The 55,527-nt window shown below is 66.8% G+C and carries 52 protein-coding genes (1 of these 52 only partly in view); 19 read left to right on the top strand and 33 right to left on the bottom strand.

The features are described from left to right. On the top strand, positions 1 to 1,313 hold the 3' portion of the coding sequence (gene ligD / locus AC3WMR_RS19615; protein WP_492264709.1) for a DNA ligase D. 1,243 nt of this gene lie to the left of the window's left edge; only the last 1,313 of its 2,556 coding nucleotides appear in the window; the start codon falls outside the window, past its left edge; its stop codon occupies positions 1,311 to 1,313. Between the two features lie 88 nt (positions 1,314 to 1,401). On the opposite strand, the gene mqo is transcribed toward ligD, so the two are convergent. Next, positions 1,402 to 3,123, bottom strand: a complete 1,722-nt coding sequence (gene mqo / locus AC3WMR_RS19610) for a malate dehydrogenase (quinone) (RefSeq protein WP_492264710.1) — start codon at positions 3,121 to 3,123, stop codon at positions 1,402 to 1,404. 421 nt (positions 3,124 to 3,544) lie between these two features. Between mqo and AC3WMR_RS19605 the strand changes: the two genes are divergently transcribed. The 3 genes from AC3WMR_RS19605 to AC3WMR_RS19595 are packed head-to-tail and all read left to right on the top strand — an operon-like array spanning position 3,545 to position 5,521. Then, positions 3,545 to 4,297 carry an SDR family NAD(P)-dependent oxidoreductase gene (locus tag AC3WMR_RS19605; protein ID WP_492264711.1) on the top strand — a complete coding sequence of 251 codons (753 nt, stop codon included), beginning with the start codon at positions 3,545 to 3,547 and terminating at the stop codon, positions 4,295 to 4,297. Next, positions 4,297 to 4,902, top strand: coding sequence for a glutathione S-transferase family protein (locus tag AC3WMR_RS19600; RefSeq protein ID WP_492264712.1), 606 nt, complete (start codon positions 4,297 to 4,299; stop codon positions 4,900 to 4,902). Before AC3WMR_RS19605 ends, AC3WMR_RS19600 begins: the two co-directional genes overlap by 1 nt. Before the next feature lie 58 nt (positions 4,903 to 4,960). Further along, positions 4,961 to 5,521, top strand: coding sequence for a TetR/AcrR family transcriptional regulator (locus AC3WMR_RS19595; RefSeq protein ID WP_492264713.1), 561 nt, complete (start codon positions 4,961 to 4,963; stop codon positions 5,519 to 5,521). 13 nt (positions 5,522 to 5,534) lie between these two features. Here AC3WMR_RS19595 and AC3WMR_RS19590 read toward each other — a convergent pair whose 3' ends face one another. From AC3WMR_RS19590 to AC3WMR_RS19570, 5 genes are read right to left on the bottom strand one after another with little or no spacing between them, the layout of a single operon-like run. Next, positions 5,535 to 6,572 carry a Bug family tripartite tricarboxylate transporter substrate binding protein gene (locus tag AC3WMR_RS19590; protein WP_492264714.1) on the bottom strand — a complete coding sequence of 346 codons (1,038 nt, stop codon included), beginning with the start codon at positions 6,570 to 6,572 and terminating at the stop codon, positions 5,535 to 5,537. 46 nt (positions 6,573 to 6,618) lie between these two features. After that, entirely contained in the window at positions 6,619 to 7,377 is a 759-nt protein-coding gene (locus tag AC3WMR_RS19585; RefSeq protein WP_492264715.1) for an SDR family NAD(P)-dependent oxidoreductase, read from the bottom strand. Continuing rightward, on the bottom strand, positions 7,374 to 8,081 hold the full coding sequence (locus AC3WMR_RS19580; RefSeq protein ID WP_492264716.1) for an SDR family NAD(P)-dependent oxidoreductase: 708 nt from the start codon (positions 8,079 to 8,081) through the stop codon (positions 7,374 to 7,376). Before AC3WMR_RS19580 ends, AC3WMR_RS19585 begins: the two co-directional genes overlap by 4 nt. 9 nt (positions 8,082 to 8,090) lie before the next feature. Next, positions 8,091 to 8,984 carry an isocitrate lyase/PEP mutase family protein gene (locus AC3WMR_RS19575; RefSeq protein WP_492264717.1) on the bottom strand — a complete coding sequence of 298 codons (894 nt, stop codon included), beginning with the start codon at positions 8,982 to 8,984 and terminating at the stop codon, positions 8,091 to 8,093. Positions 8,985 to 9,004: 20 nt separating this feature from the next. After that, positions 9,005 to 9,718 carry a GntR family transcriptional regulator gene (locus tag AC3WMR_RS19570; protein WP_175193153.1) on the bottom strand — a complete coding sequence of 238 codons (714 nt, stop codon included), beginning with the start codon at positions 9,716 to 9,718 and terminating at the stop codon, positions 9,005 to 9,007. 298 nt (positions 9,719 to 10,016) lie between these two features. Between AC3WMR_RS19570 and acnA the strand changes: the two genes are divergently transcribed. Genes acnA through AC3WMR_RS19550 form a run of 4 tightly spaced genes read left to right on the top strand, consistent with a single transcriptional unit; the run spans position 10,017 to position 15,818 of the window. Further along, positions 10,017 to 12,701, top strand: coding sequence for an aconitate hydratase AcnA (gene acnA, locus AC3WMR_RS19565; protein WP_492264718.1), 2,685 nt, complete (start codon positions 10,017 to 10,019; stop codon positions 12,699 to 12,701). A gap of 16 nt (positions 12,702 to 12,717) precedes the next feature. Beyond that, positions 12,718 to 14,079 carry a dihydroorotase gene (locus AC3WMR_RS19560; protein ID WP_492264719.1) on the top strand — a complete coding sequence of 454 codons (1,362 nt, stop codon included), beginning with the start codon at positions 12,718 to 12,720 and terminating at the stop codon, positions 14,077 to 14,079. A gap of 20 nt (positions 14,080 to 14,099) precedes the next feature. Then, entirely contained in the window at positions 14,100 to 14,822 is a 723-nt protein-coding gene (locus AC3WMR_RS19555) for an isochorismatase family protein (RefSeq protein ID WP_492264720.1), read from the top strand. 3 nt (positions 14,823 to 14,825) lie between these two features. After that, the gene (locus tag AC3WMR_RS19550; protein ID WP_492264721.1) at positions 14,826 to 15,818 is read left to right on the top strand and encodes a CobW family GTP-binding protein; all 993 of its coding nucleotides are present in this window, start codon (positions 14,826 to 14,828) and stop codon (positions 15,816 to 15,818) included. Between the two features lie 42 nt (positions 15,819 to 15,860). Here the strand turns inward: AC3WMR_RS19550 and AC3WMR_RS19545 are convergent, their stop codons facing one another. Further along, positions 15,861 to 17,231, bottom strand: coding sequence for an amino acid permease (locus tag AC3WMR_RS19545; RefSeq protein ID WP_492264762.1), 1,371 nt, complete (start codon positions 17,229 to 17,231; stop codon positions 15,861 to 15,863). Positions 17,232 to 17,535: 304 nt separating this feature from the next. Beyond that, positions 17,536 to 18,570 (bottom strand): DUF1254 domain-containing protein, encoded by a 1,035-nt coding sequence (locus AC3WMR_RS19540; RefSeq protein WP_492264722.1) that lies wholly within the window; start codon positions 18,568 to 18,570, stop codon positions 17,536 to 17,538. Between the two features lie 121 nt (positions 18,571 to 18,691). Here AC3WMR_RS19540 and AC3WMR_RS19535 point away from each other — a divergent pair, with 121 nt between their 5' ends. Beyond that, on the top strand, positions 18,692 to 19,171 hold the full coding sequence (locus AC3WMR_RS19535; protein ID WP_492264723.1) for a hypothetical protein: 480 nt from the start codon (positions 18,692 to 18,694) through the stop codon (positions 19,169 to 19,171). An 18-nt stretch (positions 19,172 to 19,189) separates the two neighbouring features. Here the strand turns inward: AC3WMR_RS19535 and AC3WMR_RS19530 are convergent, their stop codons facing one another. Continuing rightward, complete coding sequence (locus tag AC3WMR_RS19530) at positions 19,190 to 20,893, bottom strand: hypothetical protein (RefSeq protein ID WP_492264724.1); 1,704 nt, start codon at positions 20,891 to 20,893, stop codon at positions 19,190 to 19,192. A gap of 326 nt (positions 20,894 to 21,219) precedes the next feature. Here AC3WMR_RS19530 and hydA point away from each other — a divergent pair, with 326 nt between their 5' ends. Both hydA and AC3WMR_RS19520 read left to right on the top strand, forming a co-directional pair. After that, on the top strand, positions 21,220 to 22,686 hold the full coding sequence (gene hydA, locus AC3WMR_RS19525; RefSeq protein WP_492264725.1) for a dihydropyrimidinase: 1,467 nt from the start codon (positions 21,220 to 21,222) through the stop codon (positions 22,684 to 22,686). Positions 22,687 to 22,766: 80 nt separating this feature from the next. Next, positions 22,767 to 23,699: an N-carbamoyl-D-amino-acid hydrolase gene (locus AC3WMR_RS19520; RefSeq protein ID WP_492264763.1), complete on the top strand. Its 933-nt coding sequence runs from the start codon at positions 22,767 to 22,769 to the stop codon at positions 23,697 to 23,699. Positions 23,700 to 23,735: 36 nt separating this feature from the next. On the opposite strand, the gene AC3WMR_RS19515 is transcribed toward AC3WMR_RS19520, so the two are convergent. Beyond that, a complete protein-coding gene (locus tag AC3WMR_RS19515; RefSeq protein ID WP_025140613.1) occupies positions 23,736 to 24,692 on the bottom strand; it encodes a LysR family transcriptional regulator in 957 nt (318 codons plus the stop codon). Positions 24,693 to 24,768: 76 nt separating this feature from the next. Here AC3WMR_RS19515 and AC3WMR_RS19510 point away from each other — a divergent pair, with 76 nt between their 5' ends. Continuing rightward, positions 24,769 to 25,431: an aspartate/glutamate racemase family protein gene (locus AC3WMR_RS19510; protein ID WP_492264726.1), complete on the top strand. Its 663-nt coding sequence runs from the start codon at positions 24,769 to 24,771 to the stop codon at positions 25,429 to 25,431. Positions 25,432 to 25,505: 74 nt separating this feature from the next. Here AC3WMR_RS19510 and AC3WMR_RS19505 read toward each other — a convergent pair whose 3' ends face one another. The 5 genes from AC3WMR_RS19505 to AC3WMR_RS19485 all read right to left on the bottom strand — a co-directional run bounded on the left by AC3WMR_RS19505 (position 25,506) and on the right by AC3WMR_RS19485 (position 32,288). After that, complete coding sequence (locus AC3WMR_RS19505; protein ID WP_492264727.1) at positions 25,506 to 27,281, bottom strand: ABC transporter ATP-binding protein; 1,776 nt, start codon at positions 27,279 to 27,281, stop codon at positions 25,506 to 25,508. An 11-nt stretch (positions 27,282 to 27,292) separates the two neighbouring features. After that, positions 27,293 to 28,747 (bottom strand): amidohydrolase family protein, encoded by a 1,455-nt coding sequence (locus tag AC3WMR_RS19500; protein WP_492264728.1) that lies wholly within the window; start codon positions 28,745 to 28,747, stop codon positions 27,293 to 27,295. Between the two features lie 70 nt (positions 28,748 to 28,817). Beyond that, positions 28,818 to 30,395 (bottom strand): ABC transporter substrate-binding protein, encoded by a 1,578-nt coding sequence (locus tag AC3WMR_RS19495; RefSeq protein WP_492264729.1) that lies wholly within the window; start codon positions 30,393 to 30,395, stop codon positions 28,818 to 28,820. A 52-nt stretch (positions 30,396 to 30,447) separates the two neighbouring features. Beyond that, positions 30,448 to 31,353 carry an ABC transporter permease gene (locus tag AC3WMR_RS19490; protein ID WP_492264730.1) on the bottom strand — a complete coding sequence of 302 codons (906 nt, stop codon included), beginning with the start codon at positions 31,351 to 31,353 and terminating at the stop codon, positions 30,448 to 30,450. After that, complete coding sequence (locus AC3WMR_RS19485; RefSeq protein ID WP_492264731.1) at positions 31,350 to 32,288, bottom strand: ABC transporter permease; 939 nt, start codon at positions 32,286 to 32,288, stop codon at positions 31,350 to 31,352. The genes AC3WMR_RS19490 and AC3WMR_RS19485 overlap by 4 nt, the downstream gene beginning before the upstream one ends. A 512-nt stretch (positions 32,289 to 32,800) precedes the next feature. Between AC3WMR_RS19485 and AC3WMR_RS19480 the strand changes: the two genes are divergently transcribed. Beyond that, positions 32,801 to 33,775 carry a Bug family tripartite tricarboxylate transporter substrate binding protein gene (locus AC3WMR_RS19480; protein WP_492264732.1) on the top strand — a complete coding sequence of 325 codons (975 nt, stop codon included), beginning with the start codon at positions 32,801 to 32,803 and terminating at the stop codon, positions 33,773 to 33,775. 16 nt (positions 33,776 to 33,791) lie between these two features. Further along, a complete protein-coding gene (locus AC3WMR_RS19475; RefSeq protein WP_492264733.1) occupies positions 33,792 to 34,550 on the top strand; it encodes an alpha/beta fold hydrolase in 759 nt (252 codons plus the stop codon). Here the strand turns inward: AC3WMR_RS19475 and AC3WMR_RS19470 are convergent. Next, on the bottom strand, positions 34,513 to 35,898 hold the full coding sequence (locus AC3WMR_RS19470) for an MFS transporter (RefSeq protein ID WP_492264734.1): 1,386 nt from the start codon (positions 35,896 to 35,898) through the stop codon (positions 34,513 to 34,515). The two genes, AC3WMR_RS19475 and AC3WMR_RS19470, sit on opposite strands and share 38 nt — an antisense overlap. A gap of 227 nt (positions 35,899 to 36,125) precedes the next feature. Here AC3WMR_RS19470 and AC3WMR_RS19465 point away from each other — a divergent pair, with 227 nt between their 5' ends. Continuing rightward, the gene (locus AC3WMR_RS19465; RefSeq protein ID WP_492264735.1) at positions 36,126 to 37,031 is read left to right on the top strand and encodes a LysR family transcriptional regulator; all 906 of its coding nucleotides are present in this window, start codon (positions 36,126 to 36,128) and stop codon (positions 37,029 to 37,031) included. A gap of 124 nt (positions 37,032 to 37,155) precedes the next feature. Further along, on the top strand, positions 37,156 to 39,540 hold the full coding sequence (locus AC3WMR_RS19460; protein WP_492264736.1) for a catalase: 2,385 nt from the start codon (positions 37,156 to 37,158) through the stop codon (positions 39,538 to 39,540). Here the strand turns inward: AC3WMR_RS19460 and AC3WMR_RS19455 are convergent. Genes AC3WMR_RS19455 through AC3WMR_RS19445 form a run of 3 tightly spaced genes read right to left on the bottom strand, consistent with a single transcriptional unit; the run spans position 39,479 to position 41,854 of the window. Continuing rightward, a complete protein-coding gene (locus AC3WMR_RS19455) occupies positions 39,479 to 40,231 on the bottom strand; it encodes a glycosyltransferase family 2 protein (RefSeq protein ID WP_492264737.1) in 753 nt (250 codons plus the stop codon). The genes AC3WMR_RS19460 and AC3WMR_RS19455 overlap by 62 nt on opposite strands. 7 nt (positions 40,232 to 40,238) lie before the next feature. Next, on the bottom strand, positions 40,239 to 40,832 hold the full coding sequence (locus AC3WMR_RS19450) for a class I SAM-dependent methyltransferase (protein WP_492264738.1): 594 nt from the start codon (positions 40,830 to 40,832) through the stop codon (positions 40,239 to 40,241). Continuing rightward, the gene (locus AC3WMR_RS19445) at positions 40,820 to 41,854 is read right to left on the bottom strand and encodes an acyl-CoA dehydrogenase (protein ID WP_492264739.1); all 1,035 of its coding nucleotides are present in this window, start codon (positions 41,852 to 41,854) and stop codon (positions 40,820 to 40,822) included. The genes AC3WMR_RS19450 and AC3WMR_RS19445 overlap by 13 nt, the downstream gene beginning before the upstream one ends. Before the next feature lie 160 nt (positions 41,855 to 42,014). On the opposite strand from AC3WMR_RS19445, the gene AC3WMR_RS19440 reads away from it, so the two are divergent. Beyond that, complete coding sequence (locus tag AC3WMR_RS19440) at positions 42,015 to 42,224, top strand: hypothetical protein (protein WP_492264740.1); 210 nt, start codon at positions 42,015 to 42,017, stop codon at positions 42,222 to 42,224. A 76-nt stretch (positions 42,225 to 42,300) separates the two neighbouring features. On the opposite strand, the gene AC3WMR_RS19435 is transcribed toward AC3WMR_RS19440, so the two are convergent. From AC3WMR_RS19435 to AC3WMR_RS19415, 5 genes are all read right to left on the bottom strand, one after another. Beyond that, complete coding sequence (locus AC3WMR_RS19435; RefSeq protein WP_492264741.1) at positions 42,301 to 42,564, bottom strand: hypothetical protein; 264 nt, start codon at positions 42,562 to 42,564, stop codon at positions 42,301 to 42,303. Positions 42,565 to 42,750: 186 nt separating this feature from the next. Continuing rightward, positions 42,751 to 43,869, bottom strand: coding sequence for a cupin domain-containing protein (locus tag AC3WMR_RS19430; RefSeq protein WP_492264742.1), 1,119 nt, complete (start codon positions 43,867 to 43,869; stop codon positions 42,751 to 42,753). A gap of 108 nt (positions 43,870 to 43,977) precedes the next feature. Next, complete coding sequence (locus AC3WMR_RS19425; RefSeq protein WP_492281585.1) at positions 43,978 to 44,985, bottom strand: ornithine cyclodeaminase family protein; 1,008 nt, start codon at positions 44,983 to 44,985, stop codon at positions 43,978 to 43,980. After that, positions 44,985 to 45,602 carry a carboxymuconolactone decarboxylase family protein gene (locus AC3WMR_RS19420; protein ID WP_492264744.1) on the bottom strand — a complete coding sequence of 206 codons (618 nt, stop codon included), beginning with the start codon at positions 45,600 to 45,602 and terminating at the stop codon, positions 44,985 to 44,987. Before AC3WMR_RS19420 ends, AC3WMR_RS19425 begins: the two co-directional genes overlap by 1 nt. Positions 45,603 to 45,607: 5 nt before the next feature. Further along, positions 45,608 to 46,612: a Bug family tripartite tricarboxylate transporter substrate binding protein gene (locus AC3WMR_RS19415; RefSeq protein ID WP_492264745.1), complete on the bottom strand. Its 1,005-nt coding sequence runs from the start codon at positions 46,610 to 46,612 to the stop codon at positions 45,608 to 45,610. A 185-nt stretch (positions 46,613 to 46,797) separates the two neighbouring features. On the opposite strand from AC3WMR_RS19415, the gene AC3WMR_RS19410 reads away from it, so the two are divergent. Beyond that, a complete protein-coding gene (locus tag AC3WMR_RS19410; protein ID WP_492264746.1) occupies positions 46,798 to 48,099 on the top strand; it encodes a citrate/2-methylcitrate synthase in 1,302 nt (433 codons plus the stop codon). 56 nt (positions 48,100 to 48,155) lie between these two features. On the opposite strand, the gene AC3WMR_RS19405 is transcribed toward AC3WMR_RS19410, so the two are convergent. Together AC3WMR_RS19405 and AC3WMR_RS19400 are read right to left on the bottom strand one after the other, a co-directional pair. Further along, a complete protein-coding gene (locus AC3WMR_RS19405; RefSeq protein WP_492264747.1) occupies positions 48,156 to 49,943 on the bottom strand; it encodes a thiamine pyrophosphate-binding protein in 1,788 nt (595 codons plus the stop codon). A gap of 7 nt (positions 49,944 to 49,950) precedes the next feature. After that, positions 49,951 to 51,444 carry an aldehyde dehydrogenase family protein gene (locus AC3WMR_RS19400; RefSeq protein WP_492264748.1) on the bottom strand — a complete coding sequence of 498 codons (1,494 nt, stop codon included), beginning with the start codon at positions 51,442 to 51,444 and terminating at the stop codon, positions 49,951 to 49,953. 382 nt (positions 51,445 to 51,826) lie between these two features. Here AC3WMR_RS19400 and AC3WMR_RS19395 point away from each other — a divergent pair, with 382 nt between their 5' ends. Then, positions 51,827 to 52,348 (top strand): cupin domain-containing protein, encoded by a 522-nt coding sequence (locus AC3WMR_RS19395; protein ID WP_492264749.1) that lies wholly within the window; start codon positions 51,827 to 51,829, stop codon positions 52,346 to 52,348. Positions 52,349 to 52,641: 293 nt separating this feature from the next. Here AC3WMR_RS19395 and AC3WMR_RS19390 read toward each other — a convergent pair whose 3' ends face one another. From AC3WMR_RS19390 to AC3WMR_RS19360, 7 genes are all read right to left on the bottom strand, one after another. After that, a complete protein-coding gene (locus tag AC3WMR_RS19390; protein WP_492281586.1) occupies positions 52,642 to 52,713 on the bottom strand; it encodes a DUF1010 domain-containing protein in 72 nt (23 codons plus the stop codon). Positions 52,714 to 52,833: 120 nt separating this feature from the next. Continuing rightward, the gene (locus AC3WMR_RS19385) at positions 52,834 to 53,538 is read right to left on the bottom strand and encodes a cyclodeaminase/cyclohydrolase family protein (RefSeq protein WP_492264751.1); all 705 of its coding nucleotides are present in this window, start codon (positions 53,536 to 53,538) and stop codon (positions 52,834 to 52,836) included. A gap of 18 nt (positions 53,539 to 53,556) precedes the next feature. After that, entirely contained in the window at positions 53,557 to 53,619 is a 63-nt protein-coding gene (locus AC3WMR_RS19380; RefSeq protein WP_492264764.1) for a DUF1010 domain-containing protein, read from the bottom strand. Then, positions 53,620 to 54,012, bottom strand: coding sequence for a hypothetical protein (locus AC3WMR_RS19375; protein WP_492264752.1), 393 nt, complete (start codon positions 54,010 to 54,012; stop codon positions 53,620 to 53,622). It lies immediately after the preceding gene. A 511-nt stretch (positions 54,013 to 54,523) separates the two neighbouring features. Then, on the bottom strand, positions 54,524 to 54,913 hold the full coding sequence (locus AC3WMR_RS19370) for a hypothetical protein (protein ID WP_492264753.1): 390 nt from the start codon (positions 54,911 to 54,913) through the stop codon (positions 54,524 to 54,526). 2 nt (positions 54,914 to 54,915) lie between these two features. Further along, entirely contained in the window at positions 54,916 to 55,167 is a 252-nt protein-coding gene (locus AC3WMR_RS19365) for a DUF4760 domain-containing protein (protein WP_492264754.1), read from the bottom strand. Further along, positions 55,133 to 55,527, bottom strand: a 395-nt coding sequence (locus AC3WMR_RS19360) for an integrase core domain-containing protein (protein WP_492264755.1), incomplete at its 5' end; no start/stop codon positions are given. The genes AC3WMR_RS19365 and AC3WMR_RS19360, both read right to left, overlap by 35 nt.

The following is a 55,527-nucleotide window of genomic DNA, read 5'->3' as shown; positions in this document are numbered from 1 at the left end:
CGTATGTCTCGCGGCGCAGCGATAGCTGGATCAAACTGAAGTGCGCCCGCCGGCAGGAATTCATCGTCATCGGCTACACCGACCCCAAGGGGGCGCGCGTCGGACTGGGCGCCTTGTTGCTGGCCTATCACGGCGACGACGGGGCCTTGGTCTACGCCGGCAAGGTCGGCACGGGTTTCGACGACCCGGGCCTGGCCGCGCTGCAACCGCGCCTGGCCCGGCTGGAAACCGCCAGGCCCGCCGCCCACGTGCCGGGCAGCGGCCGCGATACGCATTGGGTCAAGCCCCAGCTCGTGGCCGAAGTGTCGTTCAGCGAATGGACCGGTGCGGGCCATGTGCGGCATCCGGTCTTTCAGGGCCTGCGCGAGGACAAACCGGCGCGCGCCATCACCAAGGAGACCCCCGTGAGCGCAACCGCTGTGAAAACCGATCGCACGGCCGGCAAGCTGACCCATCCCGAACGCGTCATCGACGCGTCCACCGGCCTGACCAAACTGGACCTGGCGCGCTACTACGCGCTGGTCGCGCCGCTGTTGCTGCGCCACCTGAAGGCGCGCCCGGTGTCTTTCCTGCGCGCCCCGGACGGCATCGAAGGCGAACGGTTCTTCCAGAAACACCTGGAAGCGCCGATGCCCGGCGTGCGTGCGCTGCCCCAATCGCTGGACCCCGGCCATGCGCCGCTGGTGGAAGTGCCCACCACGCAGGCGGTGCTGTCGGCCGTGCAGATGAACGTGGTCGAATTCCATACCTGGAACGCGGTCAAGACGGCCATCGACAAGCCGGACCGCATGCTGTTCGATCTGGACCCGGGCGAAGGCGTGTCCTGGAAATCGGTGCAGCGCGCCACCCACCTGCTGCACGTGATGCTGGATGAGATCGGCCTGCAAAGCTGGCTCAAGACCAGCGGCGGCAAGGGCCTGCACATCGTCGTGCCGCTGCGCCGACAGTACGACTGGGACACGGTCAAGGCGTTTTCGCAGGCCGTCGTGCAGCATCTGGCCAAGACGCTGCCCCAGCTGTTCGTGGCCAAGAGCGGTCCGAAGAATCGCGTCGGCAAGATCTTTGCCGACTACCTGCGCAATGGCTTCGGCGCGACCACGGTGGCGGCCTGGTCGGCCCGCGCGCGGCCGGGCATGGGCGTGTCCGTGCCGCTGGCCTGGGACGAGCTGGGCGATGTACCCGCCAGCGATAAATGGACGGTCGCCAACATCCACACCCGGCTGGACGTTGGCGATACGCCCTGGGACGACTACCGGCCACAGGCGCTGGGGGCGGCCATGAAGGCCATGGGGTTCAAGCCGGGCGCCACCTGACCGGCGCCGTCGCTGCAAAGAAATCGGGGGGAAGCCGGCGCATGCCGGCTTCCCCCCGAGGCTTTCCAGGGAAACAGTGCCTGTCGGCTTACAGGGCCTGCATCTCGGTGTTGGCGTTGCGGGCCGGCTGCGCGGCGGCCGGCGCGGCCGGCTTGGGCGCTTCGGGCGGGTTCACCGCCGGCGCGGCCGCATTGGCCGCGGCGCTGTCCGTCACTGGCACTTCCACGTACGGCAGGTGCAGCGTCTGGCTGGTCATGGCGCGAATCTGGTTGGTCAGCGCGGGGCTGTCATTCAGTTTCTGGCCATACGACGGGATGATCTCCTTCAGGCGCGTCTTCCAGCCGGCTTCCATCTGCTGCGGGAAGGCTTTGGCCAACAGGTTCAGCATGATGGGGGGCGAGGTCGATGCGCCGGGCGAAGCACCCAGCAGCGCGGCGATGGTGTTGTCCTTGTCGGTCACCACTTCGGTACCGAACTGCAGGATCGGACCCTTTTCCGGATCGCGCTTGATGACCTGCACGCGTTCGCCGGCCGTCACCAGGCGCCAGTCTTCACGCTTGGCCTGCGGGAAATACTTCAGCAACTGGGCGTGACGGTCTTCGTCGGTCAGGCGGGCCTGGTTGACCAGGTACTTCACCAGGTCCAGGTTTTCCAGCCCGACGTCGACCATGCTGGTGACGTTGTTGTGGTTCACCGACGAGAACAGGTCGAACGCCGAGCCTTCCTTCAGGAACTTGGTCGTGGCCAGCGCGAACGGGCCGAACAGCACCACCGGCTTGCCGTCGAGCTTGCGCGCGTCCAGGTGGGGCACCGACATCGGCGGGGAATCCGTGTCGGCCATGCCGTAGGCCTTGACGTCGTGGCGTCCGGCGATGGACGACGCGTCAAACGCCAGGAACTGGCCGCCCACCGGGAAGCCGGCGTAGTGCTTCGATTCGGGGATGCCCGACATCTGCAGCACCTTCAGCGATGCGCCGCCGGCGCCGATGAAGACAAAGCGCGCCTTGGTGGTGCGTTCCTGGTTGGTCTTCAGGTCCTTGACCGTGACGTTCCAGGTCTTGTCGTCGTTCTGGCGCAGGGCGGTGACTTCATGCTGCAGCTGCAGCTTGAAGTTGGGGTTGCGCTGCAGGCCCTGGGTGAGCTGGTTGGTGATGACGCCGAAGTTCACGTCGGTGCCCAGCGGCATGTAGGTGGCGGCAACCTTCTGATTGGGGTCGCGGCCCTCCATCAACAGCGGCGCCCATTGCTTGATCTGGGCGGCGTCGGTGGAATATTGCATGCCGTAGAACAGCGGGCTCTTGACCAGCGCGTCGCGGCGCTTGCGCAGGTATTCGATGCGGTCATCGCCCCACACGAAGCTCATGTGGCCCGTGGGATTGATGAAGTCCGAGGGCTGGCCCAGGCGGCCGGCCTTGACCTGATGCGCCCAGAACTGGCGCGAGATCTCGAACTGCTCGGCAATGTTGATGGCGCGCTTGATGTCGACCGAGCCATCGGGCATTTCGGGGGTGTAGTTCAGTTCGGCAAAGCCCGAGTGGCCGGTACCCGCATTGTTCCAGCCATTGGAGCTTTCCAGTGCCACGCCGTCCAGGCGTTCGAAGAGCTCGACGTGCCAGTCCGGCTGCAATTCCTGCAGATAGGTGGCCAGCGTCACGCTCATGATGCCGCCGCCGACGAGCACGGCGTCGACCGGCTTGTCGTTCTCGGCTGCCGGGACTGACCGCTGGTGCAGCGGCCAATAAAGAAACAGCGCCGCCGCAATGACCAGCAATGCAGCCAGGCTGCCCACGATTTTGAGGAACTTTCTCATGGGTTAGAGACCTTTTTGGTTCAAAGGATTATTTTTTTCTTATGGGGACTTACAGGTAGACAGGGGTGGGCACCTCCGTGGCGGTCAAGCACGCGAAAGGCCGCCCGGGCGTCTGGGAACATGCGCCGGGATCAGGCAATCGGGCAAAAGTGGATCAAACGCCGACCGGGCCGGCGTAGGGTGTCGCTGCAGCTTGGAATCAGGGCAGGCTGACCAGAGACTAGACGATTCTCGTTCCGTATAGGGGAATACCCCGATAAAGCGTGGTGGTTTCCCGGGGGCGCGATTGTATACAAGCTTGCGGTCGACCACGAACGGCGCTCAAACGCTTGACACTCTGTAGTACGATCGTACTATATTTAGAAGTACGATCGTACGGCAGATTGCCGTGCGACGAGTCGTCACTTCAGGAGTGCGGATGATGGAAAGTCAGACATTGCCGGGCAAGGCGATCGTGCTGGGTGTGGGGGCGGAACAGGGGCTGGGCGCGGCGCTGGCACGGCGCTTTGCGGCGGCGGGCCGGCATGTGCTGGTGGCCGGGCGCACCGCAGACAAGCTGGAACGAGTGGTGCAGTCGATTCGCGGCAGCGGCGGCAGCGCCCGGGCCGTCGTGATGGACGTGACGCGCGAAGACGATGTGCGCAGCGTGTTCGACCAGGCCATGGCCAACGACGCCGACGGCGGGCCAGCCGACCTGGTGGCTTACAACGCGGGCAACAACCAGCCGCTGGATCTGTTGACGATGGAGGCGGCCACGTTCGAGGCCTTCTGGCGCCTGAACTGCTTTGGCGGATTTCTGGTGGGGCGTGAGGCGGCGCGGCGCTTCGTGCCGCTGGGGCGCGGATCGATCCTGTTCAGCGGCGCGACGGGCGCGCTGCGCGGCATGCCGAAGTATGCGCACTTCGCGGCCAGCAAGGCGGGCCTGCGGATGCTGGCCCAGAGCATGGCGCGCGAATTCGGACCGCTGGGCGTGCACGTGGCGCACGTGGTGATCGACGGCGGCATCAATGGCGAACGCGTGAAGACGCGCTTTGCCGACATGGCCCGGGCGCGTGGCGAAGACGGGCTGCTCGATATCGCGGCCATTGCCGACGCCTTCTGGTATCTGCATCAGCAGGACCGGACGGCGTGGACGCACGAACTGGACCTGCGCCCCTACAAGGAGACCTTCTGATGATGAAGCTCGTTGGTCCCTGGTTCTCCGGCCCCACCCGCCGCGTGGGCATTACCCTGAAACTGCTGGGCATTCCATTCGAACACGTGCCCCTGCATGCGTACCTGCAGCGTGACGAGGTGCGTGCCTTCAGCCCGATGGGCAAGGTGCCCGCGCTGGTGCTGGACGACGGCCGTACCTTGTACGACAGTTCCAACATCATCGATTACCTGCACGAACGGGTTGGACCCGAGCGCGCCTTGCTGGCCCCGGCCGGCGCCCTGCGGCACGAAGCGTTGCACCATATCGGCATTGCCAACGCCATCTACGGCAAGCTGGGCAATCTGTACGACGAGTCGCTGCGTCCGCCGGCCGCGCAGCAAGATGACCTCAAGACGCTCTGGACCACGCAGGCCACCACCGGACTGGGCATGATCGAAGCGGCCGTGGGCAACGGTTGGCTGGTCGGCGGCGCGCTGTCTCAGGCCGATATCTTTGCTGTTATCGTCTACCAGACCGCGGCGCTGGCCGTATTGCCGGACGTCGTGAACGCCAGGGCGTACCCCGGGTTGGACGGTCTGGCGCAACGCGCCATGCGGCTGCCAGCTTTTGCCGAGACAGTGTAGGCAGGGCGGGCGCCGGCCGATGCCGCAGGCGGCCGGCGCCAATCACCTTTACGGATACATGGGACATTCACAAGCAGATAAAAAGGCCAGTCGGGACAGGATTCTCGAAGCCGCCTCGCGGCAGTTGTGCGAGCACGGGCTGGACAGCGTATCGGTGGGCGACGTCATGAAGGCCGCCGGCCTGACCAAGGGGGCGTTCTACGCGCACTTCGAGTCGCGCGACGCCTTGCTGGCCGAAGCCGCGACCCGTTCGATGCAGGCGGGGCAGTCCAAGCTGGACCGCCTGTTCGAGGGCGGGCGGGTGCCCTCGTTGCAAGTCCTGGTCGATGTGTGGCTGGACCTCGAGCATGTGCGCAACCCCAGCGCCGGCTGCGGCGTGTGTGCGCTGGCCGGCGAAGGGCGGCACGCGGGGGCGCCCGTGCAGGCGGTGATTGCGCGGCAGTTCGAGCAGAATGTGGCGCAATTTGCCGCCGCGCTGGGCGGCGAGGCGCAGGCAACCGACCGCGCCACCGCCATTTTCACGGCCATCGTGGGCGCGGTCAGCCTGGCCCGGGCGGTGGGCGACGAGGCCATCGCGGTTCGCATACTGGCCGACGTCCGCGCGCTGGTGCTGCGCTGACGCCGGGCCGGATTCAGTCGATGCGCGCGCCCGAGATCTTCACGGCCTGCGCCCACTTGGTGACTTCGTGGTCGACGAAGGCGCGGAATTGCTCGGGCGTGGACGGCGTGAACTCGCTGCCGGCGGCGTTCATTTTTTCCTTGGCCGTCGGGTCTGCCATCACCGCGCGCATGTCGGCCGAGATCTTGTCGATCAGGGGCTTGGGCGTGCCCTTGGGCGCAAAGAAGCCCGACCAGGGCGGCGCGTCATAGCCAGGAAATCCCTGCTCGGCCACCGTGGGGTAGTCGGGTGCGATCGGGAAGCGCTGCGCGGTGGTGACGGCAATCACCTTGAGCTTGCCGCTCTTGGCATACGGCTGCACGGCGGGCAGGCCCGTGATGCCGACCTGGATCTGGCCGCCCAGCAGGTCGGTGATCATCGGCGCACTGCCGCGGTAGGGCACGTGGGCCAGCGTGAAGCCGCCCTGGTTCTTCAGCAGTTCCATGCCCAGGTGCGAGGCGGTGCCATTGCCGTCGGACCCATACGAATACTGGTTGCCGTCTTTCTTGATCAAGGCGATCAGTTCGGTCAGGTTCTTGGCCGGCACGTCGTTGCCCACGACGATGGCGTTGGGGTAGAGCGTGGCCTGGGTGATGGGCTCGAAGTCCTTGCGCGGATCAAAGCGCATGTTCTTGTACAGCGACGTGTTGATGCCGTGCGAGCCCGTGACGCCGAGCACCAGGGTGTAGCCGTCGGGCTTGGCCCGCGCCACGTATTCAGAGCCCAGGTTGCCGCCCGCGCCAGGCCGGTTCTCGACGATGACGGATTGCCCCCATTTCCTGGACAGCCCTTCGGCCACGAGCCGCGCGGTGATGTCGGTGGCGCCGCCCGCCGGGAAGGGCACGATCAGGGTGACCGGGCGGCTCGGGAACTTGGCGATGTCTTCGTCGGCCATGGCGCTGGCGCCGAGCGTCAGCCCCAGTGCGCCCGCCACCAAGGGCAGGGCGCCCGCGGCCTTGAGCAGGGCGCGGCGCGTGCCCGCCACGGCCGTGTGTGTTTTCCCCGTGTTCATTTTTCAAATCCTCTGTGCTTGGTTCACTACAGAAAAATGGGCCCCGCTATATTGCGGTGTACCCGCCGTCCACGCGCACGTCCGTGCCCGTGATGAAGGAAGCGTCCTTGCCGATCAGGAACAAGGCCGTTTGCGCGACTTCGTCGACTTCGCCCAGGCGGCCGGCCGGATAGCGGCGCGCCAGGGCCGCGCTGGCGGCTTCGGCGTCGCCGTAGCGGCGCAGCACCCGGCTGGTCAGCACCGCGCCGGGCGACAGGCTGACCGAGCGGATGCCTTCGGCCGCGTGGTCGATGGCGATGGCGCGCGTCAGGGCGTGCAGGCCGGCCTTGGTGGTGCTGTAGGCGCCGCGTCCGGGCGCGGCCACGCTGCCCAGTTGCGAGGAAATGTTCAGGATGACGCCGCTGCGCGCGCGGCGCATGGGGGCCAGGGCCCACTTGCTCATCAGCCATGCGCCGGTCAGGTTGATGTCCAGCGCCTGCTGCCAGTCGGCCAGCGCCAGGTCGCCGATCTTGTCGCCGGGCGTGACGACCGCGGCGTTGTTGACCAGCACGTCCAGGCGCTGCCAGCGGGCCAGCACGGCGTCGATGGCCGCGCGGGTCTGGCCGGCATCGGCGACGTCGCAGGCCAGGGGCATCACGCGGTCGGAGGCGGCGCCCGCCCGTTCGGCCAGGGCGGCGGCGTCGCGATCGACCAGTGCCACGCAGGCGCCGGCGTCCAGGCAGCGTTGGCCGATTGCCCAGCCGATGTCGCCAGCCGCGCCGGTGATGGCCACGACCTGTCCGGCTAAATCATGGAATGGGCTCATAGTGCGGCGGCTCCCAGCGAGGCGCCGCCGCAGACGTACAGCGTCTGTCCGGTAATGGCGCCCGCTTCTTCGGACAGAAAGAAGGCGATGGCGGCGGCGGCCTCGGTGGCCATGACGAGCCGCCCCAACGGCAGGTCGACGCGCGGCGGCGCGCCGCGGGCGGGGTCATGCAGCATGGGCGTGTCCACCGCTGCCGGCGCCACTACGTTGACCGTGATGCCGCGGCCGATCAGTTCGGCGGCCAGGCTACGCGCCAGGCCCACCTGTGCCGACTTGGTGGCGGCATAGGCGGCGCGATGGCTGCGCCCCAGCATTGCGCGGCTGGCCACCAGCACGATGCGGCCCGTGCGGTCGAGCAGGCTGGCGCCCAGCCCGTTGACAAGGGCAAGCGGCGCATTGACGTGCAACTGCCACATCAGCTGGGTATCGCCCGGATGGGAGTCGAACGCGCCGCCGCTGCGCACGATGCCGGCGCAATGGACGAACGCGCGCACCCGCTGCGGCAGGCGCGGGCGCAGCGCCGCCAGCGCGGCCGTATCGGCCAGGTCGCAGCGCAGGTGGGTGTAGGCCGGGTGGGCCGCGCCGGGCCAGTCCTGGCGGTCGATGCCGCAGACGGGCCAGCCGGCGGCCAGCAGGCGTTCGGCCAGCGCCCGGCCTATGCCGGACGCCGTGCCGGTGATGATCGCAACCCCATCGGTAGCCATCGCGACACCCTATTGTTCCAGGGTCGTGAGTTGCTTTTCCAGCGCGCGCATCGACTCGTAGCCCATCAGTTCCATGATGTCGTCGATGCCGGCCAGCAGGTCGGGCCGGTCGGCGGGCACGCCGGTGGCGATCACGTCCTGCATGACGGCCAGCGCCTGGCGCATGCCGTGGATGGCGGCGGCCGGCAGCATGCGCGGCAGGCTGATGCGCTTGACGCCGATCTCTTTCAGGCGCGGCAGCGGGATCAGCGGCGTGGTGGGGCGGTTGCGGATGCCAAAGCCCATGTTGATGCTGATCGGAATGCCGGCGGCATCGACCAGGCGCTTGATGTCGTCTTCGTTGCGCACGGCATCGGGGAAGATCATGTCGGCGCCGGCGGCGGCATAGGCGCGCGCCCGCTTGACCGCGCCGTCGATGCCTTCCACGGCGATGGCATCGGTGCGCGCGATGATGACGAAGTCGTCGTCGCGGCGCGCCAGGCAGGCCGCCTCGATCTTCTTGACCATCTCGGCCTGGCTGATGACGTCCTTGCCCGGCATGTGGCCGCAGCGCTTGGGGCTGACTTGGTCTTCGAGGTTGACGCCGGCCACGCCGGCTTCTTCAAACAGTTGCACGGTGTGAAAGACGTTCACGGGGTTGCCATAGCCGGTGTCGGCGTCGGCCGTCAGCGGAATGGAGACCGAGCGTGCAAGGTGGCGGCAGTGCGTGACGTTTTCCGCCAGGCCCATCACGCCGATGTCGGGAATACCCAGCAAGGCGTTGGAAACGGCGGCGCCGCTGGTGCAGGCAGTCTTGAATCCGGCCGCTTCGGCCAGGCGGATGCTGTATCCGTCGTACACGCCAGGCGAGACGATGAAGGGTTCGTTCTTCAACAGTTGCCGAAATCTATTGCGCGGATTCATGTCTTGCTGCTCCAGGGCTGTCAGGCGGCCGGCACGGAGAATCCCGATAAGGTCGGGGCCCGTTCGGCCAGGTGTTCGAAAAGGTGTTGGGCGGCGCGTTCGATATGCGAGCGCATGAGCGATTCGGCCAGTTCGGGATCGCGTGCGCGGATGGCGCGCAGGATCTGCCAGTGTTCGGCGTAGGCGTCGTCCTTGCGTTCCAGCACGGTGCCGGAATGCCGGCGATAGACGCGCAGCAGGTGATACAGGTCGCCGCACAGGCTGTTGATGATGCGCTGGTTGCCGGAGGCCAGCACGATGCGTTCGTGGAAGTCGAAGACGCGCGGCGCCGCACCGCCTTCCTGGCGGCGGGCCACGCGGTCGTCTTCGAGTTCGCGCAGCAATTGGGCGATTTCCTCGTCGGACATGCGGCGGGTGGCCAGGTTGCACGCCACCCCTTCCAGCGCCATGCGCATCTGGAACAGTTCCAGCGCCGATTCGGCCGACAGCGTGACCACGCGCGCCTTGATGTAGGGCTCGCGGGTGATCAGCTGGATGCCCTGCAGGCGCCGCACGGCTTCGCGCACGGGGCCGCGGCTGACGCCGAATTCCTGGGCCAGCGAGACCTCGTTGATGACACTTCCCGGCGCCAGGCGGCCTTGGTAGATGGCGTCCAGCATCTTGTCGAAAACGGCGTCGGCCAGGGGGCCGGAGGCGTCTTCCTTGATGGTCTGAGCGGGGGTTGGTGTGTTCATAGTGTTAACAGATTAGAGGGTGTGATTGGAAAGTGTCAACTCTTTTTGGGCCCTGATGGCAATGAGGGTGGTCGGCAAAAAGTGAATATTTGTCGTCATTCCGGGCGGCGTTGCGCTTGGTTTATAGGGAAAACCCGGGTAATAACAGGCCTTTAGGGCAAATGTCAGGCAGTAGAGCGCAGGGGTGAAACTGTCGACTTGGCCGCGTCCGGTGCCTCGTTGATTTAGGTCGTAGTGTTGACACTATGGAAGATGTGGTCTTAAGATTATTGCAGCTTGAATTTTCTCATCCGCCATCATGATTCAGATTCTTTCCAGCGCCGGCCGCCCGTTGCGCTACGTGGACCTGGGCGCCGCGGCGCGTCAGGGCAACCACGATCTGCACGCGCAGCCTTATGTGATCCGCATCCTGCTGGAAAACCTGTATCGCCATCGCCATTGGGGCGACGCGGTGTCCGCCGGCGAAATCGATCGCCTCTGGCAGTGGCAAGACCACGTTGGGGCCGACCTGGCCCTGCACGTGGCCCGGGTGATCCTGCCCGATTCCAGCGGCCTGCCGGTATTGCAGGACCTGGCGGCACTGCGCGATGCGGTGGCGCGCGCCGGGGGCGATGCGGCGCGCGTCGATACGCGCGTTCCGGTGGACCTGATCGTCGACCATTCGCTGCAGGTCGATCATTGGGGCGATGCGTCTGCCGTGGGCCGCAACCTGCGCCGCGAGTTCGAGCGCAACGACGAACGCTACCGCTTCCTGAAATGGGCCCAGCAGGCCTTCAAGGGCCTGCGCGTGGTGCCGCCGGGCCTGGGCATCATCCACCAGATCAATCTGGAATACCTGGCCAGCGTGGTGGCCACGCGCCAGCGCGATGACGGCGCGTGGGCCTATCCGGACTTCGTGATCGGCGGCGACTCGCACACTCCCATGGTCAATGCGCTGGGCGTGCTGGGCTGGGGCGTGGGCGGCATCGACGCCGAAGCGGCGTTGCTGGGGCAGGCCTACACCTTTCCCATTCCCGACGTGGTCGGTGTGCGCTTGGCCGGCAAGATCGCGCCGCCCGCGCTCACCACCGACGCCGCCCTGCTCATCACGCAGCGGCTGCGCCAGGCCGGCGTCACTGGCTGCATGGTCGAATTCTTCGGCCCCGCGGTGGCGGACCTGGGCATTGCCGAACGCGCCACGATCTCGAACATGGCGCCGGAATACGGCGCAACCTGCGGCTTTTTCCCCGTCGACGCGCAAGTCCTGGCCTACGCCCGCATGACGGGCCGCGCACCCGAGCAGGTGCGGCTGATCGAAGACTACGCGCGGGCCAACCAGTTGTGGCGCGATGCCGACAGCCCGGTGCCGGCCTACCGCCGGGTCATCGAGATCGACCTGTCGCAGGCCTGCCCCAGCGTGGCGGGGCCGCGCCGCCCGCAAGACCGCCTTGCCTGGCCGGATGTACCCGCCGATTTTCGCGGCCGCCTGACGCAGCCCCTGAACGCAGGCGGCTTCGGCCTGGCGCAGGCGCCCGCCCGCGCATCGCGCGACCAGCCCGGCCATGGCTCGGTGGTGCTGGCGGCCATCACGTCGTGCACCAATACGTCCAACCCGGCCGTGATGCTGGCGGCTGGCCTGGTGGCCCAGAAGGCCTGGCAGCAGGGGCTGACCCCGCCGGCCTGGGTCAAGCGTTCGCTGGCGCCGGGCTCGCGCGCCGTCACCCGCTATCTGCAGGACGCCGGCCTGCTCGAGGCCTTGCAGGCCCAGGGCTTTGACGTGATCGGCTATGGCTGTACCACCTGCGGCGGCAAGTCCGGGCCCTTGACCGAGCAAGCCTCTGCCGCCATCACCGAGCACGGGCTGGTCACGGCCGCGGTGCTGTCCGGCAACCGCAATTTCGAAGGGCGCATCCACAAGCTGGTGCGCGCCAACTACATCGGCTCGCCTGCCATGGTGGTGCTGTACGCGCTGGCCGGACGCATCGACATCGATTTCGCGCGCGAGCCGCTGGGCACCGGCCACGATGGTTGCGAGGTCTACCTGGCCGATGTCTGGCCGACGCCGCAGGAAATCGAAGACCTGCTGCCGCATGCCGCCAATCCGCGCCTGTACGCCACGGTGTATTCGGACGAGAGCATGGACAGCGCCATCTGGCGCGAGCTGCCGGCGCCGAGCGGCCTGCGCTTTCCGTGGGACCCGGACTCGCGCTACCTGGTCGAGCCGCCGTTCTTTCAGCCGCGCGGCGGCGATGCGCTGCAGGACCTGGCGCGCGGGCTGCGGTCGGCCTACGCGCTGGCCGCGTTCGGCGATTCGCTGACCACCGACCACATCTCGCCCAGCGGCGAGATTCCCGCCGATACGCCGGCCGGCCAATACCTGGCGCAGGCAGGCATCGCACCGCGCGACTTCAATACCTATGTGGCCCGGCGCTGCAACCATCATGTGATGGTGCGGGCTACGTTCGGCAATATCCGCATCAAGAATGAACTGGTGCCTGGCGTGGAGGGCGGCCAAACCCGTCACTTTCCCGACTGTGCGCCCATGACGATCTTCGATGCGGCGCAGGCCTATCGGAATGCCGGCCATGCAGCCATCGTGCTGGGCGGCAAGGACTACGGCATGGGCAGCAGCCGCGATTGGGCAGCCAAGGGGTCGGCCCTGCTGGGCGTGAAGGCCGTGATCGCGGAATCGTTCGAACGCATTCACCGCGCCAACCTGGTCGGCATGGGCGTGCTGCCGCTGGCCTTCGAGGCCGGCCAGGGTTGGCGCGCGCTGGGGCTGGACGGCAGCGAACGCTTCGAGCTGGGCAATGTGCAGGCCGGCATCCTGGCGGGGCAAGCCATCGACGTGACGGCACACGGCGCCGACGGCCGGGTGATCTCCTTTCACGTGCGCGCCCAGGTTCTGACCGATGCGGAACGCCAACTCATCAGCGCCGGCGGCATCCCCGCCAGCGTGTTGCACCATTTCTTAAATGCGCCGGCGGCAACCGCCGGGGCCTGAGCAGGAAACGCCAACCATGCTGGATCTCGTACTTATCAACGCAAGACTGATGCTGCCGGGGCAGGGCCTGACCGACGGCGTGCTGGGCGTGCGCGACGGGCGCATCGTCCTGATCGCGGCGCCGGGCGATGCGCCGCCGGCCCGTGAAACCATCGATTGCCAGGGCCTGTGGGTGTTGCCAGGCCTGATCGACCCACACGTGCATTTCGGCTTCGGGTCGCCTGAAACCGATTTCGAGACCGAGTCGCGCTTTGCGGCGCTGGGCGGCACCACGTCGGTGCTGTCGTTTCACCGGTCGGCCGACATCCGCCAGTCGTTCGATGCCGTGCGTGATCGCGCGCTGGCGCAAAGCTGCGTGGACTTCGGCTTCCATTTCGGCATCACCAGCCACCTGCACGTGCAGACGCTGGAAGAGATCTCGCGGCGGTTCGGCGTGTCCTCGTACAAGCTCTACATGATGTACAAGGGCGCGGCGGGCCTGTCCAAGGGGTTCACCGATATCGACGACGGCCTGTTGTATTCGGCGTTGAAGGCCACCGCCGCGATTCCGGGCGCCATCATGGGCGTGCACTGCGAGAACGTGGAAGTGATCCCGGTGCTGCGCGACCCGCTGCGCGAGGCCGGCCGCGACGACCTGAAGGCCTGGAACGAGCAAAGCCCTGATTTCCTGGAGGCCGAGAACGTGCACCGCGTGTGCTATTTCGCCCACAAGCTGGGCGCCGCGGTCAACATCGTGCATCTGAGCAGCCGCGAAGCGCTGGACGAGGCCCGGCGCCACCGCCGCACGCCGGGCGCGCCGCCTATCTACGTCGAGACCTGCCCGCAATATCTGTTCCTGAACGATGAGTCGCCGGCCGGCACGTATGCCAAGGTCAACCCGCCGGTGCGTGGCCAGGCGGATGTGGAAGCCATGTGGGAAGGCGTGCTGGATGGCTCCATCACCACCATCGGCACCGACCACGTGCCGCGCAAGCGCGCCACCAAGGACACGGACATCTGGGCCGCCAGCAATGGTTTCCCGGGCACGGGGCTGATGCTGCCGATCCTGCTGCACGAAGGCTATCACCGCCGCGGCGTGCCCCTGGACACGCTGATGAAGGTCGCGGCCGAGAACAGCGCCCGCATCTATCGGCTGCCGTCCAAGGGCAGCATCGAGATCGGCAAGGACGCCGACCTGGTGGTGGTGGACCCCGACCTGGAACGGGTGGTGGACCCGGCCACGCTCGAATCGAATTCGGACTATTCGCCTTACGAGGGCATGACGCTCAAGGGCTGGCCGGTACGCACGCTGGTGCGCGGCCGTACCGTCGCCCTGGATGGACGCATCACCGACCAGGCGCGCGCCGCGCCTGGCGGCCGTTATCTCAATCGCCTTTGACCTTTGACGCAGGAATCGACATGAGTGAATCCACCAAACGCATCTGGGACGACTTTCTGACCGAGCGCGACAAGCAGGTGCTGGCGCAGGCCGGCTACGGCAAGCGCGGCGGCTTCGGCAAGCGCCCGGCGCTGTTCATCATCGATGTGCAGTACAACTTCTGCGGCGACAAGCCCGAAGACATCCTGGAAGGCCTGAAGCAGTACCGCACCCATTGCGGCCGCGAGGCCTGGGAAGCCGTGCAGCACATCGTGCCTCTGCTGGAACTGGCTCGTGACAGGAACATTCCGGTCTTCTATACCGAGAGCGGCCGCCGCGCCGACCTGCTGGACAGCGGCGTCCAGGTGGGCAAGAACCACCGCGGCGGCGAAAAGACCGTGCTGGCCGAAACCCACGCCACCCAGACGGTGGAACCCCTCGCGCCGCGGCCACAGGACATCCGCATCACCAAGCAGAAGCCGTCGTGCTTTTTCGGCACGATCTTCATGAGCCACCTGAACTTCCTGGACGTGGATACGCTGATCCTGGTGGGCTGCACCTCGTCGGGCTGCCTGCGTGCGACCACGGTGGACGCCTATTCCTACAACTTCAAGGTCATCATTCCCGAAGAGTGCGCGTTCGACCGCTTCCAAGCCAGCCATGCCATGAGCCTGTTCGACCTGAACTGCAAGTACGCCGACGTCATCCCCAGCGGCGAAGTGCAGGTTTACCTGCGCGCGCTGCCCGCGCCCGCGGCGGCTTGAGCCATGAGCCTGGCCGACACGTCCGCCTTGCCGGTGTACCTGCTGACCGGGTTTCTGGGCAGCGGCAAGACCACCTTGCTGTCGCGCCTGGTGCGCAGCGCCGCGTTCCAGGACACGGCGGTGGTCATCAACGAGTTTGGCGAGGTGGGCCTGGACCACCTGCTGGTCGGGCAGGCCAACGATAGCGACATCGTGCTGCTCGATTCCGGCTGCCTGTGCTGCGCGGGCAGCGGCTCGCTGGCCGAGACGCTGGAATCGCTGTATTACCGCCGCAAGCGCGGAGAACTGCCGGCGTTTGCGCGGGTGGTGGTGGAAACCTCGGGCCTGGCGGACCCGGGACCGGTGATCAACACGCTGGCGTCGGACACGCTGATTGCCCGGCACTACCGCTTCGGCGGCGCCGTCGCGACACTGGACGCGGTGCATGGCGTGGCGTCGGTGCAGGCCTACCGGGAGGCGGCCACGCAGATCGCCATCGCCGACCGCATTGCCCTCACCAAGACCGACATCGCCGGCCCCGCGGCGATCGACACCGCCCGGCAATTGCTCGCGTCGCGCAATCCCACGGCGCGGGTGCTGGAAACCACGCCGGCCGTGCTGGATCACCAGGCGCACGATCTGTTCGACGGACTGACGGCCGGCCACCTTGAGGCCGTGCCCGCGCAGGCGGCAGGCCTGTCCACGCCCATTGCTCATGTGCTGCGCTACGGCATTGCCTCATATCTATGGCGCCAGCAGGGCCCGCTGGGCTGGGACCGCTACGCCGCCTGGGTCCGGGCGATGCAACGGGATTTCGGCGACCGCCTGCTGCGGGCCAAGGGCCTGCTGCGCTGGGCCGACGGCACGATCCGCGCGGTGCATGGCGTGCATCACCTGTTCAATGCCCCCGAACCCCTGCGCGTCGATGAGGGCGCGCGGCAGGTGGGGGCGATGGTGATCATTGCCAGGGACGTGGCGGCCGACGATCTGACCGAGGTGATGCGGCTGCTGGATTGATGGCGGCCGCGCCGCTGCATATCGTCCCCGTGTATCGCACGCCTAGGCACTGTTCTCCGACAGCCGCGCATTACCTTCGATGTTGGCGGGTTCGTCGCTGCGCGTCCCGATGCCCCGCCACTGCGCAACAATGCCCATCGTCACGATCACCGCCGCGAGTATCGCCGTGTACAGCACCTCGTTGCGGTACGTGCCTTCCAGCACCATCGTCACCAGCGCCGCAATGATGCAGACGATGACCAGGTAGGTCAGCCACGGAAACAGCCACATCTTGAATTTCAGTTCCACGCCCTGTGCCTGCAAGCGCTGGCGCATGCGCAGCTGCGAGCAGGCGATGGCCAGGTAGACGAACAGGGCGATGGTGCCGGTGGCCTGCATCAGCACGTCGTACACGTCCATCTTGGACGTGGCCATCATCCCTACGGCGACGAAGGCGAAGACGCTGGAAATCAGCACGCCGACATACGGCGTGCCCGTGTCGCGGCCGGTGATCTGCATGATGCGGTGGGCGTCGCCGCGCCTGGACAGCGAATAGAGCATGCGCGAGGCGGTGTACAGCGCCGAGTTGAAGCAGCTGCACACCGAGGTCAGCACGATGAAGTTCACGATCAGCTGCGCATGCGGGATGCCCAATGCGTCCAGCGCGACGTTGTAGGTGCCGTGGGTGGGGTCGGTCAGGCCGGGCGCGTTATAGGGCACCAGGCATACGACGACGAAGATCGAACCGACGTAGAACAGGCAGATGCGCCAGACCACCGAGCGCGTGGTCTTGATGATTTCGCGGCCCGGGTTGGCGGATTCGGCGGCGGCGACGGTGACGATCTCGGCGCCGATGAAGGCGAACATCACGCCCAGCAGCGCCACCACCACGGCCTTGGGCCCGTTGGGCATGAAGCCCTGGCTGGTCAGGTGCGACCAGCCGTTGGCATTGCCCCATGGCCACACGTGCACCAGCGCCAGGCTGCCCATGATGAGGAAGATGACGATGGCCACCACCTTGATGAGGGCGAACCAGAATTCGAATTCGCCGTAGTTGCGCACGTTCAGGAAGTTGACGACGATGAGCGACACGGTGACCAGCAGGCCGTAGCCCCAGGCCGGCACCATGGGGAACCAGCCGTGCAGGATCTGGCCGGCGACGTAGGCTTCCCAGCCCATCAGCAGCGCCCAGAAATACCAGTAGAGCCAGCCGATGGTGAAGCCGGCCCAGCGCCCGATGGCGCGGTCGGCGTAGGTGGAAAACGAACCGGTGTCGGGCTGGGCCACGGCCATTTCGCCCAGCATGCGCATGGCCAGGATGACCAGCAGGCCGCCGCCGATGTAGGCCAGGATGACGGCCGGGCCGGCCAGCGCGATCTGCTTGCCCGAGCCCACGAACAGCGCCGCGCCGATGACACCCGCGATCGACATCATCGTGAGGTGCCGCGATTTCAGGCCGCCTTTGAGTTCCGTGTTGGGGGTATTGGCCAACGTCTTCTCCTCTCCGAATGGCAGGGGCCATGGCGTGTCCGCCATCGGAATGGAAAAGAGGCCTGTCCCCAGCCGGTTTATCGCTATTGGTTGTGCGAAAGAGGATACGTCAGCGGCTGGGCGCGCAGGCGCCCGAGCCATGCTCTGTTGCAAGTGCAAGAATTTTGTTGCCATGCCTGGTCGCGCCGGTCCGGCGTGGGGGCGTGTGTGTCACGCGCGGACCGGCCCGGGCAGACTTGCTGCGGACTCAGGGCGCGACCGGTTGCGGGTCCGGAAAGCGCCACGAGCCATTCAGGATCTCGTCACCGGGCTGATATAGCCTGACCGTGTAGTTCCAGCCCGGCATGATGGGCAGGCAGTTGGCGATCTTGCCGTCGCAGCCGCCGAACTGGATGAGGATCGAGCCGTCGCTGCCTTGCTTGGCGGTGAGGTTGTTCAACGAATAGGCGTCGTACGGATTCTTCTGGAAATAGCCTTCGGCGTTGTAGACGCTGACCGACCAGAAGCTCTTGACCGGCACCTTGTCGACCTTGAGCCGGTACACGACCTTGCCGTCGTTCTGCGCGATCTTGCCGTTCAGGTAGATGGCGTCCTTGGCGGGGTTGCCGCCCCAGCCGGCCGCGGTGCCCAGCAGATGCTGGATCGGGTCCACCGTGGCCGCGGTGCCGAAGGCGCGGTCGTAGTTCGGCATGGTGGCGGCCAGCACCAGCAGGGCGTCGCGCACCTTGTTCTGGCTGGTTGGGTCCCACTTGGGCACGGTGAAGGCGCCGGGCTGGGCCTGGCTGACCTTGATGGCGTCCTGCAGCGCGTGCACTTGCGCCAGGTCCTTCGGGTCAGCGGGGTCGACCAGGGTGCGGATGGCAACGAACACGTAGCGGGTGCCGATATCCTCTTTTTTCAGCGTGTGGGTGCCGGCGCCGTAGAACACGGCGGGCACGTAATGGTTTTCGTCGACGACCAGGGTCGACATGAAGCGCTTGCCGGCTTCGGGCAGCGTGATCGTGACGGGGCCGGCGTCCAGGTCGAAGACGGCCTGCGAATACAGCGTGTCGCGATTCATGCGGATGACGTTCTGGGCATCGATGGCGACCATGGCGCGGCTGTGCACGAATTTGCCCAGACCGCCGTCGGCCACCATCTTGCCCAGGTACAGGTCGGACTCGGCGCGGGCGAAGTTGTCGACCGTGACCAGGGTGGCCGCGTCGGGCGCGGGCTGCGCGTGGGCGCTGGCGATGGCGGCCAGCGTCAGGGCGATGATGCGGGGCGCGAAGGAATACGACATGGGAAGGCCTCTGGAATGGGAAATCGCCGCGAATGTACCCTGCGGGTCTGGGCGAAAACCGAGGAAAATGCATGGGCGAGACAGATCGCCATGAACAATGAGACGTTGCTGAGGGAGGCCCATGAAATACGGCAGCAGGATGCTTGCGGGATGGCTGGGCGGCATGTTGACCGTCATCGGCCTGTCTGGCGGCGGGGCGGCGCAGGCGGTCACGCAGAACACGGCGTTGATGCAGGCGATCGCTCGCGAGATCGCCCAGAGCGACGCGCTGGCCGGCATCGACTGGGTGGAAGTGACCGCGGTATTCGGCGTGGACGGCGACGGCGACGTGAACGAAAGCTATGGCTACGCCTACGACCGCGCGGGCCAGCCCCACGCCGTGGCCTTTCTGGAAGACCCCATCGAGCGCGAAGTGCAGCGCTACCGCGAGTGGCTGCGGCCGCAGGCGGACAAGGGCTTCACCAAGATGCTGTTCCAGTTCAACCGGGACACCCGCCGCGCCAACGCCGATTTCGAATACGACGATCCGCGCCGGTGGCAGGTCACGCCCGCCAACATCGATACCATTACCGAAACGCTACGGCCGTCGTTGGGCAACTGAAGACGCGGGCAAGGGCTGTCAGCGTAGCGGGACATCGAAATCCACGGGCACCGTCTCGACCGGGCCGGGCAAGGTGGCGTCCAGCCGCGCGATTTTCCCCTGGAAGAAAACCGCCATGACAGGCGGGCCGTCGGTATTGTCCAGGGCCATGGCACCGATCTGGCGCAGCGCGCGGCCGGTGGCATCGGCGGCGGTCAGCACCATGGGCGACTGCACGTAGGGCAGCCTGGCCGGGTCCAGCAGCACCAGGTTGTCGCGGACGGTGACGCCTGCCACGGAACCGTCCACAGGCAGCGCATGGCGTTCGAACGAGATCATGCGGGTGACGGACAGCCGGCCCTTGGCGCGCACAGGCGCCACGGGAAATTGTCGCGGGTCGAAACGGATGCCGTCTTCGACGCGATCATAGGCCTGGCCTTCGCGCACGTTGATCGGCTTGCCCCCCGCGTCCAGGAAGGTGACGGATACCGCGCGGTCCAGCCCGAAGCGCGTGGCCGGGGCAATGAAGCGGTCGCTCAGCACGTCGGGATAGCCGAAGCGGATGACGGGTTGGCCTTCGCGCTCGATACGCGCGGTGGTGAGGCGGGCGGCAACGTCCTGGCGCAGCAGTTCCTGCGGGCGGTCGGGGGCCACGTGGTCGTAGACGGAGCCGGCCAGCGCCAACGGCGTCAGGTCCACGTTGCGCAGGGTGTGGCCCAGCGGCAGCACCGAGGTCGCCAGTGGCCGCGTCAACGTGTCGCCGCCTGGCACCATCAGCGTGATGCGCACCCGGGCCACCTGGCCCTGGAAGGCGTAGCGCGCCCACAGTTGGCCGCCGGTTTCGCGGAAACCCGCCCGGTCCAATAGCGTGGCGGTGTCGGGCACGGTGAGCGTGCCGGCGGCGGCCTGCGCGCTCAGGCGGTCGAATGCCTGCACGCGGGCATCGAGCGGGGTGGCGCTGCCCCACAGGCGCACGTGATTGAACAGAGTCTGCCCACCCGCATCCAGCGCCTCGATCAGCACCGCATTGCTGTTGAAGCCCTGCGGGCTGACGCCGTCGGCCTGGGTGACGCCGATCTCGACGCGGTGGCCGTCAATGGACCGCAGCGTGAAGGCAAAGCCGCCCAGCGTGCGCGGCTTGCCGAGGTCGGCGGGCGTGAAATCGGCATGCGGCGTGGACTTGGGCAGCGCGATGGTGAGTTCGCCGTCCAGCGATTCGGGCGTGCGCAGCGTGCCGGCCGGCTGCGTCAGCGTCAGCGCCTGGCCTTGCTGGCCGACCGAGATGGTCACGCCGCTGCGTGCGGGGGCGTCCAGGGGGATGTCGCCGCCATCCAGGAAACGGACGCGGCGCCAAGAGTAGGTGTGCGGATAAGGCAGTGCAAAGGGTTCCACCACGCCGATGTCGCCGCGCTCGTTCAGCGCGCCGACCACGCCGGCCGCGAAGACATCGGCCATGCGGCCGGTGTCGGGATAGTCGTTGACCGCCTGAAAGGGCGACCCAGTATGCAGGGTCTGCGCCGGCGGCTGGCGCAGCATGTCTTCGCTGCGCCATTGCTGGTGCAGGATGAACAGCATTTCGGTCAGCGCCTGGCGGGTGGGGGCGTCGGCGACCTGCGCTATGCGGGCCTGGCGCGCCTCGGTGACCACGGGCGGGGGCGTGGCAGGCACCGCGTGGGCGGGCAGGGCCAGGCCCAGGCTGGCGGTCAGGAGCAGACGGGCAAGCGTGGGGCAAAGGCGGGTCACGGTGTGCGGTCCTGGCGGCTTCCGATCAGGGATGCCTATTGTATTGATTCGAGCCTGAGCGTCCGGTACGCCCCGCGCGTCACGGGGAAACCCGATATAAAACTTTGCATAGCCTCCATGATCCAGCGTTATGCGTGATACCCGGGAGGGTCGTCTTGATGATTAATAATAGTTAGTGAAATCAATGTGTTAAGCCGTCGCGGGAAGCGCCATGGGTAACGTGGCATAAGGGCTTTGGAGCCATTTCGGATTTACGCCGACGCATGCATGATGGGGCCTTCCGCCAGGCGCGCCGCAGTGCGCCTGCCCATGCGTTGGAACTTCTGATGACCTTCGATCTGACCCTGCACAACGGCCGCATCGTGACGGCCGAGGCCGACTTTGTCGGCGACATCGGTATCGTCGATGGCGCCATTGCCGCCATCGCGGCGACGCTGCCGCCGGGCCGGCGCGCCATCGATGCGACCGGCCGGCTGGTCATGCCGGGCGGCATCGACAGCCATTGCCACGTGGAGCAGCTGTCCAGCATGGGCGTGCTGTGTGCCGACGACTGGTACACCGCGTCCGTGTCGGCGGCGCATGGCGGCAACACCACCATCGTGCCGTTCGCCGCGCAGCATCGCGGCCAGTCGCTGCGCCAGGTTGCCGATGCCTATGCCGCGTCGGCCGCCGAGAAGTCGGTGATCGACTACAGCTACCACCTGATCATTTCGGACCCCACGCCCGAGACTCTGAACCGCGACCTGCCCGAGCTGATCCGCGCGGGCATCACGTCGTTCAAGGTCTTCATGACCTACGACAAGCTCAAGCTGGACGACCGTCAATTGCTGGACGTGTTCGCCATCGCCGCGCGCGAAGGCGCGCTGCCGATGGTGCATGCCGAGAACAACGACGTGATCAGCTGGATCGCGCGCCACTTGCTGGCGGCCGGTCACACCGCGCCCAAGTACCACGCCGTCAGCCATGACCCGATCGCCGAAAGCGAAGCCACGCAGCGCGCCATCAGCCTGGCCGCGGTGCTGGAAGTGCCGGTGCTGATCGTGCACGTGTCGACCCAGGGCGGCGCGCAGGCGATCCACGCCGCCCAGACGCTGGGCGCGCCGGTGTACGGCGAGACCTGCCCGCACTACCTGCTGCTGACCGCCGAGGACATCGACATCCCCGGCGTCGAAGGCGCGAAGTTCTGCTGCAGCCCGCCGCCGCGCGACCCGGTGTCGCAACATGCGCTGTGGCAAAGCCTGGACAGCGGCACGCTGGCCCTGTTGTCGTCCGATCACGCGCCGTACCGCTACGACGAATCGGGCAAGCTGCCGGCCGGCGACGCCACCACGTTCAAGCAGATCGCCAACGGCCTGCCGGGCCTGGAAGTGCGCATGCCGCTGCTGTTCTCCGAAGGCGTGCGCAGCGGCCGCCTGACGCTGCAGCAGTTCGTGGCGCTGACCTCGACCAACCATGCTCGCATGTATGGCCTGTACCCCAGGAAGGGCACGCTGGCCGTCGGCGCCGACGCCGACATCGCGATCTGGGACCCGGAAAAGACCGTGACCCTGCGCGCCGACGACCTGCATGACGCGGTGGGCTACACCCCCTACGAAGGCCGCCAGGTCACCGGCTGGCCCACCACCGTCATCAGCCGCGGCGAGGTGATCGTGGACGACGGCGTGCTGCAGGCCGCGCGCGGCCGCGGCCACTTCATTGCCCGCGGCCTGCCCGCGCCGCTGCAGAAAGCGCGCGAGATCAGCCCGCGTGCCGCGCTGCTGCGCAAGATTTTTCCGGCCGAGATCACGTCCTGAAGGACGGCGCACGGCCCTTGAACCCCAGCGATAGCCCCCCGGAGACTGATATCGTGAGCAACACCCCCCCCGCGCGAAAAATGGACCTTGCGGTCGCCCAGATGGGCGCCGTCAATCTGGCGGACAGCCGTGCGGTCGTCGTGCGCCGCCTGGTCGACATGATGCGCGAGGCCGCCGCCCGCAAGGCCGAGTTCGTGGTCTTTCCAGAACTGGCGTTGACGACCTTCTTTCCGCGCTACTGGATGGAAGACGCCGAGGCGGTCGAGCGCTATTTCGAAAAGACCATGCCCAACGCCGACGTGCAGCCGCTGTTCGACACGGCGCGCGAATTGGGCATCGGCTTTTACCTGGGCTATGCCGAACTGACGCCGGAAGGCCGCCAGTTCAATACCGCCATCCTGGTGGACCGCCAGGCCAAGATCATCGGCAAGTACCGCAAGATTCACCTGCCGGGCCATTCCGACCACAAGCCGGATGCGCCGTTCCAGCATCTGGAAAAGAAGTTCTTCGAAGTCGGCGACCTGGGCTTTGGCGTGTGGGACACCAACGACGTCAAGATCGGCATGTGCCTGTGCAATGACCGCCGCTGGCCGGAAACGTACCGCGTGATGTCGCTGCAAAGCGCCGAGCTGATCGTGCTGGGCTACAACACGCCGTCGCTGAACATCCATTGGAACGAACCCGCGCACCTGCGCACCACTACGCACGAAATCGTGCTGCAGGCCAGCGCCTACCAGAATGCGGTGTGGGTGGCTGCCGCCGCCAAGTGCGGCTTTGAAGACGGCCACCACATGATCGGCAGCTCGATGATCGTGGCGCCGTCGGGCGAGATCGTGGCGCGTTCCAGCGGCGAGGAAGACGAAGTCATCACCGCGCGCATCGACCTGGCCATGGGCCAGACGTTCCGCGACCACGTCTTCAACTTCGCCAAGCACCGCAGCCCGCAGCACTACAAGCTGATCGTCGAACGCACGGGCGCCGGCGACCCGTTGCCCGTGGCGGAAATCAGCTAGGCCGGCGCCAGGTTTCGTGCCGTGTCACCCCACGCCCTAGGCCCGCTGAAGAATGGCCTGCGTCATCGCAGGCAGTTCTTTTTTGACGATCTGCGAAAACTGCGTCAGGAAGGCCTTGGCAATCGAGGGCGGCGGTTCGATGCGGGAATGCGACACGTGCACGAACAGCGGTATGGCCGGTTCGATGCGGCGCACCACCAGGCCATGCATCAGGGCGTCGGTCAGGCCGTAGGAGTCCACCAGGGCGATGCCCACGCCCTGGCGCACGAACGAGCAGGCCGTTTGCGACGAGCGCACCTCGATCGCCGGCGTCAGGATGTGGCCCAGCGGGTCCAGGTGCTCGAACAGGGTTTCGCCCAGCGGCGTGTCGCGGCTGTAGCCCACCAGCATTTCGCCGGCCAGCATCGCCGGGGCAATCACGCTTTCGCGGGCCAGCCGATGCCCTGCCGGCAGGACGCAGACGATTTCGCCGTGCGCCAGTTCGGTGGTGATCAGGTTGGGGTGTTCGGGCTTGAAGATCGAAATGGCGATGTCGGCATAGCCCAGCAGCAGCTGGGGCAGCAGGGCATCCATGCCCAGCGGCCGGTAGCGGATGCGCACGCCGGGATTGCGGGCGCAGAACTTCGCCGTGGCCGCGGGAATCAACCATTCGCCGAAGCTGGGGCTGGACACCACGCTGACCAGGCCGCCGCCGTGGCCGGCCAGGCCGGCGGCCATGTCGTTCAGGCGGTTGACGCCGGCCTGAATGGATTCGACTTCCTGGAACAGCTTGCGCGCTTCCTTGGTGGGGTGCAGGCGGCCCTTGAAGCGCTCGAACAGCGCATAGCCCAGCCGCAGCTCGATCGAGGCCAGCACGCGGCTGATGGCCGGTTGCGTTACATGCAACAGCCGGCCGGCCGCGCTCAGCGAGCCCGTGATCATGATGGCGTGGAAAACCTCGATCTGGCGCAAATTCAACGGCGCAGACCGGACCTTTCCGGGTAATTGAGACATGCTGCGTGATTTCCTCTTGACCTGGGCGCTACTCGGAATTCATCCGGCTCGCCTCGAATTGCAAGGATTCTACTCAATGGCGACGAATGCTCGCATCACCCTGGTAAACCCGAACTCCCTGGTCAAGGTCACCGAGGCCATTGGCCGCGCCGTCCTGCCATTCGGCCATCTGCCGCTGGATTTCCGCTGCCTGACGTCCGCGGATGGCCCGGCCGGCATCCAGACCCAGGCCGAAGCCGACGCCAGCATCGCGCCGATGGCGCGGCTGGTGCGGCAGGAAGCCGCCGCCACCGATGCCTTTATCGTGGCCTGCTTCAGCGACCCGGGCTTGCACGGCTTGCGCGACCTGGTGCCGGTACCCGTGCTGGGCATCGGTGAATGCTCGGTGCTGACGGCCATGAGCATCGGCACCCGCGTCGGCGTGATCGCCATCGCCAGCGCCGCGGTGCCGCGCCACCTGCGCTATTTCCGCGCCATGGGCGTGGCCGATCGCATCTGCGGGGAACTGGCGCTGGACATGCAGGTGAGCCAGCTGGCCGACGCCGACCTGGCGTTCCAGCGCATGGCGGCGGTGGGCAAGACCCTGCGCGATGGCCATGGCGCCGACGTGCTGATCATGGGCTGCGCCGGCATGGCGGACCTGCGCGCCCGGCTGGAAGACGCTTGCGGCCTGCCGGTGGTGGAGCCGACCCAGGCGGCGGTGGCGATGGCGGTCGGCCGGGTGGCCGGCCGCGCCTGATTCGTTGGCCCGCCGCGGCGGGCCTTGATGACCGCCATGGCTGGCCGTCTTGGCAGCCCCTGTGTTGACAGCTCCTAGGCCGCCTGCTGCACGTAGTGGCCGGCGGCCACCTGCACCAACTGCGTCACCACCGGGTTGTCGCCCACCTTGCGGATCGGGCTGGGAATGTCGCGCGCCGCGCGCACGCTGCGCTGGTGGCGCCGCGCCGGATCGGGCACCGGCACCGCGGACAGCAGGCGCTGGGTATACGGATGGCGCGGCCGGTGCAGCACTTCCTGGGTGGGGCCGATCTCGACGATCTGGCCCATGACCATGACGGCCACGCGGTGGCTGACCTTTTCCACCACCGCGATGTCGTGCGAGATGAACAGGTACGACAGGCCCATTTCGGCCTGCAGTTCCTTCATCAGCTCGATGACGCGCGCCTGCACCGACACGTCCAGCGCCGACACCGGTTCGTCTGCCACGATGATCTTGGGGTTCACGCTCAGCGCGCGGGCGATGCACAACCGCTGGCGCTGGCCGCCCGAGAACTGGTGCGCATAGCGGTCCAGGAACTCGCGCGGCAGGCTCACGCGTTCCAGCAATTGGGCGGCGCGTTCACGGCGCTGTTCGCGGGTATGGCCGCCATGCACCTTGAGCGGTTCGCTGACCAGGTCCCAGGCTTGCAGGCGCGGGTTCAGCGAAGCGTACGGGTCCTGGAAGATCATCTGGATGTGGCGCCGCATGGCCCGCATCTGGTCGGGCGACATATGCGTGACGTCCTGGCCGTCCAGGCGGATCGAGCCTTCGGTGGGCTGCACCAGCTTCATCAACAGGCGCCCGGTGGTGGACTTGCCCGAGCCGGACTCGCCCACCAGCGCCAGGGTTTCCCCGGCGCGCAGGTCGAACGACACGCCTTCGACCGCATGCACGTTGGCTACCACCTTGCCGAACGCGCCGGCCTTGACCGGAAAGCGCTTGGCCAGGCCGGCCACTTGCAGCACCGGCGGGCGCTCGCGCACCGCGGCCTCGTCGGGGGAACCGCCGCCCAGCCGCGGCACGGCGGCCAGCAGGTCGCGCGTGTAGGGCTGGGTGGGTGCATCGAACAGCGTGGCGGTGGCGCTTTCCTCGACCTTGTCGCCATGGCGCATGACCACCACGCGGTCCGCGATTTCGGCCACCACGCCCATGTCGTGGGTGATGAACAGCACCGCCATGCCGACCTCGCGCTGCAATTCGCGGATCAGGTCGATGATCTCGGCCTGCACCGTGACGTCCAGCGCAGTGGTCGGTTCGTCGGCAATCAAGAGCTGCGGCCGGCAGGCCAGCGCCATGGCGATCATCACGCGCTGGCGCATGCCGCCGGACAGGTCGCCCGGGTATTGCGTCATGCGGCGTTCGGGTTCAGACATCTTCACGGCGGTCAGCATGGCCTGGGCGCGCTGCCAGGCCTCGGCCCGCGAGATGTCCTGGTGCAGCAGATAGACTTCCGCCAGTTGATCGCCCACCGTCATGACCGGGTTCAGCGAGGTCATGGGCTCCTGGAAGATCATGGAGATCTCGTTGCCGCGAATGCGGCGCAGCGCCACTTCTTCCAGGGCGAACAGGTCCAACTCGCGGCCGTCGCGCGGCACGAAGCGGGCGCTGCCGCGGGCGATGCGGCCGCCGGCGCGCTCGATCAGGCGCAGGATGGACAGGGCTGTCACCGACTTGCCCGAGCCGGACTCGCCCACCAGGGCCACCGTTTCACCGCGGCCGATGGTGAAGTCCAGCGACTTCACCGCCCGGTACGGCTGGGCGCGCGCGCCGAATTCCACGCACAGGTCCTGCACCGCCAGCAAGGTCTCGGTCTTGGGGCTCTCCGTCATGGGGCTCTCCGTTATGCTCGGCTGGGAAACACGCGCGGCGACATGGCGTCGATGTCGCGGCCGGCATAGTCGCGCTGCGCGACGGTGGCAATCGTCTGCGTCTGGGCGCGCTCGACTTCCTGCATGGCGCGTTCGATGTCGATGGTCAGCAGCTGGCCGTCCTTGACGACCTGGGCGCCGTCCACGTAGACGTCGCGGATGGCCCGGTCGCCCGCCGAATAGATCAGGCTGCGCAGCGGCTCGCGGCCGGGGCGCATGTAGGGGTGCGACAGGTCGACCAGCGAAAAATCGGCCTTGCCGCCCACGGCGATGCGGCCGATGTCGTCGCGGCCCAGCATGCGTGCGCCGTTGACCGTGGCGGCGTTGAACACTTCTTCAGTGGACGCCGCGCGGAAGTGGCCGGCCTGCAAACGGGCCACATAGCAGGCCAGCCGCATTTCATCCAGCATGTTGTGGGGGAAGGTGTCGGTGCCGATGCCGACGTTGATGCCGGCGCGCAGGTAGCGGCCCAGGTAGCTGAGCGCGATGCCGCGCCGCACGAACACGGTGGGGCAGTGCGCCACGTGCGCGCCCGAGCGTTGCAACAGGCCGAAGTCGTCCGCGTGCGGCCAGTACAGCGCGCGGTGGTCGTTCAGGAAAATGCCGTGGCCGATGATCAGGTCCTCATCGAGCAGGCCCTGGTCGTCGAGCCATTCGATGGGCGTGCGGCCGTGGCGGCGCGTCATTTCGCCGAACTCGACCACGCTTTGCGCGGCGTGGATCTGCATCGGGATGTCCAGGCGGCGGGCCGCCGCCTGCGCTTCCTTCAGCAGTTCGGGCGAGCAGGTATCGACCTGCGACGGGCACAGCATGGCGCCCAGGCGGCCGCTGGGATGGTTGATGGCGCTGTCGGCCACCGCCAGCGCCGCTTCGAAGGACTTGAGCGCGGCAGCTTCGTCCCAGGTGTATTCCACCGAATGGCCGTCGGTGGTGCGCCAGGCGGCCGAGCGGAACATGGGCCCCAGCACCCCGCGGATGCCGGCGGCTGCCACCACGTCGGCCCAGCCGGGGCGCGGCAACGACATGTCGACGAAGGTAGTGACGCCGCTGAGCAGCATTTCGGCCATGGCCACCTGGTTGGCGTACTGCGCGGTTTCGATGCCCATGCGGAACACCGGCATGTATTCGTACAGCGAGCTCTGGCCCAGCTTGTCGCTGCCCAGCTCTTCGAGCAGGCCGCGGTTGCCCGGCTCGGACGAGGGGTGGCTGTGCACGTTCACCAGGCCCGGCATCGCCATCAGGCCGGCGCCCGGCACGACGCGGTCGGCCGGGCCGCTGTAGCCGGTACCGGCGTGGATGACGGTGTTGCCGCGCATCACCAGGTCGGCGTTTTCGATGTAGACGTGCGAACCCAGCGCCTCGTCCCAGGCCACCAGGGTGGAAAGCTGCTTGAAATGGGTGATGCTGGCTTGATTGGTGTCGCTCACGACTGGCTCTCTGTGCTGCGGATTCATGAAAAAGCGGCGGCGCGGCTCGTGCCGCGCCGCCGGATGCGGCTTACTTGAACTCGATGTCCAGGCCCTTGTAGGCGGCGGCGCCGAAGATGCCGTGCGCGCGCATGGGCTTGAGGCGCGGCCCGCCCACCAGGTACAGCGAGTCGTGGTAAAGCGGAATCCACGCCACGCCGTCGGAGATCTTGGTCAGCGCCTTGGACAGGATGGCGTCGCCCGTCTTGGCGTCCAGCGCCTCGCTGCCTTCGGCCAGCCAGCGGTCGGTGTCGGCATCCTTCCAGTTCATGCGGTTGGGGGTGGGGATGCTGTTGGACAGGAAGTAGCTGTTCAGCGCTTCGCCGGTGCTCATGTAGCCAAAGCTCATGCTGAATTCATCGAATTCCTGCGTGGCCAGCTTGCCCCAGGCCGAGGTCGAATCGAACAGTTGCACGCGCAGGTCGGCGCCCACTTTCTTCATGTCGCCTTGCACGGCTTCCATGATGTCTTTCCAGTAGCCGGTGATGCCGTAGTGCAGGATCGACAGTTTCTGGCCATCTTTGTAGCGGTAGCCATCGGACTGCATCTTCCAGCCGGCCTCGTCCAGCAACTTGTTGGCGGCGGCGGGGTCGTAGCGGTAGGCGTCGTTGCTGCCTGCGGGCGTGGCGGTGGCCAGCATGCTGGTGGCCGGCACGGCTTCGCCGAAGGTGATGGCCTCGGTCAGCGCGCGGCGGTTGATGGCCAGGTTCAGGGCGCGGCGCACGTTCACGTCGGTCAGCATGGGCTTGTCGATCTTGAAGCCCAGGAAGAACGTCCAGTAGAACGGGTCGGCCTTGCTGACGAACAGGCGCTTGTCGGCCTTCAGGTCCTTGATGGCCCATTGCGGCAGGTAGCGCGACAGGTCGGCCTGGCCGCTTTGCAGGGCGGTCAGGCGCGTGCTCTCTTCGGGCACGATCTTCCAGATGATCTTGTCGACCTTGGGCGTGGGGTCCTTGTAGATGGACGGGCCCCACTTGTAGCCGGCGTGGCGGGTCAGCACCACTTCGTTGCGCGGCGACCAGCTCTGGAAGCAGTACGGGCCGGTGCCGTCGAAGGCCTTCACGCCGTAGTCCTGCCCCAGCGCCCTGACCTGGTCGATGTTGATGACCGAGTGCATGTAGTGCGCCATCTGCTGCAAGAGCTCGTTGTAGGGCTTTTTCAGCTTGTAGACCACGGTGACGTCGTCGGGCGCGGTGATGCTGTCCACCGGGCCGGCGCGCCAGCGTTCCAGGCCCTTGGTTTCGGGGTTCAGCCAGCGCTCGTAGCTGGCCACCACGTCCTTGGCGGTCATCTTGCGGCCGCTGCAGAACGTCACGTCGTCGCGCAGGCTGAAGGTGTAGGTCAGGCCGTCGGGCGAAATGGTCCAGCTCTTGGCCAGCGCCGGCACCGGCGTCTTCATGTCGTAGTCCAGCCCGACCATGGTGTCGGCTGCCATGAACAGCACCTCGGCCGCGCCGCGCGCGGTGGTGCGGTGCGGGTCGTACTTGTCGGTATCCAGCTCGCGCAGGATCAGCACGGTCTTGTCGGCCTGCGCCAGCGCGGCGGCGGGCGTGGACAGAAGGCAGGCCAATGCCAGCGGCGCGAGGGCCAGTCCCTGGGTGATCTTCATGTTGCGGTTTCCCCTGTGTGTTGGTGTGTGGTGTGGTCGGTCTTGCCGCGGTTCAGAACCGCAGCTTGGGATCGAGCGCGTCGCGCAGGCTGTCGCCCAGCAGGTTGAAGGCGAGCACGATGAAGAAAATGGTCATCGTGGGGATGGTCGAGATGTGCGGGAAGATCTGCAGGAACTTGCGGCCGTCGGCGGCCATGCTGCCCAGTTCGGCGAAGGGCGGCTGCGGACCCAGCCCCAGGAACGACAGCACCGAGCCCAGCAGGATGGTGTGGCCCAGTTGCAGCGTGGCGTAGATCATCAGCATCGACGAGCAATTGGGCAGCAGGTAGCGCGTGATCAGGTAGAAGTTGCCAAAGCCCATGGCGTGGCCGGCTTCCATGTATTCCTGCTTCATCACCACCATGGCCGAACCGCGGGCGATGCGCGCCATGCCGGGAATGGCCGAGATGCCCAGCGCCAGCACCATGCTGGTGGTGCCCGGACCCATCAGCGCCGACAGGCTCAGGCCGAACAGGATCGCCGGGAACGACAGCAGCACGTCCACGACGCGCATGATCACGCCTTCCAGCGGCCGGTAGTAGGCGGCCAGGATGCCCAGCAGGGCGCCCAGGCCCGAACCGCCGATCACCGCCAGCACGCTCAGGCTCAGCGTGGCGCGGATGCCGTAGATGATGCGCGACAGGATGTCGCGGCCCTGCACGTCGGTGCCCAGCAGGTAGCGGATGCCGTCGGCCGAGATCCAGCCCGGCGCCTTGCGGGCGATGGCCATGTTGGTGGAATAGGGGTCGTGCGGCGCCAGCCAGGGCGCCAGCAGCGCCACCAGCACGATGGCGATCACCGCCAGCAGCGACAGCAGCAGGATGGGATCGCGGCGCAGGCGCGTCGCAATGCGCGCCAGCGGCGTGGCCATGGCCTGGGGCGGCAGCCCGCCCAATGAGGAAGTGGTGCCTGCGCTCATGATTTGTTGCCTCGGGGATCCAGGTAGCCGTAGAGCAGATCCACGATCAGGTTGATGAGGATGAAACCCAGCGCCGTCACCAGGATGGCGCCCTGGGCCAGCGGGAAATCGCCGGCGAAGATGGCGCCCACGGCCATGCGGCCCACGCCGGGCCAGGAATAGATCTGTTCGGTGACCACCGCGCCGCCCAGCAGGTTGCCCACCTGCAGGCCCACCAGCGTCACGATGGGCAGCAGCGCATTGCGCAAGGCGTGGCGCAGCAGCACCCGGCCTTCGCCCGCGCCTTTGGCGCGCGCCGTGCGCACGTAATCGCCGCTGAGCGTTTCGATGACGGCGGTGCGGGTGATGCGCGCGACCGGCCCGATCAGCACCGAACCCAGCGTCAGCGCGGGCAGCGCCAGCGATTGCAGCCCGGCCAGCGTCCAGATCGGGCCGTTGCGGCCGATGTACGGCAACAGGCCCGCGCCGCCCACGTGCTGCACCAGCAGCAGGCCGACCCAGAAGACCGGCAGCGACACGCCCACCACCGACAGTGTCATGACGAAGCGGTCGGTCAGCTTGCCGCGGCGGTAGGCGGCCAGCGTGCCCAGCAGGATCGCCAGCGGAATCGACCAGATCACGCTGGCCAGCATCAGCTCGGCCGTGGCGCCGATGGTGCTGCCGATTTCATCGATGACCGGCACGTTCGAGATCATCGAGCGGCCCAGGTCCAGGTGCAGCAGGCGCCAGACATAGCGCGACAGCTGCTGGACGATGGACTTGTCCAGGCCCAGTTCCTGGCGAACCTGCGCCAGTTCGTCCGCCGTGGCGGTGGGGCCGGCGATCACCGCGGCGGGGTCGGCCGGCGCGACTTGCAGCAGCACGAAGCACACCACCACCACGCCCAGCAGGACGGGCAGCGAGATCGTGAAACGGTTGAGAATCTGCCGGATCATGCGTGGCCCGCGCCGGTGATGCGGAGGGTGGCGGCGGACGGCCCGAAGGGCGCGCGCCGTGCGGGGCAGGGGGGAACTGGTCTGGGCATGACTCAACCTCGTCTCTGTAGCGTCCAGGTGCTGGGGTGGGGCAAGAATGCCAGCGCGGTCCGGCGCCGGGGACCCAGGGAAATCCACTATGGGAGGGCGTGCTCGGGCGGGCTGCCGAGGTTTTCAAGTCGTTGAATTGAAAAGGGTATTTCTGCCTTTTTGCGCGCCGGGGCCGGGGCTGCAATAACGGGGTGTTATGACGCCTGCCTAAAGATTGATAGACGATGGACGGCCCGGCTGCGGCCCGGCCGACAGCGGATCGACAGGCGCGGCGGTCTGCGGCGGCGCATATCCATAGTTGGAAACCTTCGTTGGCCCGCACGGGGCGCGCGCCGTAGCCTGTCTGCTGTGTCATGCGGGGCGTCGCGACACCGCGATGGATGATCGAGGCCGGCGCCCCGCGGTTCTGTGGAGCGTGTGGGGTGAAGTTCTCTCGATTCTGGACCCGGGTGCAACGCCTGGTGGTGGTTCTGATGCTGGGCATGGCCGGGTCCGCCCAGGCGGCCTATCCCGACAAACCGGTACGGCTGGTGCTGCCGCTGGCGCCGGGCGGGGCGATGGACGTATTGGGGCGGGGCCTGGCCGAGCGCCTGGGGGCGCTGTGGAAAGTGCCGGTCATCGTCGAGAACCGGGCCGGGGCCGGCGGCAATATCGCCGCCGACCAGGTGGCGCGGGCCGCGCCCGATGGCTATACCCTGCTGCTGACCGGCGACATGCTGGTGGCCAACCAGACCCTGTTCCAGGGCACCATCAATTACGACCCGATCAAGAGCTTTGCGCCCATCAGCATCGTGGCGGCCACGCCGCCGGTGATCGTGGTGCGGGCGGACTCGCCCATCCACGACATTGCCGGCCTGCGCCAGGCGGCCAGCCAGCAGGTCGTCAATATCGGCACCCCGGGCTACGGCAACAGCAACCACCGCGCGCTGACCCGCCTGCAGCAGCAGGTGCCGGGCACCGTGCAGCACGTGCCCTACAAGGGCGCGGGGCCGGCGGTCGTGGCGCTGCTGGGCGGCGAGATCGATGCGGCCATCGTGGCCTTGCCGGCGGTGTCCAGCCTGATCGCCAACGGCCAGGTCCGCGCGCTGGCGGTGTTGCAGGACAACCGCAGCGACACGGTGCCGCAGGTGCCGACGGCGGCGCAGGTCGGGCTGCGGATGGACGGCGATACCGGCTGGTTCGGCCTGTTGGCGCCAGCCGGCACGTCGCCCGACGTGGTCAACGACGTCTGGCGCGCCGTGCGCGAGGCGGTCACCGAACCTGATTTCCGGGCCCGCCTGCAGGCCATCGGCTTTGATCCGATCGCCGACCAGCCCCGGGCCTTCGCCGACCGCATCGCCAGCGATGCTGACAAATTCCCGGCGCTGCTGCGCGAAAGCGGCGTGGCGTTGCAATGACACGATCGAGGCCGACATGCCCATTCTGAACATCGGCGATGCCGAACTCCACGTCGACATCCAGGGCCAGGGCGACGCCGTGCTGGCCCTGGCCCCGGGCGGCATGCTATCGCATCGTGAACTGTGGCGCGTAACGCGTGACGGCCGGCCGCGCGAGTATCCGGACCCCGTGGCGGCGCTGGCCAGTCAGTACCGCGTCATTGCCCCGGACCAGCGCAACGCCGGCCGCTCGCGGGCGCCGGTGCGGGCCAGCGACGGCTGGACGACCTACGCGCTCGATCACCTGGGCCTGCTGGATGCGCTGGGCGTGCAGCGGTTTCATGTGATCGGTTCGTGCATCGGTTCGTCGTTCGCACTCAAACTGTGCGAACTGGCGCCGCAGCGCGTCGTGTCGGCCATCTTGCAGCAGCCCATCGGCATCGCCGGGCAGGACGGCAAGCGCGGCGAGTCGTTCGACCAATGGGCCGACACCGTCCGGGCGCGCGACCCAGGCGTGGACGATCGGGCGCTGGACGGCCTGCGGCACAACCTGTTCGGCGGCGATTTCGTCTTCAGCGTCAGCCGCGACTTCGTGCGGCGCAATCCGATTCCGCTGCTCATCCTGGGCGGCAACGACGCGCTGCACCCGCGCGCCGTCTCGCTGGAACTGGCACAGTTGGCGCCGGCGGCCACGCTGGTCGAAGACTGGAAGGGCCAGCCGCAGCGCTACCTGGATGCGATCCAGGGGTTTCTGGCCGCTACAAGGCCGCCACGGCCTGCCTGGCCTGCCGCGTGACGCGTTCCAGCAGGCCGCTGGCCACGCTGCCCGCCACGGCAAACCCCACCGCCGCCCACAGCGCCCAGGTCGTACCCAGTCGGGCGTTCACGGCAAAGCATGCGGCCACGAAGGCCGCGCCCATCGTCTGCCCCAGCAGCCGGGCCAGGCCCGACAAGCCGCTGGCCACGCTGGCGCGGTGCGCGGGCACGCTGAACATGATGAAGCGCTGATTGGGCGACAGGAACAGGCCAAAGCCGGTGCCGCACAGCGCCATGGGCAGCATCACCGCCCACATCGGCGCGCCGGCCGGCAGCGCGCTCACGCACCCCAGGCCTGCGGCCAGCAAGGCCAGGCCGATCAGGCCCAGCAGACCGGCGGAAATCCGGTCCGACCACTTGCCGGAGAACGGCGCCAGGCAGGCCCCCATCACGGGCCACGGCGCGATCAGCAGGCCGACCTCGGCAATGTCGCGGCCCAGCGTCTGGTTCAAGAGAAAGGGCAGCGCCACCATGGCCGCTCCCTGGGCGGCGAAGGCCAGCACGCAGATCAGCACCGACGTCGAAAATGGCGGCAGGCGCAGCAGGTCCAGCGGCACGATGGCGTGGGCATTGGCGCGTTCGCGCCGCAGCAGCAGCGCCCAGCACGCCAGGCCCAGGCCCCAGACCAGCGCGGCGCCCCAGTCCGGCGTTGCCACGCGTTCCAGGCCCAATACCGCCAGACCGAACGCCAGCGCGCAGAGCACGGCCGCACCGGCGTCCAGCGCCTTGCCGTCGCCGGGCCTGCGGGGCAGGTGGCCGCCGGCCAGGGCCAGCGCCACCAGGCAGAACGGCACGTTGACGTAGAACAGCCAGTGCCAGCTCAGCACCGTCAGCATGGCCGAGGCCAGCACCGGCCCGCCGGCCAGCGAGGCCGCGGCGATCATGGCGTTCAGGCCCATGCCCCGGCCCAGCTGTTCCTTCGGATAGATGGCGGTGACCAGCGCCATGTTGCAACCCATCAGCGCCGCGGCGGCCAGGCCTTGCACCGCCCGCGCGGCTTCCAGCGACCACAGCGACGGCGCCGCGCCGCACCACACCGAGGCCACCAGGAACAGCCACAGTGCCGGCATGAACACCCGCCGGTGGCCGATCTTGCCGGCCAGCGCCGCCAGCGGCAGCATCGTCGCCACCATGACCAGCTGATAGATCGTGACCACGCCGATCACGTCCGCCGCGCTGACGCCCAATTGCGTGGCAATCGACGGCAGCGCCGTGTTGGTCATGGACGTGTCCAGCGTTGCCATCGAGATGGACAGGGAGACGGCCAGCATCGCGTAGCGGCGAGCGGCGGGCGTCAGGGAGGCAGGGGAAAGGGGGGAGGCAGACATGGGGAGATCTGGAAAACGGGGCTGGAGATCGGGCTGAAAAACGGGCCGTAAAAAGACGCGCAAAACTGAAGCGCAAGTGCAGCCGGCAAGCGCTGCACGGGAAAGTTCGGGCCTCAGTATGGAAGTCCCCAGCCTTGCAGGGAATAGCAAAATCTGTAAAGCAGCCTTGCAAATATGAAATACTGAAGGCGCATGAAACCGCGACGGAAGACGTGAAAGGCAGGCGTATGGTGAACAGATCGGAAGGCATGGCGCTGCTGGTGGCGGCGGTGGAGCAGGGCAGTCTCAGCGGCGCGTCGCGCGTCAGCGGAATTTCACTGGCGTCGGTCAGCCGCCACCTGAGCGCACTGGAAGAACGCCTGGGCACGCGGTTGCTGGTGCGTTCGACCCGGGCCTTGCGCCTGACCGAAGCCGGCCAACGCTATTACGCCGAGGCCAAGCGCCTGTTGGCCGACATCGACGAACTGGAAAGCAGCATGCAGACCGAGGCCGCCGAACCCTCGGGCCGGCTGCGCGTCACCGCGCCGACGCTGTACGGCCGGGTGCATTTGCAGCCTTTGCTGGCCAAGTTCCTGATGCGCCATCCCAACGTGACGCTGGACCTGCACTTGATCGACCGACCGGTCAATCTGCTGGAAGAAGGCATCGACCTGGCCGTGCTGGTGGGTGACCAGCCCAGTTCCAGCCTGGTCGCGCGGCGGCTGGGGTCGATCCGCTGGGTGCTGAGCGCCTCGCCCGACTACCTGGCGCGGCGCGGCACGCCCGCCAACCTGCACGATCTGGCGCAGCACGACGGCCTGGTCTACAGCCACCTGGCGAACGAAGAGATGTGGACGCTGATGCAAGGCGGCCAGCCTGTCACGCTGCGGGTGCCCACGCGGATGCGCTCGAACACGGTGGACGGCGTGGTGACCGCGGCAGCGGCGGGCGCCGGCATTGTCTTTGCCCCGGCCTGGGCCATCGCAGACCACGTCGCGGCGGGGCGGCTGGTGCCCTTGCTGCCGCAAGCGGAACCGCCGCCCCGGCCCGTGTTCGCGCTGATGACCCATCAACGCCTGATGGCCAGCAAGGTGCGGTCGCTGGTGGAGTACCTGGCCGGACACCTGCGGGAAAAGGCGTTGAACGATCTGTAGGGCGGGGGCCGGCGGACAGCCGGCCACGATGGGCCGCCATGCCAGGTATGGCGCTTGCTAGATGACGCCGATCCAGCCGTTCACGGCGGGCACCGGATGATCCGGTGCGTACAAGGAGATCTCCATGGCAAGCAAGAAACCCAGCAAGGCCAAGTCGCAGGGGCCGGTCGACACCGCGTTCAACAACACCGACAGCGGGCCCGCCACGGCGCCTGCCGCACAGGGCGGTTCGGCGGCGATGCAGCGGGCCGCGGCGGTCGCCGCCACCGTGCAGGCGATGCCGCATCACCCGTCCAAGGCGCAGGAATATGGGGACGAGGGCGCCCGCTGCCCTTATCGGGGCGCAGCGGTCCCGGCGCCGGATGCGTCGGTCGGGGCCAGTACCCTGTCCGAGTCGCAGCAGAATGCCAAGACCGGCGAGGCCGCCGAGGCAGGTGTCAATGCGGTCGACGGGCCGCTTGCGCGGGTGCGCGCCGATGCCCAGGGCCAGGCGCTGACGACGAATCAGGGCGTACCGGTCAGCGACAACCAGCATTCGTTGAAGGCGGGCTTGCGCGGGCCGGCACTGCTAAAGGATTTCATCCTGCGTGAAAAAATCACTCACTTCGACCATGAACGCATCCCCGAGCGCATCGTGCATGCACGCGGCTCGGCCGCGCATGGGTATTTCGAATGCTACGAATCCCTGTCCGACCTGACGCGCGCCTCGATCTTTGCCAGGAAAGGCAAGCGCACGCCGGTATTCGTGCGCTTTTCGACGGTGGCCGGCGAACGCGGTTCGAAAGACACGGCGCGCGACGTGCGCGGCTTTGCCGTCAAGTTCTATACCGATGAAGGCAACTGGGACCTGGTGGGCAACAACATGCCCGTGTTCTTCATCCAGGACGCCATGAAATTCCCGGACCTGGTGCATGCGGTCAAGCCCGAACCGCACCATGGCATGCCCCAGGCGGCATCCGCGCACGATACGTTCTGGGACTTCGTGTCGCTGATGCCGGAATCGACCCACATGCTGATGTGGCTGATGTCGGACCGCGCCATTCCCCGCAGCTATCGCATGATGCAGGGCTTTGGCGTGCATACCTTTCGCTTCGTCAACGACCAGGGCGAGTCGCGGCTGGTGAAATTCCATTGGAATCCCGTGGCCGGCACCCATTCGCAGGTCTGGGACGAGGCCGTGAAGGTGTCGGGCGCCGACCCCGACTTCCATCGCCGCGACCTGTGGGAAGCGATCGACGCGGGCCACGGTCCGGAATGGGAACTGGGCGTGCAGATATTCACCGAGGAAGAGGCCGAGCGCTTCAGTTTCGACGTGCTCGATGCCACCAAGATCGTGCCGGAAGAACTGGTGCCGGTTCGCCCCATCGGCCGCATGGTGCTGGACCGCAATCCGGACAATTTCTTTGCCGAGACCGAACAGGTGGCGTTCTGTGCGGCGCACGTGGTGCCGGGCGTGGATTTCACCAACGATCCCCTCTTGGCCGGCCGCATCCATTCCTATGTGGATACACAGATTTCCCGGCTGGGCGGCCCCAATTTCCACGAGATTCCGATCAACGCGCCGCTGGCGCCCGTGCACAACAACCAGCGCGATGGCATGCATCGGCAGGCCGTGCATCATGGCCGGGTGGCCTACGAACCCAATTCGCTGGGCGGGGGCTGTCCGTTCCAGGCGGGCATGGAAGGCTATGTGTCGTTCCCCGAGCCTGTCAGCGGCGACGAATTGCGCGGCCATCCGGAACGGTTTGCGGAACACTACAACCAGGCGGCCCTGTTCCTGAACAGCCAGACGGACTGGGAACGGCGCCATATCGTGAACGCCTTTGCCTTCGAGCTGAGCAAGGTGACGGTCGCCGCCATCCGGCAACGCATGGTGGCGTCGCTGCGCAATGTGTCCGACGACCTGGCGCAGGCGGTGGCCGACAAGCTGGGCATGGCGCTGCCCGATGCCCTGCCGCGGGCCCTGCGCGAGGTGCCCCGACCGGAAGTGGAACAGTCGCCCACGTTGTCGCTGACTGCGCGGCCCGGCGATATGGGGGTGGCCACGCGCAAGGTGGCGATCCTGGTCGCCGAAGGCGTGGACGGCGCCGCGGTGTCAGCCGTGGCGCAAGCCCTGATCAAGGCCGGGGTGGTGGTGCGCCTGGTGGGGCAGCGCATCGGCCCGGTGGCCACGGACGACGGCGGATCGCTGGATGCGGATGCGTCGCTGGACAATCATCCCAGCGGCCTGTTCGACGGCGCGGTCGTGCCCGCCGGCGCCGCGGCGGTGCAGCGCTGGCGCGAGGACGGCCGGGCATTGGAATTCATTCGCGACGGCTACCGCCACGGCAAGACCTTGCTGGCGGTGGGCGAGGGCGCGGACGTGCTGCAAGCCGCGGGCATCGACCTGTCGCTGGATGACGACGGCCTCATCACCGGGGATGCGCCGGCCAAGACGGCGGCTGCCTTCATCGCCTCGTTGGCGCGCCACCGGCATCCGCAGCGGGAGACCGATCCGGCGCGAATCTAGCGTCCACGGCAGGCGGCGGATCCGGCATGGCCGCGGGATCTGCCGTACGCAGCGCGGTGGCAAAGCCGCCTTCGACGCGGGAATAGGGCCGCGCACTGGTGGTGACACGCGGCAGCGCCGTCCAGGCGATCGTGCAACCGGCCTGCGCCATCCGGTCCACCAGGGTCTGGTCTTCGCTGCACGTCAGCGGCGCAAAGCCGCCCACCCGGCGGTAGGCCTGGGCTGCCACGCCCAGGTTGGCGCCGTGCACGTGGCGGTGTCCATCCCTGTCCTGGTAATGCGCCGCAAAATGGCGTTGCAGGGCCTGTGCCCGGGGGCCATGGGCGGCCCAACCGGCGACGCCCACCGTGCCGCACACCACATCGGCCGCCAGCGACAGCTGGTCCACCAACCAGCGCGGGGACACGATGGTGTCGGCGTCCGTATGGGAAAGCCAGCGCGCCCCGGCGTCCAGCAAAAGCTGCGACCCGGTCGCCCGGGCCACGCCGACATTGCGGGCGCGAATGGCCAGGCACTGCACCGGCCAGGCGGCGGCCAGCCTGGCGGTGCCGTCGCGGCAGTAATCCAGCACGACCACGATGCGCACGGGCTCGGCCTGCAGCAGGGGATGCCGCGCCGCCTGGGTGACGGCCCGCAGGCAGGCGGCGATATGGCGTTCTTCGTCGTGGGCGGGAATGCAGATACCGATCATGGGGCGGTTATCCGTTGGCAGGGCCCAGCGTCCAGGCGTCGAGACGGAACCTGGGTTCGTGATGCGCCAGCAGCGCCGTCATGCCCGGCAAGGCGGCAAGCGCGTCGTGCAGCGCATCCGTGGGTTGCAGCCTGTCGCTGAACGGCCCGCGCCAGTGGCATGCGATCAGTTCCGCGCCGGGCCGCAGGCTGGCGCCGATGCGCGCCAGAAAGCGCGCCAGCGCGGCGTCGTCCAGGTAATAGGCCATTTCCGAGATCACCATCAGGTCGAAGCCGCCGGGCGGCACGGCGGGCCATTCGTCCGGAAGCCGCAGGACCAGCGCTTGCACGCCAAGGGCTTGGTGCGCCTGCGCCTGTTCACGGCACAGGCTGACGGCGGTCGTGGACAGGTCCACGGCGGTGACCTGGCGGCAGCGGCCGGCCAGCCGCAAGGTCATGTCGCCGCTGCCGCATCCGGCCTCCAGCGCATGGTCGTAGCGGGTCTGGCCCAGGCAGGCCAGCAGCAGCTCGCGCTTGCGGCGTTCGTACCAGGCGCTGCGCACCTGCCAAGGGTCGTCGCTGGCGCGATACAGGGCTTCGAAATGGCGCGCTACAGCATCCATGCCGGCTCCTCGGTCCGGGCCACGGCCGCGCCGTGGGCGGCCTGGTCTCGTTCGGCGTGGCTTTGGCGGATGTACAGGGGCAAGTCGGCCATGGCCTGGGCAATGGTTGCGTCCTTGCACAACGGGCCGGCGCCCAGCGCGCGGGCGGTGCGCACGAGGATGTCCTGGGCCGCGGCTTCGACCGCCAGCCTGGCGCGTGCCGTTTCCAGCGCGCAGCTGTCTTGCGGCGTGGCGTCGATGGCGGCGGCAGCCGCCAGCAGGGCCCAGCGCGCCTGGCATAGCGCCACGTCCACCGCGCCAAGATGGGCCAGGCGGAACGGGTCGGCGGGGGACGCCCCTGCGCGCAGGCGCCCGGCAATGCGGGTCAATCCGCCGTACCAGCAGGCCGCGACGCCGGCGCCGCCATGCAGGAATCCCGGCCGGTCCACATATTGTCCGGGCGCCCCGAGCGGCGTCGCCAAGACGCCCTGGAACGACACGCTGACCGTGGCGGCATCGCGCATGGCGGGGGCAAGCCAGGCATCATCGGGCAGAATTTTCACTCCCGGCTGGGACAGGGCAACCGTGGCCAGGCACGGCGCACCCGCCGGCGTCCAGCCGCTGACCACCGCGTGGGTCGATCCGGCCGCCCCGGAACACCATGCCTTGATGCCGTTCAACGCGACCTGCCCCGATGCGACGGGCGTGATGGCCAGCCGTTGCCGGGGAGGTTCCGCGCACCATACGCCCCAGCGGCTGCCAGGAGGCGGCTGGGCAGCGCCAAGCTCGGCCAGGATCGCCAATGCATCGGTGTGGCCCTCGAAGCGCTTGGCCAGCGACAGGTCGGCGGCCGCCACGGCCGCCAACGCCCGCCACCGTGTCAGCGTATTGCCGCTGCCGGGCAGGGGCAGGCGGTCGCAGCCCGTCTCCACCAGCCTGCGCAGCAGCGCATCGGACGCCACGGGCTGGCCGGCGGTGGCCAGCACGGCGTGCAGCGCATCCTGGCGGAACAGAGGGCGGGCAAGGGTAGCGATCGTAGGCATGGGGGGGGCGGGCAGCGCAAGCGGGAACCTGCTTCAGCAAACGGCATGCCCGGCCGCCAGCCCCCGCCGAATGGGCCAATTGCCACCCGGCCATGGCTGGGCACGCCACTTGCTACGGTGCGTCCGCCATGCCTGAATGGCGCTTGCCGGAGTGCAACCCATGACTACCCCTATGTTTGGAACCCTGACCGCCACGCCACCCGTGCCGACCGAAGCCGAACGATGCGCCCGCCGCACCCTGGAAGCCGCCCAACGGCTTCTGCATCCCGATCAGCCCGCCGTCACCACGACCTCGACGATCGAGCTCGAACTGGCGCGGTACGTGAAATCGGCTTACGTGCTCCGCAAATCCGTCTGGGCGGACGGCTGAGCGGGCGCAGCGCCACATACGCGCTCGCAAGGGAACGCGGCAGCGGACCAAGGGGCATGCCCCTTGGTCCGTCGACTCATGACGTGGCCAGCAGGCGGGACGCCAGGTTGAGCAGCGTCAGCAAGCCCGTTCCGATCAGCCACAGCATCACGGCAGGCCACAAGCGCATCAACTGCGTGCGGGCGCGTGCCCGTGGCGGGGGCGCGGCCGTGGGCGCTGCGGCTACCTGAAGAGAGTCGGCGTTGGCGGCGGCAAGCGGACGCCGCGGCGTCCCTGGCTGGGGCGACACCAGCGTATTGCCGATCAGGGAAGAGGACGAAGCAATTTCCGGGGAGATCACGGTAAATCCTGCCTTCGGCGCCGGTGCTGGCCCGCTGAGATGGGTGAAGGGGGATTGCCGGGGAGCAAGCACCGTGCCGTGAACGGTGCGGCGTTGCGGATTGTCACCAAGTCGAAGGCCGCCGCGACGCATTGCGCCGCGGCGGCCTGTCACTGGATAGCGCTGTTCTTCTGCTGAAAAAGCCGCTCAGGCCGCCTTGCGGTTGGTGATGAAGCCTTCCTGCTTGCCCAGCACGGCGGCGGGATGGTGCAGGTCTTCCTGCCAGAGCAACGATTCCATGAAGATGTTCAAGGGCTGATCCTGCACGGTCAGCTCGTACACGTAGTCATCGTAGGATGCATGGTTGTGCACGGCCCAGCCCGGCGCCGACAGCATCAGGTCGCCGGCCTTCCACTCGTAGCGATTGCCCGCCACGCTGCTGTAGCCACTGCCCGAGAAGTAGTAGTTGATCGCGGCCGAGACGTGCCGATGCGGGCGGTCGATGATCTTCGGCGGCCGGATCGTCATGGTCGCGAAGAAGTTGGGGGTGATGCCGTTGAAGCGGCCGGTGGCGGGGTTGTAATACATATACAGGCGCCGGCCCACGTATTCCTTGCCCAGCGCTTCCAGCTTGTCCAGCTGCGGCTTGACCTGGTCCCACGCGAAATGCAGGGTGCGTGAATCCACCGCGGTCGGGTTGATCAGGGTTTCGTAGGGCATCAGCAGTCCGCCGTCGTCGTTGATCGGGAAGATGCCGTAGGGGTTGCGGCGGCGCGGGTCGTCGGACGCTTCGCGCTGGCCCGTGCCGGCGCGCGCATTCATGTCCGGCTGTCCGTCGGTCACGTATACGTCCATGAACTGCAGCAGCGGCACGTTGGAATAGGTCAGGCGCACCTGCAGGTCCCGGCCGTCGTTGTAATGGCTGTACGGCGTGTAGCTGGGATGGTTCCAGACGTCATATTGCTTAAAAGCCACCTGCTTGCCGCCCACGTCGGTCACGCCCTGGCCGCGGATGCAGAAATTGACTTCCGTGGCGTTGTGGCGAAAGGGCAGGGTGCGCTCGCCGGGCTTGAGCACCGACAGGCGCACCTGGATGCCCGGCGCCATGCCGGGCGCGAATTCGCGCGCGTTCGGATGCGCGATCAACGATTCGCGGCGTCCCGAGGCCGGCAGCGGCGAGGCGGCCAGGCGCTCGACTTCGGCGTCGATCTCTTCCTTGGTCACCACGATGGGGGCCCACTGCGTGTTGGACGAAACGGGCGGTTCGCCGTTGCAATCAAGGAAGCGGCCGTTGAGTCGCTCGAATTCGCGGGTGTATTCGTTCATGGTTCGATCTCCGGGTGGGATGTTCGTAGCGGATCTGTGTATCGAGAGTCGGGCTGTCGGGGCCCGCCAGCGGTATGGCGTTGAGATTGCCGTGGTTGTCTGGCGGGCTCAGGCGCGTTGCGCCAGCGGCGTCGCGAAAAAGCGTGGCTTGCTCTTGACCGGCGCGGCAATGGCGCGGCCGGCGCCTTGGTCGCGGGCGCGTTGCAGGATTTCCACCCCCAGCGCCAGGTCGGACAGGCCCATGCCCATGGCTTTGAACAGCGTCAGGTCGGCGTCGGGCGGACGCCGCGCACCGTCGTGGATGCGCTGCGACAGGGTCTGCACCCCCTGCCAGTCTTCGCCGTAGCGGGTACGGAATTCGCGCGACAGCCGCTGTGTGCTGGACAGGTCGTCGACGGCCACGACGTCGGCGCGGTCGAATACGTCCTGGCAGAATTCTTCGCGGTCGGGGGCGATGGCGCCGATGGCGTTCAGATGCGCGCCGCGTGCAAGCATGGCGGCGTCCACGAAGGGGGCGCTGGCGCGGGTCGCCACCGTGACCACGTCGGCGCCGTCGCAGGCGGCGGCCATGCTGCCGACGGCCGTGGCGCGCAGTCCGCACTCGGGAAAGGCCTCCTGGATGCGGGCGGCGAAGGCCTCGCGCGAGGCCGGCGTCGGACTGTAGACGCGTACCTCGTCAATGTTGCGCACGGCCAGCACGGCGGCAACTTGCGACAGGGCCTGCTTGCCGGTGCCGGCCATGGCCAGCACGCGCGCATCCGGCCGGGCCAGCCAATCGGTGGCGACGCCCGTGGTGCCGCCGGTGCGCAGGTTGCCCAGCGCGAAGGCCTCGATGATGGCGGCCAATTGCCCGTCGTCGGCATTCCACAGCAACAGCAGCGGGCAGGTGCCGCCCTCGGTGTGGGCCCACGTCTTGGTGCCCACGTAGTTCCCCAGCCGCGCGCCCAGCGCATGCAGGTTGTTGTGGCCGAACTGCAGCATGGTTTTTGGCATGCTGGCTGCCAGGCCCTGGGCCTGCAGGCTAAGGCCGGTGCTCAGCGCGGGGATGGCCTCGGCCAGCGTCAGCAGCGAGGTGACCTGGGCTTCGGTGATCCACACGGGGTCCGTATTCGTCATCATTGATTTCCTTGCTTGGGGGGCGCGGGGGCGGCCGGCGAGGCGCCTGCCGGGGTGTCGGCGCCAAAGCCGTCTTCCCAGATCGAGGGAACCGGCGGGCGCAGACCGAAGGTATTGACCACCAGCGCGTGGGTGACATAGCGGCCGATCAGCATGGCGATGGCGACGGCCTGGCTGGCGGGCAGCAGCGCCGCCAGCGACTTGAAATCGTCCTGCGCCTGCAGGCCGCGGGTGCGTACCGCGGCCATGACGTAGCGCTGCACGGCGCGTTCCGGTTCGGACAGCAGCGCCGCCGTGTCGGGGAGCAGGCGCTCGACTTCCCGCACCCACTCGCGGCCCAGGCCCAGCCGCACGCACAGGCGTTCGTGCTGGTGGCGTTCGTAGGCGTTTTCCATCAGCGTGGCCGTGGTCAGCACCGCGGTCTCGGCCAGGTTGTCGGGCAGCGCGTCTTTCAGCGACTCGGTAAAGCGCATGAAGTCCAGCAGCACGTCAGGCGCATGCGCACTGACCTGGAACAGCTCGCCCAGGTAGCCCAGGCGGCGCACGCGCGGCGTCAGGTAGTCGGCCAGGTCGGGCCGCATGTCTTCGAGTTGCAAGCGGGCAATGGCGTGGCTCATGATCGTCAGTCGATGGTGATGTGATATTGGTCGGCCATCTGCTTCCACTTCACCAGTTCTTCGGCGATCTGTTTCTGCAGTTCAGGGCCGGTCAGGGTCTTGGGCACGAACAGGCGATCGGACAGCGCGGTCTGCGTGGCCTTGTCCTGCGCCAGCGCCATGAACTCCTTGCGCAGCTCGTCGACGATGGGTTGCGGGGTCTTCGCGGTCACGAAAAACCCCAGCCAGACGGCGAAGTCGTAGTCCTGAAAGCCGGGCAGCTCGGCCAGGGCCGGCACGTCGGGATGGAAGGGCACGCGATTCTTGGTGGCCACGGCCAGCAGGCGGATCTTGCCGGTCTTCAACTGCGGGCTGATGTTCGAGATGGCATTGAATATCACGGGCACCTGGCCGCCGATGCCGTCCGTCAGCGCGGGCGCGCAGCCCTTGTAGGGCACGTGGACCATGTCGATGCCGGCGCGATGCGCGAACTCCACGCCGGCGAAGTGCTGCGCCGTGCCGGTGCCGCAGGACGAAAAGCTGAGCGTGCCGGGATGGGCGCGGCCATAGGCGATCAGTTCCTGCACCGAATTGACCGGCAGCTTGGTGCTGACGGCCAGCGCCACCGGCGTTTCGGCGATGGCGATGATGGGCGTCAGGTCCTTTTGCAGATCGAACTTCTGCGCCACGCCCAGGGCGGCGTTCACCGTCATGGTGTTGTTGCCGATCAGGATGGTCTCGCCATTGGGGGCCGAGCGCGCCACGTAGTCGCTGGCGATGTTGCCCGATGCGCCCGCGCGGTTTTCCACCAGGAAAGTCTGCTTGAAGATATCGCCCAGCCGCGGCGACAGCATGCGGCCGATCACGTCCGTGCTGCCGCCGGGCGGGAAAGCCGAGATCATCGTCACCGGGTGTTCGGGATACCCGGCGTGGGCGGCGCTGGCCAGCATCAAGGTCAGGCCAAGTCGCGCGGCCCAGTGGATGGCGCGGCGACGCGGGGATGGCTGCAGGCGGCTGGGGCGTTCCGTCATGGTTTGTCTCCTTGGGGGTGTGGGTTTTTGTTGCCCACTTCGTGTTGTGATTGCTGACCTCATCGTAGAATCGCAATCAACCTATGTATAGATTGATTTACAATCAATCAACTACCATGGTGATCGAACGCCGAAGAACCGCTACCGCCGGGCGCGCCGCGCTGCCGGCCAGGAAAAGCCGAAGTATGGAAAACCGACGCAAGAAGACGGCCACGCGGACGGCCGACGACAACGACCCGGCCGGCGGCACGCTGGTCGATGCGCGCACCGCCATCGAGCGCCTGGGGATCAAGATGCAGACCCTGTACGCCTACGTCAGCCGCGGCTGGGTGCGCGTCGTGCCCGCCGTGGGCGGCAAGGGCAACCTGTACTACGTGGAAGACCTGGACGCTTTGGCGGCGCGCGGGCGGGGCCGTTCCATGACCGGCGCGGGCGCCGAACGCATGATCCGCTGGGGCGGCAACGCCGTCATGCAGACCTCGATCACCGCCATCGGCCCCGATGGCCCGCGCTATCGCGGCAAGCCCGCGGCCGAACTGGTGCTGCACCATCGCACCTTCGAGGATTGCACCGAACTGCTCTGGAACGGCATGCTGCCCGACACCTCGGTGGCGTGGCAGCCGGCCCGGCCCGGCGCCGGCTTCCAGGCCCTGGCCGACGGCATCGTGCAGGTGGCGGCGCGCAATCACTCGCGCCGTCTGCTGTCGGTGGCGGTCGAGGCCTATGCGGCCAGCCTGGGCCGCAATCCCGAACTGGCGCTGGGCGCGCCCACCCTGGCCGCGCGCCAGCTGATCCAGGCCATGGCCGCGGCCACCGGGCTGTTGACCTCCCGGCCCACCTATGCGCTGAACGAGGCGCCGCAATCGATCGCGCAGATCCTGGCCATCAACCTGCGCGTGGGCGACTCGCCCGAACACCTGCGCCTGCTGGATGCGGCCTTGATCCTGAGCGCCGACAACGAACTGGCGCCCGCCACGTTTGCCGCGCGCATCGCCGCGTCGGCAGCGGCCGACCTGTTCTCTTGCGTGACGACGGCGCTGGGCGCCTTCGAGGGCATGCTCACGGGGCTGGGTTGCGAACAGGCCGAGTCGGCGCTGGGCCAGGCGCGGTCGCGCGACGCCTATCTCGATCATCTGAAGAGCCTGCTGGCGCGCAAGAGCCCCGTGCCGGGGTTCGGGCATCCCATCTATCCCGACGGCGATCCGCGCGCCATCCTGCTCCTGGACCTGGTGCGAGAGGTCGCACCGGCCGGCCCGCGAGGCGAGCTTGCCTTGCAGGGGGTGGACCAGGCCAGCAATGAACTGGGCCTGAAGCCCAATTTGCCGCTGGCCCTGGCGGTCCTGGCGGCGGTGCTGGACGCGCCCGCGGGCGCGGCCGGCGCGCTGATGTCGGTGGGGCGCGCGGCAGGTTGGGTGGCGCATGCGCTGGAGCAGCGCCTGGCCGGTTTCCTGGTGCGGCCGCGCGCGCGGTACATCGGGCCGTCGTAGGCGGGGGCGGGACTTTGCGCGTGGCGCGTGCCAAGGCCCGCGCCGTCCGGTCCGCGTCAGTGGCCGCGCCCCAGCGCCTTGGTCATGGTCTTGGCGTATTCACGCGCCACGCGCGCATCGATCACGGCGACGTTGCCCGCCTTCACCGCGGCAATGGCCTCATCCAGCGCTCGGGCCAGCTCCTCGGCGGTCTGTACCGGCCCCCAGCCCAGCGCCCCTTGCGCGCGCGCCATGCCGGCCAGATCGATCTCGGGTCCTTCGATGCGCTGGCCGATCCATTTGTTCTCGACCGGACGCGCGCGCATCTGCGCCACCTTTTCCTGGTGCACTTCGTCGTTGAAGAACGACCGGTTGTTGGCCACGATGACGAGCAGGGCAATGCCATAGCTGACAGCGGTCCACAGCGCCGTTGCGCCCATCAGAAAGTCGCCGTCGCCCAGCACCGCGACCGGCAATCGCGGCGTGCCGCGCAGACCCAGGGCCGCGCCGACCGCCATGCCCGGGCCCGAGCCGATGCCCCCGCCCCCGTCATAGCCCAGGTAATCAAGGGGATGCGCCAGCGGATGCGCATCGCCGGGCCAGCCCAGGTTGGCGCGGATCAGGCAGGCCGGCGCATGATGGCGCAGGCGCTGGCTGATCGTGCCAGCGAAGACGGCCAGCGACATGTCCTGGGCGGCGTCACCGGATTGCGCGGGCAGCGTGTCGGGCTCGGCGGGCAGGTCGGCCGCGGCCAGGCGCGGATCGCCCAGGTCGCGCAGCGCGTCCAGCGTCTGTGCCACGAATTCGTCGGGGTCGCACAACAGATAGGTGTCTGCGCTGACCAGCGCCTGATGCTCGCCGCCAAAGCCGTTGTGCAGCACCTGGTCCAGCGATACCTGCATGACATGGGCCGGCACGTGTTCCGCACCCCAGGCCGAGCGTAGCGTGCCGGCCAGGTCCACCCAATCCAGGCTGAGCACCACGTCGGCCTCGCGCAGGGCCTGCAGGCCTTCGTCGGCCATGAAGAACGAAGGCGTGGTCCCGTGCAGCGGATGGCGCGTCGGAAACGCCGCGCCGACCTTGAAGTCGGTCAGCACCGTGGCGGCGCAGTGTTCGGCCAGTGCGACGCGGCGCTGCCAGTCGGCTTCGTCGCGCGACACCCGGCCCATCAGAATGACCGGCCGTCTGGCCGAATACAGCCGCTGCGCCGCGTCGCGTGCCAGACGGTCGGCGACGCCCGGGCGCGCGGGCGGCGCGTGGCGCGACAGCGGCAGCAGGGGCGGAGCTTGCGTGCAGGGCGCTTCCTGCAGCGCGCTGTCAAAGCACACGTAGACCGGGCCTTGCGGCTGCATCGTGGCAATCTGGCGCGCGCGCAGCACCGCGTCGCGCGCGCCTTCCAGCGAAGAGGGCTCTGCATCCCATTTGACGAACGAGCGCACCAGCGCACCCTGGTCTTTCGAGGTGTGCAACCAGTCGATCCACGGACGGCGGCGCGCGGAGTCGACCGGCCCCGTGGCGCCGAACACCAGCACGGGCACACGGTCGCAATAGGCGTCGAAGATGGCCATCGAGCCGTGCATCAGCCCCACGTTGGCATGCAGGATCGCGCCCATGGGCCGGCCCGTCACCTTGGCATAGCCGTGCGCGATGGCGACGGCGTGTTCTTCGTGCAGCACCGTCAGCATCTTGGGAGATTCGTCGCCCAGGTAATTGACCAGGCTGTCGTGCAGGCCGCGGTAGCTGGCGCCCGGATTGAGCGCCACGTACTCCAGGCCGAGGTGCCTCATCAGCGCGGCCAGGTAATCGCTGCCCCACTGGGGCGGGGGAGTGTCCGGGTGAGACGTGGCGTGCGTGGGAGTAGACATCGAAGGTTCAATCCAGGGTGACGTTGACGTTCTTGATCTGCGTGAATTCCAGCAGTTCTTCCTTGCATTCCTCGCGGCCGACGCCCGACTGCTTGTAGCCGCCGAATGGCGCGCCGAGGAAGTGCGCCGAAGATCCATTGATCCATACGTAGCCGGCCTGCACGCGCGCCGCGGCGCGATGCGCGGTGCGCAGGTCGGTGGTCCAGATCGATGCCGTGAGGCCGTATTCCACGCCGTTGACCGCGGCGTACAGGGCTTCCTCGTTCGACCACTTCAGCACCGACAGCACCGGGCCGAAGATCTCCTCGCGCGCCACGCGCATGGTCGGCGTGACGTCGGCCAGAATGGTCGGCTCGACGAAGTAGCCCTGGGCCAGGACGGGATCCTGGCTGCGCTGGCCGCCATGCGCCACCCGCGCGCCTTCGGCGACCGCCGAGTCCACATAGGACAGCGTCTTGTCCAGTTGCTGGCTCGACACCAGCGCGCCCATGGTCGTGCGCATGTCGGTGGGCAGGCCCGGGGTATGCAGTTCCCCGGTCAGCCTGACGATGCGCGCCAGCACGTCGTCGTGGATGGACTCGTGCAGGAACAGCCGGCTGGTCGAGCCACACGACTGGCCGCACCAGGTGAAATTCATGCCACGCACCGCGCCCAGCGCCATCTTGTCCAGGTCGGCGTCAGGGTAGACGACCATCGCGTTCTTGCCGCCCAGTTCCAGCAGCACCTTCTTCAGGTCGTCCGCCGCTGTGCGCATCACCGCCTTGCCCGCGTTGACGCTGCCGATCAGCGCCACCGCGGCCACGTCCGGATGCGCCGACAACGCGGCGCCCGTGTCGCGGTCGCCGGTCAGGCAGTTCAGCACGCCGGGCGGAAAGAGGTCGGCAATCAGTTCGAACAGCCGCAGCGTCGACAAGGGGGCCTGCTCGGGCGGTTTGACGATGACGGTGTTGCCCGCGGCCAGCGGGGCTGCGATCTTGCCGGCTGCGAACATGAACGGGTGGTTGAACGGAATGATGCGCGCCACCACGCCCAGCGGCTCGCGCAGTGTGTAGTCCAGCGAGCCGTTCAGGGTGGGGATGGTCTCGCCCTTCAACTCCATGACCAGGCCGGCGAAATACTCCAGCTGCATGGCGGCGAACACCGCGTCGTCCTGCATCTGCTTGACCGGATTGCCGCAATCGACGGCATCGATCAAGGCCAGTTCCAGGCCATGCGCACGGATGACCGCCGCGGCCTGGCGCAGCAGCGCGGCGCGGGTCAGCGGCGGCGTCTCGCGCCATGATGCGAAGGCCTGCCTGGCTGCCGCCACCGCGGCATCGACGTCGGCGGCGTCGGCCACTGCATAGCGGCCCAGGTCGGCCTGCGTGCCAGGGCTGTGGCTACGCGCGTAGTTGCCGCTGCCGGGCGGCTGCCACGCGCCGCCGTAATACAGGTCGCGATGGGTGGGCAGGGCGTGGGGCACCTGCGCGGACAGGTCGGGACCCAGGTCGGTAGTGATCATCGATGTGCTCGCTGACAGGCCGGCTTGCGCGCAGGAATGCGGAGTGCGCGCGGACGGCGGGGGGGACGAAGAACGGATAGGCTATTTCAGTGGATTGATAGCGGTCAATCTTGATTTGAAATCAATGTATAGCGGGAAAGCGGCGGACGGCATGGCGCGGCCGGTCGGCCTGATGGCGCGACAACGGGGCGGGGTGTTCCGAAGAGAGGGGGAGGGGGGCGATAGCGGTGCAGCGGGCTGCTGAGGGAATCCGCAGGGACATCGCTGGGCGTCGTCCAAGGGGGAAAGCGCAGGGCAGACGACGAAAGTTGATTGTAAATCAAGCTATTCGCACATTGATTTGAATTCTAGGATGGCGGCAAACTTTCCTGGAGAAAAACCCATGCCCGCAGACACTTCAGCGCGCGACTTTGCGCCCATCGTCAACACCGCCCAGGAATGGCGAGACGCGATGGCCGAGATGGCGACACGCAAGACGCCAAGCTTCTTTCACATTCGCGCCAGGCTGCCGCGGCAGGGACGAACCAATCAGGTGCTGGGCGCGTCGCCCTGCATGAACGTCGTGGTGAAGACCTACGCCGGCGGCGGAGAGAACGAGATTCACGCCCATACCAACGAGGATCACGTCTTCGTCGTGTTGCAAGGCGGCGCGGTCTTCCACGGCCCCCGGGGTGAGACGCGGCGAGTGGGGCGCAACGACTGTGTGCTGATACCCGCCGGTGCGTTCTATTCGTTCCAGGCCGACGAGACGGAACCGCTGGTGATGCTGCGCGTGGGCGCGGCCAGGGATCCGGGCGCGGACGTGCTGGCCCGGGTCGACGACCAAGGCCAGCCGTTCGACGGCTATTCCGAGCGAAACAGGGAAGTGCCCGTCGTTTTGGACGAGACCCGGGTTTTCGAATGACGCCCGAGTATTCGCGAGATCCCTCTGCCGAGGCCACTTTCCCGCTGTTCAGGGTATGAGCAGCAGGAATAGAGTTCGCCTTTTGGATCATAGGAGACGCGGCGATTTTTTTGAGAGCTGGAAGTTCGCCTTTTTGATTAGAGGCACTCTTGGACTGCTGATTTTTGTGTCAAAGTTCGCCTTTTTGACGGTGCCGTCCGATCCATGCGGCATGTCGGCCGGCGACTTGCTCGGCCTAGACTATGTCCGTTCTCGGCCATGAGCGGCCGCTGGCCCCAGATGAAAACAGACGCTCAACGAACAAGGTAAGCCGCCCGCCGCAGGCAGGTCGGCTTGACCGCAAGGTTAGCTGCCCGTGCATTCATAGACGAGATATGGGACAGCAATAAAATCATCCGTATAGTTTTTTGCAGCCAAAACTCGAACCAGGGTTCGCACTGGAATTGTCAGGTCGCGCAGTAAGCGGCGTCGGCTTGAATGAATTGTTAGGTTCCATCCAGCTCGAGCTGGATAGATGCGATCGCCTCTGCATTGAGAGATGTGACGCAGGAGAAGGCCTTGGTTTGTTTAGAAGAAAGCTCTTTGTATAGCTCATCGCAACGGCCAATGTTATCCGCAGCATACTTGCGACCTTTGAGCGTTTTGATGTTTAAGTTTGCTATGAAGATAGCTGACATCACTCCGGCTATGGCTGCGCTCAAAGCAGCGCCAGAGTCGCCGCGAACGGCGTGCCATCCTGACTCGAATACGACCACGCCGTGGTCAATGAGCTTCATGCAGAGCTCGATGATATGAAAGGCATTCTCAGTGGCTGTTTCCAGCAGCTCCTGAGATTGGCGGGAAAGCTTTGACTTTTCCTGAGCTGATTCGGCGATGTCTCGAGCGATGCGGAGCGCTACAACCTCGTCAAACTCTCTTGCATCCTTCTCAAAGAACTCTATTAGTCTCGGTTCAATCGCTAGAACTTGCTCCTTGATATAGATGAGTACGTTCTCATTCTTCTTGCACTCAGGCTTGGTCGCGCTTTTGTCGCAAACTGTTATAAGCAGCTTGGCAGCAAGAAGCCCCATCAGAGCTGCAGCACTCCCAGACCCTGGGGAGGCTTTCCCGGCGCCAAAATCATTGAGTAGCTGCCCTGTCGAGCGATCGAGAAGCGCCACCTGTCTGTTGTCTTGCTGGTTCTCTGTCACGAATGCCCCATATGAAACCTAACGGCCCAGGTAAGCCGCACGCCGTAGGCGGGTCGGCTTGAATGAATTGTTAGAAAACAATCAGTCGAACTTCAAGCCACTCTTGATCTTGGCTAGATTCTCACGCTCTGCGGCCTCGGCGGCGGCTTTCTGCACAGCCTCATGCTGCTTCTGTGCGCAGTATTGAGCATATGCAGTATTCGTCTCGGCAATGATCTTGTTGAATTCCACGATGAGATTCTGAAGTTCATTCGGAACGCAGTAAGTCTCCAGTCGGTCGCCTGAGACGTAAGCGTTGCGCTTCATCATGTAAAAATGCTGCTCCCAGCGCTGATTGAAGTAATCCGCCCATTCTGCTGGAGCTGATGAGGAAAGATTCAGTACTGCATTGACCAAAGCTAAGCTTGGGTCAGTTTTGTAGGTCGCCTTGTCGTCAAAGGCGACGATCTTGATGGGTTGAAAGTCAGTTGTCATGGAACTCCCCTTGTTTTCTAACGTAATGTAGACCGCACCAAGCCGCAGGCCATATCTGGCGCTTGCGGTCTAAATTGGCACGAAAAAAACGCGGGAAGGGGCTTGTAGCCTAGCTTGACGGAGCATATGCTGTATGAAAGAACAGTGCCAAATTCAGCCATGAAACCCGCCTCCCCTCCTGTGTTGCACGTCACACGGTTGCCGGATCAGGTCCGTGAGCGAATTCGTTACAAGCACTATAGCCTGCGCACGGAGCAGGCCCATGCGCATGATCGTGAAATGGCACGGTTTGTGGCACCCGCGAGACATGGGGCCAGTGGAAATCGAGCGTTTTCTTGGCATGTTGTCCCGGCACTTGCAGCCCGGATGAATGACGGCTTTTGAGCGTTCATCTGGAGCACTGCTGAGGGTCGGAAGCCGTCTATCATCGACGTCCACTCCCGGCCGAAGCGGTCGTTCACAACGCCTAAGTTAACTCGACCCGCGAAGCGGTGTCGATTAGGACGGATTGCTAGGATTTAGCTGCCGAAAGACTGGACAACCATGTTGATATCTGGTCCTTTGCCAAGATGAAGATGACGACCAGCAGTAACGAGTAGACGATGTTTCCGACTACCCCAGAAACAATCGACATACCGAAAGACTTGGTTCCTAACTCCTTCCGAATTCTTTTAACCTCATTTTCGACCTGTGCGGAAAGCGCGTCTTCGGCGGATCGGACATGCGCCAGCAGGTTCGCATTGGTGAGAAGTATCGTTTGAATTGCCGCGGGAGTAAGCGATGGATCTTGAGAGAGCAGATCGCTCTGCTGCATATAGATGCTGTAGGCAAGGTCACGAACGCAGTTGTTCTTTTTGTTCTGCTTGCAGTACGCGTCGATGGTTTCGTAGGGCGTAGGCACCGTTAGAGCCCCCCGAAAGATTTGGGCGACTGTTCCCGCCAGTCTCTGGCTAGGCGCTCGAGTTGCACGTATAAACTAGGCGCGCCTCCTTCACTCCGCGAGAGGTAAATGTCTTTCGCTACCGCGAAATAAAATCTAGGTAGGGCATCCCCTAGTCGGTCAAACGCTAGCCGCTCGTCGTAGACTCCCGCGCGTATTCCGATTGACCCTAACCCCGTATTAGTCCGGATCAGAAGTAGAGATTTCCGGCTCATTGAGGTTGGTACTTTGGCCGCTGGCCAAGTGCTGGCGCGCGTATTCAGCAGGTGCCTGCCACTTCAGCGCGGAGTGGGGACGAACCTCGTTATAGTACGTCCGCCAGGCGTCAATTTTCTCCTTGGCATCAGCAAATGACAAGAACCAGTGGCTGTTCAGGCATTCCTGACGGAAGCGGCCGTTGAAGGATTCGCACTGCGCATTGTCCGTCGGCTTGCCAGGCCGGCTGAAGTCGATTTCCACCCCATTTTCGTATGCCCATTTGTCCATGGCTTTGGAGATGAACTCGCTGCCGTTATCGGTTTTGATGACGCGCGGCAAGCCGCGCAGTGCGCATACGCGACCGAGCGTCGCCACCA

The sequence above is a fragment of the Achromobacter sp. FW305-C-28 genome, assembly GCF_058783235.1.
The sequence above is the reverse complement of the archived record's forward strand: the minus strand, read 5'-3'. Positions and strand labels throughout refer to the sequence as shown.

What these genes read in the sequence shown, in the direction of transcription:
- AC3WMR_RS19415 (WP_492264745.1), bottom strand. Translation starts at nt 46,612, where the DNA reads ATGACGGAACGCCCCAGCCGCCTGCAGCCATCCCCGCGTCGCCGCGCC.
- AC3WMR_RS19485 (WP_492264731.1), bottom strand. Translation starts at nt 32,288, where the DNA reads ATGATCCGGCAGATTCTCAACCGTTTCACGATCTCGCTGCCCGTCCTG.
- AC3WMR_RS19475 (WP_492264733.1), top strand. Translation starts at nt 33,792, where the DNA reads ATGCCCATTCTGAACATCGGCGATGCCGAACTCCACGTCGACATCCAG.
- AC3WMR_RS19395 (WP_492264749.1), top strand. Translation starts at nt 51,827, where the DNA reads ATGCCCGCAGACACTTCAGCGCGCGACTTTGCGCCCATCGTCAACACC.
- AC3WMR_RS19555 (WP_492264720.1), top strand. Translation starts at nt 14,100, where the DNA reads ATGAGTGAATCCACCAAACGCATCTGGGACGACTTTCTGACCGAGCGC.
- AC3WMR_RS19590 (WP_492264714.1), bottom strand. Translation starts at nt 6,572, where the DNA reads ATGAACACGGGGAAAACACACACGGCCGTGGCGGGCACGCGCCGCGCC.
- AC3WMR_RS19585 (WP_492264715.1), bottom strand. Translation starts at nt 7,377, where the DNA reads ATGAGCCCATTCCATGATTTAGCCGGACAGGTCGTGGCCATCACCGGC.
- AC3WMR_RS19405 (WP_492264747.1), bottom strand. Translation starts at nt 49,943, where the DNA reads ATGTCTACTCCCACGCACGCCACGTCTCACCCGGACACTCCCCCGCCC.
- AC3WMR_RS19540 (WP_492264722.1), bottom strand. Translation starts at nt 18,570, where the DNA reads ATGTCGTATTCCTTCGCGCCCCGCATCATCGCCCTGACGCTGGCCGCC.
- AC3WMR_RS19595 (WP_492264713.1), top strand. Translation starts at nt 4,961, where the DNA reads ATGGGACATTCACAAGCAGATAAAAAGGCCAGTCGGGACAGGATTCTC.
- AC3WMR_RS19580 (WP_492264716.1), bottom strand. Translation starts at nt 8,081, where the DNA reads ATGGCTACCGATGGGGTTGCGATCATCACCGGCACGGCGTCCGGCATA.
- AC3WMR_RS19400 (WP_492264748.1), bottom strand. Translation starts at nt 51,444, where the DNA reads ATGATCACTACCGACCTGGGTCCCGACCTGTCCGCGCAGGTGCCCCAC.
- AC3WMR_RS19455 (WP_492264737.1), bottom strand. Translation starts at nt 40,231, where the DNA reads ATGATCGGTATCTGCATTCCCGCCCACGACGAAGAACGCCATATCGCC.
- AC3WMR_RS19430 (WP_492264742.1), bottom strand. Translation starts at nt 43,869, where the DNA reads ATGAACGAATACACCCGCGAATTCGAGCGACTCAACGGCCGCTTCCTT.
- mqo (WP_492264710.1), bottom strand. Translation starts at nt 3,123, where the DNA reads ATGAGAAAGTTCCTCAAAATCGTGGGCAGCCTGGCTGCATTGCTGGTC.
- AC3WMR_RS19490 (WP_492264730.1), bottom strand. Translation starts at nt 31,353, where the DNA reads ATGAGCGCAGGCACCACTTCCTCATTGGGCGGGCTGCCGCCCCAGGCC.
- AC3WMR_RS19515 (WP_025140613.1), bottom strand. Translation starts at nt 24,692, where the DNA reads ATGTCTCAATTACCCGGAAAGGTCCGGTCTGCGCCGTTGAATTTGCGC.
- AC3WMR_RS19535 (WP_492264723.1), top strand. Translation starts at nt 18,692, where the DNA reads ATGAAATACGGCAGCAGGATGCTTGCGGGATGGCTGGGCGGCATGTTG.
- AC3WMR_RS19375 (WP_492264752.1), bottom strand. Translation starts at nt 54,012, where the DNA reads ATGACAACTGACTTTCAACCCATCAAGATCGTCGCCTTTGACGACAAG.
- AC3WMR_RS19365 (WP_492264754.1), bottom strand. Translation starts at nt 55,167, where the DNA reads ATGAGCCGGAAATCTCTACTTCTGATCCGGACTAATACGGGGTTAGGG.
- AC3WMR_RS19520 (WP_492264763.1), top strand. Translation starts at nt 22,767, where the DNA reads ATGGACCTTGCGGTCGCCCAGATGGGCGCCGTCAATCTGGCGGACAGC.
- AC3WMR_RS19420 (WP_492264744.1), bottom strand. Translation starts at nt 45,602, where the DNA reads ATGAGCCACGCCATTGCCCGCTTGCAACTCGAAGACATGCGGCCCGAC.
- AC3WMR_RS19560 (WP_492264719.1), top strand. Translation starts at nt 12,718, where the DNA reads ATGCTGGATCTCGTACTTATCAACGCAAGACTGATGCTGCCGGGGCAG.
- AC3WMR_RS19445 (WP_492264739.1), bottom strand. Translation starts at nt 41,854, where the DNA reads ATGCCTACGATCGCTACCCTTGCCCGCCCTCTGTTCCGCCAGGATGCG.
- AC3WMR_RS19425 (WP_492281585.1), bottom strand. Translation starts at nt 44,985, where the DNA reads ATGACGAATACGGACCCCGTGTGGATCACCGAAGCCCAGGTCACCTCG.
- AC3WMR_RS19550 (WP_492264721.1), top strand. Translation starts at nt 14,826, where the DNA reads ATGAGCCTGGCCGACACGTCCGCCTTGCCGGTGTACCTGCTGACCGGG.
- AC3WMR_RS19410 (WP_492264746.1), top strand. Translation starts at nt 46,798, where the DNA reads ATGGAAAACCGACGCAAGAAGACGGCCACGCGGACGGCCGACGACAAC.
- AC3WMR_RS19465 (WP_492264735.1), top strand. Translation starts at nt 36,126, where the DNA reads ATGGTGAACAGATCGGAAGGCATGGCGCTGCTGGTGGCGGCGGTGGAG.
- AC3WMR_RS19450 (WP_492264738.1), bottom strand. Translation starts at nt 40,832, where the DNA reads ATGGATGCTGTAGCGCGCCATTTCGAAGCCCTGTATCGCGCCAGCGAC.
- AC3WMR_RS19545 (WP_492264762.1), bottom strand. Translation starts at nt 17,231, where the DNA reads ATGATGTCGATCGCGGGTGTCATCGGCGCGGCGCTGTTCGTGGGCTCG.
- AC3WMR_RS19495 (WP_492264729.1), bottom strand. Translation starts at nt 30,395, where the DNA reads ATGAAGATCACCCAGGGACTGGCCCTCGCGCCGCTGGCATTGGCCTGC.
- hydA (WP_492264725.1), top strand. Translation starts at nt 21,220, where the DNA reads ATGACCTTCGATCTGACCCTGCACAACGGCCGCATCGTGACGGCCGAG.
- AC3WMR_RS19470 (WP_492264734.1), bottom strand. Translation starts at nt 35,898, where the DNA reads ATGTCTGCCTCCCCCCTTTCCCCTGCCTCCCTGACGCCCGCCGCTCGC.
- AC3WMR_RS19600 (WP_492264712.1), top strand. Translation starts at nt 4,297, where the DNA reads ATGATGAAGCTCGTTGGTCCCTGGTTCTCCGGCCCCACCCGCCGCGTG.
- AC3WMR_RS19440 (WP_492264740.1), top strand. Translation starts at nt 42,015, where the DNA reads ATGACTACCCCTATGTTTGGAACCCTGACCGCCACGCCACCCGTGCCG.
- AC3WMR_RS19460 (WP_492264736.1), top strand. Translation starts at nt 37,156, where the DNA reads ATGGCAAGCAAGAAACCCAGCAAGGCCAAGTCGCAGGGGCCGGTCGAC.
- AC3WMR_RS19575 (WP_492264717.1), bottom strand. Translation starts at nt 8,984, where the DNA reads ATGAATCCGCGCAATAGATTTCGGCAACTGTTGAAGAACGAACCCTTC.
- AC3WMR_RS19570 (WP_175193153.1), bottom strand. Translation starts at nt 9,718, where the DNA reads ATGAACACACCAACCCCCGCTCAGACCATCAAGGAAGACGCCTCCGGC.
- AC3WMR_RS19510 (WP_492264726.1), top strand. Translation starts at nt 24,769, where the DNA reads ATGGCGACGAATGCTCGCATCACCCTGGTAAACCCGAACTCCCTGGTC.
- acnA (WP_492264718.1), top strand. Translation starts at nt 10,017, where the DNA reads ATGATTCAGATTCTTTCCAGCGCCGGCCGCCCGTTGCGCTACGTGGAC.
- AC3WMR_RS19505 (WP_492264727.1), bottom strand. Translation starts at nt 27,281, where the DNA reads ATGACGGAGAGCCCCAAGACCGAGACCTTGCTGGCGGTGCAGGACCTG.
- AC3WMR_RS19605 (WP_492264711.1), top strand. Translation starts at nt 3,545, where the DNA reads ATGGAAAGTCAGACATTGCCGGGCAAGGCGATCGTGCTGGGTGTGGGG.